Raw genomic sequence first — 57,671 nt, 5'->3', positions numbered from 1 at the left:
ACTGCTGGATCTGAATGGTCAGCTGGCACGCCTGGGACAGGAGACGCTGCGAAAGCTTGATGGTGTGCTACCGGCAAGCTGGCCCCGTGCAAACCCAGTCGACATCATCGGTGATGCCGATGGTCAGCGCTATGCAGATGCTGTTGCAGTGTTGCTTGATGACCCCGCCGTGCACGCTGTTCTGGTACTGCGCTGCCCGACCTCCGTCTCGTCGGCGGAGGAGACCGCCCGACGGGTTTGTGAGACGGTATCGGCGCATCGCAATGCACGTGACTGGCACAAGCCCGTCATGACGTGCTGGCTCGGCGGCCGCTCGGTTGAGGGAGCGCGCCGGCTCTTTGAGCAAGCGGCGATCCCGACTTTCGATTCACCGGAGGACGCGATCCGCGCACTGGCACATCTGGTGGCTTTCTCGCGTGGTCGTGAGACCGTGATGCGCCAACCAGACCGCACGGAGCAAAGCCTTTGCGTCGATGACCGGTCAGCACGTGCCCTGGTCGCCGACCGGCTTGCGTCGGGCACCCATGTGCTGAGCGAAAGCGACACCAAAGCCTTGATCGCAACCTATGGTGTGCCTGTCGCGCCTACCGAATTCGCAGCGACGCCAGACGAAGCCGAGGGCGTCGCTGCAAGGTTGCTTTCGGACTCCGCAGACGGTCGCGCGCTCGTTCTGAAGATCGTTTCGCCCGACATCACCCACAAGAGCGATGTCGGCGGTGTTCGGCTCGGGCTCAAATCCCCGGAGCAGGTGAATGCGGCTGCGAGGGAGATGCTTGCAGGCGTCAAGAAGGCGCGGCCCCAAGCGATCATAGCCGGCTTTGCCATTCAGCCGATGATCGAGCGTAGCAAGGCCCACAAGCTGATCGTCGGCATCAGTCACGATCGCACATTCGGAGCGACAGTCCTTGTCGGAGCGGGCGGAACGGCCGTCGAGGTGCTGGACGACAAAGCGGTGGAGTTGCCGCCGCTCGATGACAATCTGGCAAGGGCCATGCTCGCTCGTACGCGCGTATCCCGCCTTCTGAGGGGATATCGGCACGTGCCCCCGGCGAACATCGAGGCGGTTGTCGACACGCTCATGCGGTTGTCGCGCCTGGCGCGTGATCTGCCAGAGGTTACCGAACTGGATGTCAATCCATTGCTGGTCGATGAGAAAGGCGTCATTGCGCTTGATGCCCGCGCAATTCTCACGCCGGTGCACGATCGTTCTGACCGGCACCTTGCGATCGCGCCATGGCCGGAGGGCGTCGAGACAAGTCGGCGCGACAATGCGCGCCGTGCCATCATCATCAGACCGATCATGGCCACCGATGAAGCGCTGTACCCGACATTTTTCGAGAACATGGCGGCGGAAGATATCCGAATGCGGCTTTTCGCGGCCCGCAGACATTTTGACCATACGGATTTTGCACGCTGGACCCAGATCGATTTCGATCGGGAAATGGCGCTCGTAGCCATCGATGCAGTCTCGGAAGATCTATTGGGTGTCGCACGGTACACGGCCGACAGCCAGGGTCTCGATGCCGAGTTTGCCCTGATCGTGCGTAGCGACCGACAGGCTCAAGGCATAGGGGGGATGCTGTTGCGTGAGTTGATCAGCTATGCGACCGCCTGTGGCCTTAAGCGGCTCCATGGGCTCGTCCTCAATGCCAACGGCCGCATGCGCGCACTCTGTCACAAACTCGGCTTCTTGGAGCAGCCATCGCACGACGAGGTCGATGCCGTGCTCGTTGTGCGTGAATTGTCTCTCGGTCAAACGCGCAACGCGATCCGGTCCGATTTCGATACCTCACACGAAATGCGGCAACAGCGTTCGACACGAAAGATCGAGAATCTGCACCCTTTGGCCTGACACCATGGAGCACTACCGCGATGATTGATACGGCCGGCTACAAGACCATTCTGGAAGCCCGACGGGAGGAACTGCGCCGCCGGCGCGAAAGGATCGGCGCGGATCTGCATCAACCGGGTGATCGTGACTTGAATGATCAGGCGATCCAGCGAGAGAACGACGAAGTGTTGACGGAAATGGACGAGGACGCTTTTGAGGAACTGCGCCGGATCGACGCAGCGCTCGAGAGGATCCGGTTGGGCACCTATGGCTCGTGCGCTGTGTGCGGGGCGGAGATCTCGAGCGCGCGGCTTGAGGCGGTTCCCACAGCGACCCGTTGTCGCGACTGCGCGCTGTGATCAGTGGCGCCATCAAATTTGCTGGCATCTGGACCACGATGACGATACGACGGCATCCGCATGATGCGCGCTCTTCGCGGGCGCGCGCAATTTCGGAGAGCACGTGGACAATCGCCCCATTGCCGGTACCGATGCGAAAAGCGAAATGCGTGCCTGGCAGGCCGTGTTGGCACGCTATCGGCAGCCCGACCCTGCGCGCAGCCTGTTCGAGTTGGGCGCGACCGTGGTGCCGTTTGTCGCGTTGTGGTCGCTAACGGCCCTTGCCGTCGTGAACGGATATTGGTGGGGCCTCGTCCTGACCGTTCCGACCGCCGGTTTCCTCGTTCGCCTCTTCATCCTGCAGCATGATTGCGGACATGGTACGCTTTTCGCCCGCCGCGGCGTAAACGACTGGATCGGGCGGATCATCGGCGTCGTGACGCTCACTCCCTACGACTACTGGCGTCGCACGCACGCCGTCCACCACGCGACGGCGGGCAATCTGGACAAGCGGGGCCTTGGCGACATCACGACGCTGACTGTCGCCGAATATCGTGCCCTGTCTCGGCTCGGCAGGGTGCGCTACCGCCTCTATCGTCATCCGCTAGTGATGTTCGGTCTCGGCCCGGCCTGGCTGTTCATCTGCCAGTATCGGTTGCCGGTTGGACTGATGCGCGCCGGTGCTTCGCCCTGGACGTCAACGCTCGCCACCAATCTGGCGATCGCGGCGCCCGTTGCCGGCCTCATGTGGCTCGTCGGTGTGGTGCCGTTCCTCCTGGTGCAGTTGCCGGTGACGCTGATGGCGGCGACGGCCGGCGTCTGGCTCTTTTACGTCCAGCACCAGTTCGAGGAAACGCACTGGTCGGATGGCGAGGATTGGAACTTCCATCACGCCGCCCTGCATGGCAGTTCGCATTATGATCTGCCGCTGCCGCTGCGCTGGATCACCGGGAACATCGGTATGCACCATGTCCATCATCTTTCGGCGAAGGTTCCGTTCTATCGCCTGCCGGAGGTCTTGCGGGACCACCCGGCTCTTCACGACATCGGCCGCATCACGTTTATCGAGAGTCTGCGCTGCGTCAAACTCGTCCTGTGGGACGAACGGGCAGGCCGGCTCGTATCATTTCGCGAGGCCCGTCTTGCTGCGGCCTGATTGCCGGGTGTGACCGGACCAGATCCTATTGGAATGTCCGAGCCATCGGTCGGCTGCGTCGCAGGTAGCGTCCGCGTGGCTGATTTAATGCATCTGCAAGCTGGCGCTTGGATGAGCTTCATCCAGGACCGCCGTCACGGCCGCCGTCATCGCGTCGAAACGTTCCAGGGCGGCGGCCCGGAGTGCCTCGACCTGAACCCGGTCGGCGTTGGTGACCAGGGCGCGTTCGAGGCTTTCGTAGGCGGTGAGAAACGCTCGGGCATGGGCGGACGTGTCGCCATATTCGACCAGATCGAGCGCGCGTCGTCGCACGGCCAGCCCGTCGGACACGTTGGCATTCTCCTGGCTGGCGATATGGCGACGGAGGGAATCGAAGTCGTTCATCTTGATCCTGTTGGCAGCGTCCTTGTCCCTTCGGGCACCCATATCTCAAAATACGAGATACGGAAATAGCGGTATATCCCGTAAATGGAATTTCTGTCGGCTCCACACGCGGTCGTTTCCTCGAACGCACTGAGGGTTCAGTCGGAAAGCTCGCGCATGACCTTGATGAGATCCGATTTGCCTTCAAAGCCGATGCCGGGCAATTCGGGCATGACGATGTGGCCCGACTCCACTTGAACGGCATCCGGGAAACCGCCATAGGGCTGGAAGAGGTCCGGATAGCTTTCATTGCCGCCTAGACCGAGGCCGGCCGCGATGTTGAGCGACATCTGATGGCCCCCGTGCGGAATGCAGCGTTTTGGCGACCAGCCACACTGCTCCAGTACATCCAATGTCCGAAGATATTCGACCAGGCCGTAGGACAAGGCGCAGTCGAACTGTAGCCAGTCGCGGTCTGATCGCATCCCGCCGTAGCGCAGGAGGTTGCGTGCATCCTGGTGCGAGAAGAGGTTTTCGCCGGTCGCCATCGGACCCGGATAGAATTCCGCCAGCGCAGACTGCAATGCATAATCCAGCGGATCGCCGGCCTCTTCGTACCAGAAGAGCGGATAGTCGCGCAGCATCTTGGCGTAAGCGATGGCTGTCTCAAGATCGAAACGGCCATTGGCATCGACGGCGAGCTGCGCCTCGGAACCGATTTCCGCGAGCACGGCCTCGATCCGGCGGCGGTCGGCATCAACCGTGTCCCCGCCGATCTTCATCTTCACCACGGTGTACCCGCGATCCAGATAGCCGCGCATCTCCGCGCGAAGTGCCGTGTCGTCCTTCCCAGGGTAATAATAGCCACCGGCTGCGTAGACGAAGACCCGCGGATCGGCCTCTCGGTCATGACGCTCGGCCAGGAGCCGGAAGAGGGGCTTGCCGGCAATCTTCGCCGTCGCGTCCCAGATTGCCATGTCGAGCGTACCGACGGCGACGGAACGCTCGCCATGGCCGCCCGGCTTTTCGTTCTGCATCATCGCTGTCCAGATGCGGCGCGGATCGAGGTTGTCACCCTGCTCGTCGATCAGGCTCTTGGGGTCGGCCTCAAGAATGCGATCGCGGAAACGCTCGCGGATGAGTCCGCCCTGCCCATAGCGGCCATTGGAATTGAAGCCGTAGCCGACGACCCGGCGGCCGTCCCGCTCGACATCGGTGATGACGGCGACGAGGCTTGCCGTCATCTTCGAGAAATCGATATAGGCGTTGCGGATCGGCGATGCGATCGGCTTGGTGACTTCGCGAATGTCGATGATGCGCATGGTAAAGCTCCCTGGTCTGCCTGGTCTGATAGACCTCGATGCGGGCCAAAGGCCAATGCCATGATCGGATCGCCTCATGCGGGAGATGCATTGCCCATGGATATGGACTGGCTCCAGGATTTTCTGACGCTCGCTCGCGAACGGCATTTTTCAAGGGCCGCGGAGTCGCGCCATGTCTCGCAACCGGCCTTCAGCCGGCGCATCCGGGCCCTGGAAGACTGGGCAGGAACCTCGCTTTTCGAACGGGGCTCGCAAGGGGCGACGTTGACTGCTGCGGGCGAAGCGCTGGCTCCGGTCGCGGAGGCGGTCGTGGGTTCCCTCGGCCGCGCCCGGCGTGACATCCAGGCCATAGGCGCGCAGAACGGTGGTGAAATCGCCATCGCGGCGACGCATGCCCTGTCCTTCACCTTCTTCCCCGGTTGGATCAGGAGGCATTTGCGTCTCGATGCGTTCGGTGCGCTCAGCCTTGTCTCCGACAGCATGGAGGGGTGCGAGCGGATCATGCTGGCCGGAGAGGTGGATTTTCTGCTCTGCTACGATCATGAAAAGCAGGAGGGTTTGTTCAGTGACGAGCGGTTCGAGAGCCTTGTCATCGGCACGGACCGGTTGATTGCTGTCTGTGCGCCGGATGCCCAAGGGCGTGCGCTCTTCACTCTTGCGGATCGACGGGGAAAGACGCTGAGTTACAGCCAATCTTCCGGCCTTGGCCGCATTCTGGCGGTGCACGCGGCCGCGCAAGGCGGCGACATGGCCTCAGAGCCGCTTCTCACCTCGCATCTCGCTGCGACACTGATGACCATGGCGCGCGAAGGACACGGCATTGCCTGGTTGCCAGTGACGCTGGCAGCCGACGATCTGGATAATGCAAGGCTCGTGCGCGCCGGCGATGCCGCCGCCGACGTGCCACTGCAGATCAAACTGTTTCGTCCATCGACGCGTCGAAGCGCTGCTGCCGAACGGCTCTGGGCGGACCTTGTATCGGGACAGGGCGTGCCCCAGCGTCAGGCCGCCGCATCGGATACTGGGTCCACCTCGTCGTCACCGCGCGCGCCCTTGAGGTAGAGCGCGCACGTCGTGCGCAGCATCGAAGCGAAGTTCGGGATCGACCCGTTGATTTCGATCGCCTCGTCATAGAGCGTCGAGATGAATTTCGGCGTGGTCAGGCCCTGTGAGGCTGCGATCTCGTCCAGAAGGCGCCAGAATGCACCCTCCAGCTGAATGCTCGTGGAGTGCCCTCCGATCCGCATGGATCGGTTGATCTGTCTGTAGCCGTCCGGGTCCTGGCCGGCAAATACCTTGCACACGGTTGGCCTCCCGCTGTTGTTCTTGCTCGTCAGGCGCAGACCATGGCGCGCCGAGGAGATGGTAAGCGAATTTTCCCGCGAGTCATGATGTTGATCAAGTCGGACTTTCGTCCTCACGCGCACAATCGCGCGAGCATCGCCGACCGGGCCGCGCCGGCGGAGTGGTAACCGGCTGCCACCACGGGCTGATCGTTGCGGCTCATAGTGCATCGATGGATGGGGCGCGACAATGGCCGTCGGCGATCCCGTGAAATGCATGAGGAGGAGCTGTTTGGCCAAGGCAATCCATATGATGGTCCGTGTTCTCGACGAGCAACGGTCGGTCCGTTTCTACGAGAAGGCGTTCGGCCTCGATGTCGCCGACAGGTTGGATTTCGAGGATTTTACGCTCGTTTATATGTCCAATGCCGAGTGCGCGTTCGAGGTCGAGTTGACCGTCAACAAGGGGCGCACCGAGCCCTACGATCTGGGCGATGGTTATGGCCACATCGCTTTTTCGGTCGATGATCTCGACCGGGAACATGCCCGCTTCACCGCCGCAGGCCTCTCGCCCCGCAAGATCGTGGAATTCAATCGCGACGGCGCGCTCCTGGCGCGCTTCTTCTTCGTCGCCGATCCCGACGGCTACCAGATCGAGGTTCTGCAGCGACACGGGCGATTCAAATAAAGCCATCCGGCACCGGGAGGCGTGCCGACTACTGTGGAGGAGACCGAAATGACAACCGTTTACAAGGCGCCGGAGGGCATCTCACGGCGTGACCTGCTCAAGCGAGGCGGCGCTGTCGGTGCGGTGGCGCTGCTCGCCGTCAGCGGCAGCACGATTGTGAGCGTCGATCGCGTTTGGGGCATGGAGACGACCGCTCTCAAGCCTGAGACGATGGCAACGCTCATCCAGATGGCGCGCGACATCTACCCGCACGATCAACTCGCCGACAAATACTACGCCGTTGCCGTCAAGGAGCATGAAACGAAGGCGGGAGCCGACGAGACCCACAAGTCCTTGATCGAAGACGGCATTGCTGACCTCGACGGCCGCGCCGGCGAAGGAGGCTACCGCGCGCTGGGCTGGGAGGACGATCGCGTCGCCATCCTCAAGGAGATCGAGGACACGCCCTTCTTCCAGGCGATCCGCGGCGGCCTCGTGGTCGGCATCTACAACCAGCCCGAGGTCTGGCCGATCTTTGGGTATGAGGGCGAGTCCTACTCGCAGGGCGGCTACATCAATCGCGGCTTCGACGACATCGAGTGGATCTGACCGCGATCGTCGTCACAACTGCTTTGCTTGGGAGGAAAGACCATGGCAGCGCCATATGATCTCACCGACGACAGTGTCGTCGTCATCATCGGGTCTGGGGCCGGCGGCGGGACGCTCGCCAACGAACTGGCCCAGAAGGGCATCGATACCGTCATCCTGGAGGCAGGTGCGCGGCATGAATACGACAGCTTCGTCAATGACGAGTGGGCCTCCTTTTCCCAGCTGTCCTGGCTGGACAACCGCACCACGTCGGGCGACTGGCGGGTCTCGCGCGATTTCCCCAACCTGCCGGCGTGGATCGTCAAGGCGGTCGGTGGGACAACGACCCATTGGGCCGGCGCGTCGCTGCGTATCCAGGAGCACGAGTTCAATGCACTGACCAACTACGGGGCCGTCGAAGGGGCGAACCTGCTGGATTGGCCGATCGGCTATGATGATCTCGAGCCCTATTACACGAAGGCTGAGGACAAGATGGGCGTGACCGGCACCAATGGCCGCGAGCGCCTGCCGGGCAACAACAATTTCAAGGTCCTGGAAGCTGGCGCGAAGGCGCTCGGCTACAAGACGTGCCACACCGGCAACATGGCGATCAATTCGGCCGACTATGACGGTCGCATGTCGTGCCAGCAGACCGGATTTTGCTTCCAGGGATGCAAATGGGGCGCCAAATGGTCGACGCTCTATACGGAAATCCCGAAGGGGGAAGAGACGGGCAAGCTGGAAGTGCGGCCAAACAGTCAGGTGCTGACGATCGAGCACGACGATTCCGGCAAGGTCACCGGAGTGGTCTATGTCGACAAGGACGGAAACCAGCAGCGACAAGCGGCGCGGATCGTCTGCGTCGCGGGCAATTCTATCGAAAGTCCGCGCCTTCTGCTCAATTCCGCGTCCTCCAAGTTTCCCGACGGCCTTGCCAATGGATCCGGGCAGGTCGGAAGGAACTACATGCGCCACCTTACCGGTTCGGTTTATGCGATCTTCGAAGAGCCGGTGAACATGCACCGGGGAACGACGATGGCCGGCATCATCCAGGACGAAGCCCGGCATGATCCCTCGCGTGGCTTCGTCGGCGGCTACGAACTGGAAACGCTCTCTCTCGGCCTTCCATTCATGGCAGCGTTTCTTGATCCGGGAGCCTGGGGTCGGACCTTCACGACGGCGCTCGATCACTACAACCACATGGCGGGGATGTGGATCGTCGGCGAAGATATGCCGCAGGAAAGCAATGCCATCACGCTGCATGCGGAACTGAAGGATGCGCACGGACTGCCAATCCCCGACGTGCGCTTCACCGATCACCCCAATGACGTTGCGATGCGCAATCATGCCTATCAACAGGGCCAGGAGCTCTACAAGGCCGTCGGAGCCACGCGCACCTTCCCGACGCCGCCTTATCCCTCCACGCACAATCTGGGCACCAACCGGATGAGCGAACGGCCGGAGGATGGTGTCGTCAACAAATGGGGACAGGCGCACGAGATCGACAATCTGTTCGTGTCGGACGGCAGCCAGTTCACCACCGGTGCGGCGGAAAACCCGACCTTGACGATCGTGGCGCTGGCAATCCGGCAGGCCGACTATATCGCCGAACAGATGGGGTCTGGAACGATCTGAGGTTCATTCCGCCCGCGCATTGCGGGCAGACAATATCGGCATGAAACACCGTCTCAGGAGATGCGCTTTTCCTGGGGCGGTGTTTCCGTGTGAAGCTTGAGGGTGGCAATGAGATCGCTGAAGCGGTCGCCTTGCACCACGATATGGCTGCGCAGCAGGCTCGATGTGCGATCGGCATCGCCGTCGAATATCGCCTGAACGATACCGTCATGCTCGGCGTAGGAGGACGGCAAGCGATTGCGCACGCGCAACTGAAGGCGGCGGAACGGGCGCAGCCTGCGATGAAGGGCCAGACACTGTTCTGCCAGGAACTGGCTGTGGCTCGCCTTGTAGATGGCGCGGTGAAACACCTCGTTGTCGTAGTAGTAGGCGTCCGTCTCGCCGTTGGCGGCGGACTTTGCGCATTGCGTATGGGCAATGCGGATCGCCTCGCGATCGGCTTCCGAGCAACGTCGTGCGGCCAGTGCGCCAGCCAGCCCTTCCAGTTCGGCCATCACCTCGAACATTTCGTAGAGACGCTGTGGTCCGATCTCCACCACGATGGCGCCGCGCCGCGGTCTGATCTCGACAAACCCGCTGGCGCTGAGCTGCATCAAGGCTTCCCGAACGGGCGTGCGCGACACGCCGTATCGATTGGCGAGCTGGGTTTCGTCGAGGCGCGATCCCGGTTTGAAATCTCCCGTCACGATACCGTTCTCGATCTCGTCGCGCAGTGTCTGAACGGTGTTGACCGGCATTGAGGTGCGTCCTTCAAAATGCAAGAGCCGACTTCTTGCATACAAGAATGTTGACATCGTGTGCAAGATGGCGATTGATAGCGCCAGTTCGGCAGGGAGGCCGAATAACCAAGGGAGGTATCTCGATATGATTTTGAAGAATTCGCTCAAGGCCCTTGCCTGCGTCGCCGTGATCGGCGCCGTGACAGGTGTCGCCCACGCTCAGACGACGCTGCGCGCTTCGCACCAGTTTCCGGGCGGCAAAGGCGACATTCGCGACGAGATGGTGCAGTTGATCGCCCGAGAGGTCGCCGCGGCCGACGTCGATCTGGAGATCCAGGTCTTTCCGGGCGCCTCGCTCTACAAGCCCAACGACCAGTGGAATGCCGTTACGCGCGGCATCCTGGACATGACATCGTTCCCGCTCGACTACGCTTCCGGTCGTCATCCCGAATTTTCCGCTACCCTGATGCCGGGGCTGGTCGGCAGCTTCGACCGGGCAGAGCGGCTGAATGACTCAGAGTTCATGACCGACATCAAGGCGATCGTGGAAGAAGCCGGCGCGATCGTGATCGCCGATGCATGGCTATCCGGTGCGTTCGCCTCGAAGCAAAACTGCATAACGACCCCGGAAACAGTGGACGGACAGGTCATCCGTGCTGCCGGACCGGCATTCGAGGAAATGCTGGCAGCGGCCGGCGCGTCGATCACGTCGATGCCGTCTTCGGAAATCTATACCGGCATGCAGACCGGCGTTCTCGACGCCACGAATACCTCGTCCGCGAGCTTCGTGTCCTACCGCTTGTTCGAGCAGGTGAAGTGCCTGACCGCGCCGGGGGAGAATTCGCTGTGGTTCATGTATGAGCCGGTGCTCATGTCGAAGACCGTGTTCGAGGGCCTGACGCAGGAACAACAGGACGCCATCATGGCTGCTGCCGAAAAGGCCGAAGCGTATTTCAACGAAGAAGTGCGCAAGGGCGATCAGGCAATGGTGGACACGTTCACTGAAGCTGGTGTCGAAGTGGTCGAGATGTCGAAGGAAGATTATGACGCCTGGCTCGAAGTGGCGCAGGAGTCGGCTTACAAGACTTTCGCCGAGAACGTCGAGAACGGTCAGGAACTGATCGACAAGGCGCTGGCCGTCGAGTGATCCAATCATACGGGGCGCCGCGCATAGATTTGCGGCGCCCTGTCTGAAATTTCAGGCGGACAAGCGGAACAAGACCCATGGTACAGCTCTACATCAGGGCGGTAAGCAACGTGTCACGCGCGCTCGGCGTCGTGGCGACGCTGCTCATCATCGCGGCGATGGTGGTCGTCTGCCAGATGATCGTCGTTCGTTACATTCTCGGCTGGGCGACAATCTGGCAAACCGATTTCGTCGTCTTTTCCGCCACGGCGGCCATCTTCGTCGGCGCACCCTATGTGTTGTTGAAGGGTGGGCATGTCGGCGTCGATGTGGTCGAGATGATGGTCGCGCCGAAGACACGGTCCATCCTCAAGCTCATCGGTCAGTGCCTCGGCCTGGCTTTCTGCCTCATCATGGTGTGGGCGAGCTGGATCCAGTTCCACGAAGCCTATGTCAATGACTGGCGCCAATCGACGATCTGGGCGCCGCCGCTGTGGATTCCACTGTCCGCGCTGCCAATCGGCTTCGGCATGCTGTGCCTTCAGTATGTAGCGGAGATTCTGCACACCCTCACCAGTCCGGTCGCCAAGGAGACCGGTGTGATCGCCGAGCTCAAGGCTTCCGGAGAAGCCGGAGCCCTGTCGGCTGCCAAGGATACACAGCCATGAGCCCCACCACGTCTGGTCTGCTGATCGTCGGCGGTCTTTTCGCCCTGCTCGCAACGGGCATGCCGATCGCATTCGCGCTTGGCCTTGCCGCCGTGACGGCGTTGCTGCTGCAGGGCGGCATGGGCATGATGTTCGTCCTGTCGGAAACGATGTATTCCGGCATCGCCAATCTTGCCTATGTCTCGATACCCATGTTCGTCGTCATGGGTGCCGCCGTTGCATCCTCCCCCGCAGGCTCGGACCTTTATACCTCGCTCGACCGGTGGCTCAATCGCCTGCCGGGCGGGCTCGTTCTGTCGAATATCGGGGCCTGTGCGATCTTTTCCGGCATGACGGGCTCGTCCCCTGCGACCTGTGCGGCCATCGGCAAGATGGGCATCCCGGAAATGACGCGGCGCGGCTATCCGAATTCTGTCGCTGCGGGCTCCATCGCGGCTGGAGGCACACTCGGCATTCTGATCCCGCCTTCTGTCACGCTGATCGTCTACGGCATCGCGACGGAGACGTCGATCGGCCGTCTTTTCATGGCCGGCGTCTTTCCCGGCATCATGCTGACGGCGATGTTCATGACGTGGGCGCTGATCGACTGCAAGCGCAAGGGCTATGAATTCCAGGCGCGTGCGCTGCGCTACACGCTGAAGCAGAAGCTGGAGACGCTGCCGCGCGTGCTGCCGTTCCTGCTGATCATCGTCGGGGTCATGATCACGCTTTACGGCGGGATTGCGACGCCTTCCGAGGCGGCCGGCGCCGGCGCAATGCTGACGCTTCTCGTCGTCATTCTCGCCTACCGGCTGTTCCGCATGGGCGCGATCAACACCATCTTCGGCTCCGCCATGCGCGAGAGCGTCATGATCATGATGATCATGGCGGCCGCGGAGCTTTTTGCCTTCGCACTGTCGTCGCTGTTCATCACGCAGACGCTGGCCGCCGTCATTGCCGATCTCGAGGTGAACCGATGGGTTCTCATGGGGATCATCAATGTGTTCCTGCTGATATCGGGCATGTTCCTGCCGCCGGTCGCGGTCATCGTCATGACGGCGCCGCTGCTCTTCCCGATCGTCACACAGGCCGGGTTCGACCCCTACTGGTTCGCGATCGTCCTGACGATCAACATGGAGATCGGGCTGATCACGCCACCGATCGGTCTCAACCTCTTCGTCATCAATGCAATCGCGCCAGACATCCGCACGAAGGAGGTGCTGTGGGGTGCGCTGCCCTATGTGCTGGTCATGATGTTGGCCATCCTGATCCTTTGCGTCTTCCCCGGCATCGCCACGTGGCTTCCCAATCAGATGATGGGAGCAGCCTGACATGAACGGCGCATCGTTTCTTGCAGACATGCTGCAGACGATCACCGACCGGGGGAGGCAACTGCTGCCTCTCAATCCACGGGCGACAGGTCGGCGCACCATCGATACGCTTTGCGAAGCATTGATCTCCATGAGCGGAGAGGCGTCCGGAATGGCGATCGCCAAGGAGATCATGGACCGATGGGCCGCGATGGATGCGGAAAAGCGGCTCGCTTTCATGGTGATGCTGCTGGAGTCCTTCGGACCGGATGCGGACAATCTCGACCGCGCGATCGAAGCCTATCGCAGCGATCCGACGCCAAAGGCACTTCTCGATCTGCATCTGGCGGCGGAGCCGCGCCGTCAGGAACTGATCCGGCGACTGAACCTTGCGCCGAATGGCATTGCGACGCTTGTGTCGATGCGCGAAACGCTTCTTTCGCAATTGGCTGAGCGACCGGACCTGGCGGCTGTCGATTCCGATTTCGCCCATCTGTTCGGATCCTGGTTCAACCGCGGATTTCTGGTTCTTCGACCGATCAACTGGTCGACCCCGGCCGACATCCTGGAAAAGATCATCCGTTACGAGGCCGTGCATGAGATCGGCAGCTGGGATGAATTACGCCGCCGCCTGCAGCCGGAAGACCGCCGCTGCTTCGCCTTTTTCCATCCACAGCTTGCGGACGATCCACTGATCTTCGTCGAAGTGGCGCTGACCCGCGAGATGCCTGCCACGATCGCCGAGGTGCTCGACGAGCAACGCGACCATATCGCTCCTGCCGATGCCCGCACAGCCGTCTTCTATTCGATCTCGAATTGCCAGAAGGGGCTGCGCGGCATTTCGTTCGGCAACTTCCTGATCAAGCAGGTTGTCGAGGATCTGCGCCGCGAACTGCCGCGCCTCGATACGTTCGTGACCTTGTCGCCGGTACCGGGGTTCGCGGCATGGCTCGAGCGCCAGCGCGCAGACGAGAATGCTGATGCGCTCAGCGCCGACGAGCGCACCAAACTGGCGCCGCTGGATCGGCCGGGATGGAGCGAAGACCCACAGACGCGGGATTCCTTGCGCACGGCTCTCCTGGAGGCGGCGTCCTGGTATTTTCTACGGGCGCGGGACCGCAAGGGAAAGCCTGCCGATCCAGTTGCAAGGTTCCATCTGGGCAATGGGGCGAGGCTGGAGCGGATCAATTTTCTTGGCGACCGGTCCGAGCGGGCGATGCGCCAGGCGCATGGGCTGATGGTCAACTACCTCTACAAGCTGGACGATATCGAAGCCAACCACGAGGCGTTTGCAGGCCGTGGCGAAGTGGTGGCCGCCGCGCCTGTGCGCCGAATGCTGCGTTCGGCGCGCCCGACGCGTGCCAAGACCGACCCGACGCCCCCAACCGACACTGCCACGCCGGAAAAGACGACCGAGGAGTTCACCCGATGACCAACCACCTGTTCGACGCGATCCGCAGCGCTGTGCGGAACGATGCCCCCTTTGTCGAAGCGGCGGATGGGCGCAAGTGGACTTATGGCGAGATGCTGGACCATTCCGGCCGTCTCGCCGCGCTCCTGGTGCAAAGGGGCGTGCAGCCAGGGGACAGGATCGCCGTTCAGGTCGAGAAGAGTGTCGAATGCCTGATGCTCTATCTGGCGACGGTCAGGGCCGGCGGCGTCTACTTGCCCCTCAACACCGGCTATACGCTCGCCGAGCTCGACTATTTCATCGGCGACGCAAAACCGGCGATTGTCGTTGTCGATCCGGGCAAGGCCGATGGGATTCGGCCGATCGCGGAAAAGCATGGCGCGCGCGTCGAGACGATGGATGCCGACGGCGCCGGTTCGTTGACCGATGCGGCCAGCGGCGGGGCAGGAGATTTCGCGGATGTCGAAAGAGGACCCGAAGACCTCGCCGCCATCCTCTATACGTCCGGTACCACCGGCCGTTCGAAGGGTGCGATGCTCACGCATGACAATCTCCTGTCGAATGCGTTGACGCTGGTCGACTACTGGCGCTTCACCGCCGATGACGTGCTTCTGCATGCCTTGCCGATCTTTCATACGCACGGACTGTTCGTCGCATCGAACACCGTGATTTTGGCAGGCGGATCCATGATCTTCCTTCCGAAGTTCGATGCCGACCAGGTTTTGGCGTTGATGCCGCGCGTGACATCGATGATGGGTGTCCCGACGTTCTACACGCGGCTCTTGCAGCACCCTGGGCTGAACCGGGAAGTCACAAGTGGCATGCGTCTCTTCACATCTGGTTCCGCGCCGCTTCTTGCCGAGACGCACAATCAGTTCAGCGAACGGACCGGCCATCCTATCCTTGAACGGTATGGCATGACGGAAACGAACATGAACACGTCCAATCCCTATGACGGCGACAGGATTGCCGGCACGGTCGGATTTCCTTTGCCGGGCGTGGAACTGCGTGTGACCCATCCCGACAACGGCGAACCGGTGCCGCAAGGTGAGACGGGCATGATCGAGGTCAAGGGACCGAACGTCTTTGCCGGCTATTGGCAGATGCCGGAAAAGACCAAGGCCGAGTTCCGTGACGACGGGTTTTTCATCACCGGGGATCTCGGTCGGATCGACGAACGTGGCTACGTCCACATCGTGGGGCGCGGCAAGGATCTCGTGATCTCGGGCGGCTACAACATCTACCCGAAGGAGGTGGAAGCCGAGATCGATCAACTCGACGGGGTTCTGGAAAGCGCGGTTATCGGCGTCAGCCATCCCGATTTCGGCGAAGGGGTGACGGCCGTCGTCGTTCGCGAGCAAGCGGCGACGATCGAGGAAAAGGCAATCCTTGCAGCGCTTTCGGACAAGCTTGCGAAGTTCAAGCAGCCCAAGCGCGTGATCTTTGTCGAAGAGCTGCCGCGCAACACGATGGGCAAGGTTCAGAAGAACGTCCTGCGTGACGAGTATGCGGACATATACACGAAGACCAGCGCAAAAGCCGGCTGAGCTTTCTTGGATTGGTCGGGCCGGAAGGCCGGACCAACCCCTCGGCTTCAGCCTGCGTCGGCGGTGAAGCCGGCCGCTTCGATGCCTGCGACGGCGCAGATCTCGTCATTGTCGGAACTGTCGCCGGTGATGCCGACGGCGCCGATGATCTGCCCTTCACCATCCTTCACGAGAACACCGCCTGGCACCGGAACCAAAACTCCGTCGGCCAGTGCATTCATGGCTTGCACGAAATAGGGCTGCTCCTGCGCCCGCTTGTAGATCGAGCGGGAGCCCAGACCGAGCGCAATGGCGCCATTTGCCTTGCCGCGCGCGATTTCGGGTCGCATGCGGCTTGCACCGTCACGGCGTTCCAGCGCCACGATCGCCCCGCCCGCGTCGAGCACGGCGACCGTGAGCGGCTTCAGTGCGAGGTCATCGGCCTTCTGCAAGGCAGCCTTGATGATCGTGCGGGCGTGATCGAGCGTCAGGCTCATGCAGGAATCCTTCCTCAAGCGGTATGTGCGATCAGCGCGCCGTCGGCGGCCAATCGATCGATGGCTTCGTCGTCGTAGCCGAATTCGCGAAGGACTTCGCGGTTGTGCTGCCCGAGGCGAGGGGCGGGCCCGGCAATGGCGCCGGGCGTATCGGAGAACTTGATCGGCAGGCCGAGAGCCTTGACCGGGCCGGCCGTCGGGTGAACGGTCTCGACGACCATCTCGCGTGCCAGCGCCTGTTCGTCCTGGTGCATCTCGCTGACGCTGAGCACCGGGCCGCATGGCACGCCGGCCGCTTCCAGGCGGGTCATCCACTCGGCTGTGGTCTCGGCCACGAATTTCTCGTTCAACGCCTGCTCGAGCACGGCGAGATGCTTCATTCGCTCGTGGTTGGACGCGAAACGCGGGTCTTCGGCCAGTTCCTTGGCATCGAGCACGCCGACAAGGCGTTCCCAGTTCTTCTGGTTGGCTGCGCCGACATTGAGCCAGCCATCGGCTGTGCGAAAGGCCTGATAGGGCGCGTTCAATGGATGTGCCGAACCCATCGGGCCGGGCGGCGTGCCCGTGGCGAACGCGATGGCCGATTGCCAGTAGGTGTGGACGATCCCGGCTTCAAAGAGCGATGTATCGACCTTCTGGCCTTCCCCGGTTTGAAGTTTGCGCGCATAGGCGGCAGCGACTCCGAGAGCGCCGAGAATGCCCGCCGTGATATCCGAGACGGGAGCTCCGGATTTCACTGGCGGGCGCCCCGGCCCCTCGCCGGTGATCGACATGAGACCGCTCATACCCTGGGCGATGAGATCGAAGCCGCCGCGGGTCGCATAGGGTCCGGTGCGGCCGAATCCGGATATTTCACAATAGATGAGCCCAGGATTGATCGCCTTCAACGTTTCATAGCCGAGGCCGAGCTTTTCCATGGTTCCCAGCCGGTAGTTCTCGATGACGACGTCGGCATCGGCGAGGAGCCGCTTTAGAACGTCCAGGCCGGCCTTCGATTTCAGATCGAGTGCGATGCCTCGCTTGTTGCGGTTCATCATGAGATAGGCGGCGGATTCGCCGTTGATGTCTGGTGGCAGAAAGCGTCGTGTGTCGTCGCCGTCGGGTTTTTCGACCTTGATGACGTCGGCGCCCATGTCGGCCAGCATGAGACCGCAGACCGGTCCTGCCATGATATGGGCCAGCTCGATGACCTTCATACCCGCGAGCGGGCCCTGTCGTCCTTCCTTTGCCATCATCAACGTCCCGTCCAGTTCGGCCGTCGCTTCGCGAGAAAGGCCTCCAGACCCTCCCGGAAATCGGCGCTGGTATAACATAGGGCGATGAGGTCCTCGTCATCGCGCCGTCCTGCCCGCACCCGCCGCAGGGCCTCGCGCGTGGCGCGCAGCGTCAGCGGCGCGTGGCCGGAGAGCGTGGCGGCCAGTTCATCGGCCCGGCTCATGAGTGCAGCGTGATCGTCGAGGATTTCCGAGATGACGCCGATAGCCTTCGCCTCGTCGGCCTCGACAAGCCGTGCGGTGAAGATCAAATCCATGACGCGCCCGGAGCCCATCATTGCGGCCAGACGGGCGTAGTTCGAAATGGAGAGGCAGTTTCCGAGCGTGCGGGCGATCGGGAAGCCGAACTTCAGCGAGCGGGTTGCAATCCGGATGTCGCAGGCTGCGGCGATGCCGGCACCGCCGCCGGTGCAGGCACCGGAAATGGCTGCGATGGTGGCCGCGGGGCAGGTTTCGACCGCTTCGAGAACCTTCTCGATGCGCTCTTCATAGGCAATGGCGTCATCTGCGCCGTCGAAGTCGCGAAACTGGGCGATGTCGGTGCCGGCGGCAAATGCTTTCTCGCCGGCCCCGGTGATGATCACCGCCCGTATCGGCCCGTTGGGGTCGATCGACCTGCAGATGTCCGCCAGCCGTTCGTACATGTCGAAGGTGAGGGCATTGCGCGCTTCGGGGCGATTGAGGGTGATGCGTGCGACCGAGCCGCCCGTCTCGAAGAGAACGGGGGCATCGGTCGCGGTCTGACTTTGTAGGGGCATCGTCTCGTTTCGTCAGTTGTAGAAGTAATGGACGAGGCTCATCGGTACTGCCGGCACGTAGGTCACGAGCATCAGCACGGCGATGAGGACGGCGACGAACCACACATTGATCTTGGTCACTTCCCATATGCCGGCCTTGGCGACCGAGCAGGCCGCGATCAGCACGCTTGCCACCGGTGGTGTCTGCTGGCCGATGGCCAGGTTCAGCGTGACGATCAGGCCGAAGTGGACCGGATCGATGCCTACGGCGAGGACCAGAGGCATGACGATCGGAACGACCAGGATGATCGCCGCTGCCGAGTGCAAGAAGAGGCCGATGACCAGGAAGAAGACGTTGAGGATCGCCAGAACTGCGTACTTGTTCTGCGTGAAGTCGAGGATCGCCTGTGCGATCTGCTGCGGTACCCGTGCTTCCGTCAGATAGATGCCAAGCAGCGCGGACGCGGCGACGAGCAGCATGACGACCGCGGTCTGGACCGCACCCTCGATGCAGGCATGATAAAGGAACCTCCAGTCCAGTTCGCGGTAGATGACGCCGCCGATGAAGAGTGCAGCGAGAACCGCGATGCCGGCGCCCTCTGTGGCAGTGACGAAACCACCGAAGATCGAGCCCAGAATGATGAAGGGGATGAGGAACGCCCAGGCGGCATCCTTGAAGGTTTCCCAGACGCGGCGAAGCTGGAAGATCTCAGCGACCGGCCAGTTGTTTCGTACGGCCATCCAGTAACAGGTGGCCATCAGCGACACGCCCCCCAGGACGCCCGGCACGATGCCGGCCACGAAAAGCTGGACGATCGAACTGCCCGACATGACGCCGTAAAGGATCATGGGGATGGAAGGCGGAATGATGATCGCGAGCGATGCCGACGATGAGGTGATCGCGGCTGCGAAAGCACGGGGATAGCCCTTGCGTTCCATCTCGGGAATGATGATCGGTCCCATCGCCGCAACGTCGGCGACGGCCGAACCCGATATTTCGGCGAAGAACATCGAGGTCGTGATGTTGACCATCGCCAGGCCGCCTCGGATGAATCCGACGATGGCGGATGCGAAGGCGATGAGGCGTCGCGAAATGCCGGATGAGTTCATGATCGCGCCGGCGAGGATGAACATAGGGATCGCGATCAAGGGAAAGTTCTGTGCGCCTTCATACATGGTGAGGGCGACGTTGGGCAGCATGTAGGCGCCCTGGGTCAGAAGGATCGCGACGGTGGCAACGACGGCCAGCGACACGGCGATCGGCACGTTGATGAAGACCAGGGCAATCAGCCCGACGAGCATCAGAAAGAGTGTCATGACTTGCTGGCCTCGTGCGCTTCGAGATGCTGGGCGAGTTCGGCTTCGTCCGCGGAAATCTTTGCACGCAGTCGGTGCCAGTACTCAGGCAGACTGATGGCTTCGCAGATGATGAAGAGCACCGCGCCGATTGGAATGACCGACTGGGTGACCTGCACCGGCACCCATGGCAGGCTGATCAGGTTCATGCCCTGCAGGATGCTCATGACCTGAAGGCCGGTGAACGCCAGGATGATGAAAAAGGCGAAGACGATGATCTCGGCGATGACCGCGCAGATCATGCGCCATTTGTAGGGCATGGCCAGCAAGATGCCGTCGAACCCGATATGGCCGCGTTTGAGCGCGGCGAGTGCCGCGCCGTAATAGGTGATCCAGGCCAGCATGATTGAGCCGACCTCATCGTACCAGACGAAGGAGGCGCCTGCCTTGCGCCATACGGCGGCGAGGACCACGATGGTCGTCAAGGTGACGATCAGGGCCACGAGCCAGAATTCCAGGATGCGCTCAAGGATCGAGCGCGCGCGCTCAAGGGCGGTCAAGTCAATCTCCGTCGTCGAAATGTGTGAGCTGGCCCTGCGCCGATCCGATCGACGCAGGGCGGCTGGTGCGCTCTTAGGAGCCGGATCCGAGGCTGATCGCGGTGTCGATCATTTCCTTGCCGCCTTCGATCTGCTCGCCGAACTCTTCGTAGATGGAAGCGCTCGCCTCGATGAAGGCGTCTTTGTCGGCCTCGTTGACCTCGATATCGCTCTCTTCCTGCATCGTGGCCAGGAGTTCATCTTCGAGGCGCAGAGCGTTTTCGTAGACGAAGGCCTGGGTTTCCTTGGCCGTCTCGTCGAGAATCTGCTGCACGTCCTCGGGATAGCCGTCGAAGCTGCGCCCTGCGAGCAGGTAGGCCGGCGTGTAGACGTGGCCGGTCATCGACAGATAATCCTGCACTTCCTGGAACTTGCCGGTGTAGATCTGCGTCAGGGGGTTTTCCTGACCATCCATCACGCCGGTCTGCAGTGCCGTGAAGACTTCCGAGAACGACATAGGCGTCGGATTGGCACCGTAGGCTTGGAACATCTTCACACGCCATTCGCCCGATGGAGTACGAAGCTTGACGCCCGAAAGATCTTCCGGAGTGGTGACCGGGCGCACATTGTTGGTGATGTGGCGGAAACCGTTTTCCCAGACGGCCAGCAGCTTGTAGCCCTGTGCCTCGGCGGCCGGTGCGAGGGTCGGCCAGACGACCTCTTCCTCGATCTTCTTCATGTGTTCGCGGTCCTTGACGAGATAAGGCATCTCGAAGAGGCCGAACTCCGGCACGATGCTCGACATGACGCTGGACGGAAGCGCGAGATCGGCAGTGCCGAGGCGCAGCTTCTGCATCAGTTCTTCATCGGTGCCGAGCTGGCTGGAGCCGAAAACAACGACCTCGCCCTTGTCCCCAAGCTTCTCATTGGCAAGGCGCGCGAATTCCTCGGCCGAAAGCGCGAAGAGCGAACCGGGTTCACCGACGTGGCCCAGCTTGATCTCCACCTGCGCCAGTGCCGATGAACTCATGAGTGCGGCGATTGCCGCGACTGCAAGCGATAGTTTGACTGCCATCTTTCATCTCCTCCCGTGAATGATATGGCGACGCTCGAATTCGAACGCCTACTCTGCTGCCTGTCGTTTCTCCCGGTCGTCACTGCCTTTCGCGAGAAAGTCCATGGCTGCCTGTACGCCGCCGGCCTTGTAAGGCACGCCAGCTTTGTTCAATCCCATCTCAACGCCTCCCAGCGTTCCGATCAGCGTCAAATCGTTGAAGTGACCGAGATGGCCGATCCGGAAGATCGTGCCGGCAAGCTTAGCAAGCCCTGCGCCCAATGACATATTGAAATTATCGAGGACGACCTTCCGGAAATTGTCGGCGTTCTGACCGTCAGGCATGACGACGGCGGTCAGCGATCCGGAGTGGTTTGCTTCCTCAAGGCACAGGACTTCCAGACCCCATGCCTCGACGGCTCTGCGCGTTGCCGCGCCGTGACGCTGATGGCGAGCGAAGACGTTGTCCAGACCTTCTTCGTGGAGCATGTCGATCGCAACGTTAAGCCCGTAGAGCAGGTTCGTGGCTGGCGTATAGGGAAAGAAGCCGTTGTCGTTCATCGCCAGCATTTCGTCCCACGCCCAGAACGAGCGCAACAGACCGGCGGTCTTGGATGCCTCGATGGCCTTTGGCGACAATGCGTTGAAGGACAGCCCCGGCGGCAGCATCAGGCCTTTCTGTGATCCGCCGACGGTGACGTCAACGCCCCATTCGTCGTGGCGATAGTCGATCGAGGCGAGCGACGAGATCGTGTCGACGAGGTAGAGCGCGGGATGGCCGGCATCGTCGATGGCCTTGCGGACGGCGCCGATCGGCGAGACGCAGCCTGTCGATGTTTCGTTGTGGACGACGCAGACCGCCTTGATCTCGTGTCCCTTGTCCGCCTTGAGCCGATCCGCGATTGCCGCCGGATCCGCGCCGTGGCGCCAGTCACCCGGTATGAACTCAGTGCGCAGGCCGAGACGTTCGGCCAGTTTCTTCCAGAGGGTCGCGAAGTGGCCCGTTTCGGACATCAGCACCAGATCGCCAGGCGACAAGGTGTTGACGAGTGCCGCTTCCCAAGCTCCCGTTCCCGATGCCGGGTAGATGATCACCGGGTTTTCGGTCTTGAAGATCGTGCGAATTCCGGCCAGTGCCTTCTTCGCCAATGCTTGGAATTCCGGGCCGCGATGATCGATCGTCGGCATGTCCATGGCACGCAGTACGCGATCCGGGACGTTCGTCGGCCCTGGAATCTGCAGAAAATGCCGTCCTTCGAGTGTGCTCACCCTGTCTCTCCCCTAGACTGTCAACCGTTCTCACCGGTTTCGTCGTCGACCTCCAGAGCTTCGTCGTGGCTCTTGCCCGTTGGTCGCTTTCTGTGCTCCAATTGGATTATGAATTCATTATTCTTGTCAAGCGATCTTATCGCATCGGGTTCGAAGAGGCGTGTATCGAATGGTTGAACTGGCCCGTCCAAGCCTACAAAACCGGCTTTCGCGCAGCGTTTCGGGTGAAATTCTTTTTGATCGATTTTCGCGCGGCCGCTACGCGACCGACGCCTCGATCTACCAAATGATGCCGGCGGGTGTCGTCGTCCCGCACGCGTTGTCGGACATCGAAGCGACCTTGTCGATCGCGCGGGAAGAGGGGATCGCGGTGACCATGCGCGGCGGCGGGACGTCGCAATGCGGCCAGACCGTCAATTCAGGTATCGTCATCGATACCTCCAAGAAGCTCAACCGTATCCTCGAACTCGATGTGGAGGGGCGGCGAGCGGTCGTCGAGCCAGGGATCGTGCTGGATGACCTCAACCGCCAATTGAGGCAGCACGGACTTTGGTTCCCGGTCGACGTGTCGACCGCCTCGCGCGCGACGATCGGTGGTATGGCGGCCAACAATTCGTGTGGAGCGCGCTCGCTGCGCTACGGCACGATGCGCGACAACACCCTGTCGATCGACGCGCTGCTTGCCAACGGCACGAAGGCACGCTTCGGGCTCCTGGACCAGTCGCGTCTGGGCGGAATGGACGATCTCGTGACCGATCTGCTGTCGCTCGGGCGGCATGAAGCCGACGAGATCGCCCAGCGTTTCCCCAGCGTTCAGAGACGTGTCGGCGGCTACAATCTGGACGCGTTGCTGCCCGAATCCGATCCGCTGAACCTGGCGCATCTGTTGGTCGGTTCGGAAGGCTCACTTGGCATATCGACGGCGATCGAAATCCGCCTCTGGCCATTGCCGCCGAAGACCAAGGTGCTGGGGGCCTGTCACTTTCCGACGTTCCGCGCGGCCATGGAAGCGGCGCAGCATCTCGTGAAGATCGAGCCCACATCGGTGGAACTCGTGGACGCCACGATGATCGCGCTCGCCCGTGATATCGCGATGTACCGGCCCACCCTTGAGGCTTTCGTGCGTGGGGATCCGGCAGCGCTGCTTCTGGTGGAATTCGCCGACGACCCTGCGGAAAACGAGCGAAAACTCGCGGCGCTGAACGATGTGATGAGCGATCTTGGCTACAGCTTCGGCAAAGGCGGTGGGCAGGAAGGTGGCGTCGTCGGCGTGTCCGATCCGAAGCTGCAGGCGGCGATCGCGGACCTCAGGGCCGGCGGCCTCAACATCATGATGTCGATGCGCGAGGAGGGCAAGCCGGTCTCCTTCGTCGAGGACTGCGCCGTCCCGCTCGAGCATCTGGCAGACTACACCGATCGCCTGACCGCCATATTCGAAAAGCACGGCACGCGGGGCACCTGGTATGCACATGCCTCGGTCGGCTGCCTCCATGTCCGCCCGGTCCTCAACATGAAGCTCGAGAAGGATGCCCTCACGATGCGCGCCATCGCGGAGGAAGCCTTCGCCATGGTGCGCGAATACAAGGGGTCCCATTCGGGCGAGCACGGCGATGGTATCGTCCGGTCGGAATTTCACGAGACGATGTTCGGCAGCCGCATCACCCGCGCCTTCGAGGCGGTGAAGGATCGCTTCGATCCGGAAGGCATCCTCAATCCCGGCAAGATCGTGCGGGCACCGAAGATGAACGACCGGACGCTTTTCCGCTATCCGCCGGACTATAAGCCGGAAAATGTAGAGACGGGCCACGACTGGTCGGCGTGGCCGGGCGGGTTCGCCGGCGCGGTGGAGATGTGCAACAACAACGGGGCCTGCCGCAAACAGGTCGGCGGTGCGATGTGTCCGAGTTATCGGGTCACGCGCAACGAGCGTGACGTCACGCGCGGCAGGGCGAACACCCTGCGCCTCGCGCTTTCCGGACAATTGGGCGAGGACGCGCTGACATCGCCGGAAATGGAAGAGACGCTGAAGCTGTGCGTTTCCTGTAAGGCGTGCCGCCGGGAATGTCCGACCGGTGTCGACATGGCCAAGATGAAGACCGAAGTGCTCTATCAGCGCTCGAAGTCGAAAGGTGTGGGGCTGCGAGATCGGTTGATCGCCGAACTGCCGCGCTACGCCTCCTGGATGCCGCGCTTGGGTTGGCTTCTGGCGCTGCGCGAGCGCTCGCCCTTGCTGAAGCACCTTTCGCAAAGACTGCTCGGGTTTTCCGAGCGTCGTTCGCTGCCGAAGTTTTCCGCTACGCCGTTTCGTGATGATGAGGCGCGTTTGCCGGGCAGCGGGCAGGGCGCAAAACCGACAGTGGTCCTCTTCGCCGATACATTCGGGCGCTGGATGGAGCCGGCGACGCTGCGTGCGGCGATCAAGGTTCTGGAAGCTGGCGGATACAATGTCCTGCCGGCCGAGCCCGCAGACGGCAGTTCGCGGCCTCTTTGCTGCGGGCGTACCTACCTCGCGGCCGGAATGGTCGACAAGGCAAGGGCGGAGGCGAAGCGCACACTGGACGCGCTGACGCCGCATATCGAGGCGGGTGCGACCGTTGTGGGGCTTGAGCCGTCCTGCATTTTGACGCTGCGCGACGAGTTTCTCACCCTTCATCCTGGCGCGCGATCGCAGGCGCTGTCCAAGCGCGCGCTTCTCGCCGAGGAGTTCCTGATGGAGGAGAGCGCGGCTGGTCGTCTCGACCTGCCCCTTGCGCCGCCCGCGTCCAAGGCGCTGCTTCACGGTCATTGTCATCAGAAATCGTTCGGCACGATGAGTGCGGTGGAAGGTGCGTTGCGGCTCGTGCCGGATCTCGCGGTGGAAACCGTGGAATCAAGTTGTTGCGGAATGGCAGGTGCTTTCGGTTATCATGCCGAAACGATCGATGTGTCGCTGGCGATGGGCGAACTGTCGCTGCTGCCGGCGGTGCGGGCGGAGCCCTCTGACAGCATCGTCGTGGCAGACGGGACGTCCTGCCGCCACCAGATCGCCGACGGCGCCGACCGTCACGCCGTACACGTGGTTGAGGTTCTGGCGCGTGCCGTCGATGCGTGCAAAGGAAGGTGTGCCGCGGAGACGCCGCGCGATACGACAGGAACAGTTGCATGAATATCGCTACAGTCGCTCCCGTTGGCGGCCTCAATCGCCCCGCACTCGCCGTCGAACTGACAGACCGGGTGCGCAGCATGATCATGGAAGGCGAGCTTAAGCCAGGCGAGAAGGTGCCGGAACGGATGCTGACCGAACGTTTCGGCGTTTCGCGAACGCCGGTACGCGAGGCTGTCAAGGTGCTGGCGGCGGAGGGATTGGTCGTGCTGCTGCCGAACCGGGGCGCGATCGTTTCGCGTCTGACGGTCGCGGAACTCGAGGAGGTCTTTCCCGTGCTCGCTGCACTCGAAGCGGTGGCGGGCGAACTGGCATGTCGCAATGCGAGCGAGAAGGAGATCGCAGGTATCCGGCGGCTGAACGAGCGGATGCATGCTGCTTTCGCGGACAAGGATCGGCCGGCCTATTTCGACATAAACCAGAAGATTCATGCCGCAATCCTGGCGGCAGCCCGCAATCCTACGCTGGCAAACCACCACCAACTGGTCGCACGCCGGGCGGCACGGGCTCGCTACCAGGCGAACCTCACGGACGATCGCTGGCGGCAGGCGCTGCGCGAGCACGATGCCATCATCGCGGCACTTGAGGCACGAGATGCAACCAGCCTCGGCCGCCTGATGAAGGAGCATATGGAGCACAAGCTCAGCTCGCTGAAACCGGCGATCGCGGCGTCGACCGACGGCTGATCTGCGCGGTTCCCGCAGCTCGATTATATTATGACTTGCGGACTCCAGTTTATCGCTGCTATTGGCTGCCCAGAGGCATATTGCTTTGAAGGGGACAGCCATGGGGCGTATTTTCGATGAGGGCGGGCACGCGGGATTGAGGGCTGCGCTTGGCGCCGCCGCCTTTTTCGCCATGGGTGTTTCAGTTCAGGCGCAGACCGCGGAGCCGACAAATCTGGAGACCTTGACCGTCGAGGGCGGAGGCGAGACCGCCACCGGACCGATCGATGGCTACGTGGCCAATCGCACGGTCAGCGGGACGAAGACGGACACGCCACTCATCGAAACACCGCAATCGATATCGGTCGTCACGCGCGATCAGATCGAGGCCCGCGGCGCATCGAACATCGGCGAAGCGCTGAACTATACAACCGGGGTGCAGACTCAGGTTTTCGGTGCCGATCCTCGTTTTGAAGGCGGGCTCATCCGCGGCTTCGTGGCGGATGAAAGCTTCTATCTCGACAATCTCAAGATCATCCGCACGTTCAGTGCGCCGTCGATCGAGCAATACGGACTGGAGCGGGTCGATGTCGTGCGCGGCCCGGCGTCGGTTCTCTACGGGCAGGCATCGCCCGGCGGCTTGGTCAATCTGGTCAGCAAGCGTCCGGTCTTCGAGCCGTTGCGTGAAGTCCAGGGGGAGGTCGGCTCGTTCGACCGATACCAGGGGGCGTTCGATTTCGGTGGGCCGATCGACGAAGCCGGCACCTTCGCTTATCGCCTGACCGGCCTTGCCCGCGACAGCGGCGCGCAAGTGGACGGCATCGCGGACGATCGCTATTTCATCGCGCCTGCCTTCACCTGGGCGCCGTCCGGCGACACCACGGTGACGTTCCTCAGTTCGCTGCAGCACGACCGCGCCGGCTCGCCCGTCGGGCTGCCGCTCGCCGGGACACTCGAGCCCAATCCCAATGGCCGCCTGGCACCGAGCCTTTACGCCGGCGATCCGGGTTTCGACTCGTCCGAGAGTACCCGGGCGAACATCGGCTACGAGATCGAGCATCGGATCAACGACGTGTTCACGGTTCGCCAGAACACCCGCTACAGCCACCTGAACTTCGACTACAAGAATCTCTATCTTCTCGGGCTTGCATCCGACATGCGCACACTGTCGCGTGGCACGTCCCTGCAACGCGAGTCGCTCGACACCTTCAATACCGACACACATCTTCAGGCGGAGTTCGATACAGGTTCGATCTCGCATGACGTCGTCGCCGGTTTGGACATCAGACGGTTCTGGGCCGACAATCAGGGTGGCTTCGGCTCCGCGCCGAGCATCGATCTGTTCAATCCGGTCTACGGCCTCGATATCGCCGATCCGCTGATCACCAGCGACAGGGAACAGACCATCGCGCAAATCGGGGGCTACATTCAGGATCAGATCAGTTTCAACGGTTGGCGCGTGACGCTTGCCGGCCGGTATGACGATACGAGCCAGAAGACGTTCGACCGGCTGTCTCAGACCACCTCGCGCCAGGACGACAGTGCCTTCACTGGCCGAGCCGGCGTCCTCTATGCCTTTGAAAACGGGTTCTCGCCCTATGTGAATTACTCGACATCGTTCAATCCGGCGATCGGCACGCTGGCGCCCGAACGGGGCGGCGGAACGTTCGACCCGACCGAAGGCGAACAGCTGGAGGCTGGTCTCAAATATCAGCCACCGGGTTCGAATGCCTATTTCACCGGCGCCGTGTTCGACCTTAAGCAGTCGAATGTCCTTACACCCGATCCCGATTATGTCGGGTTCAATGTCCAGACGGGCGAGATCAACGTGAGGGGCCTGGAACTGGAAGCGGTCGCCGATTTCGACAACGGCTTCAGCCTCACTGCCGGCTATACGTTCTATGATGCCGAGATCACGGCAGACAACGCAGGCAACGCCGGCAACCGGCCGGCGAATGTGCCCGATCACATGATCAAAATCTGGGGGGACTACACCTTTCAGGAAGGCGCCCGTCTTGCCGGTCTTGGCTTTGGGGCCGGTGCCCGGTATCTGGGTGAGCGCTTCGGTGACAACGCCAACACAATCGAACTGGACGCGACAACGCTGGTGGATCTCGGTGTCCACTACGAAAGAGACAATCTTCGTGCTTCGCTCAACGTCAACAACGTCTTTGACGAGGAGTATCTGTCGAGCTGCAGTGCCTTTGGCTGCTATTACGGCAACGGCCGGACCATCGGTGGCAAGCTGACCGTTCGTTGGTAGGGAGTGGTGAGCCAGGCATGGCAAACGATGATGCGAGCCTTTTCAGCCTCAGCGGCGCTGCCTTCGCCGTCGATGGTCGGATGCTTCTGCATCCGCTCGATCTGACCCTTGCCCCGAGCCGGATCCATGGTCTCATCGGACCGAACGGTTCGGGCAAGAGCACGCTGATCAAGCTCCTCGCGCGGCAGCAGAATGCAACGGCCGGGACCTTGCGCTTTCTCGGTCGGCCGCTCGGTGATTGGGCTGCGCGCGCCTTCGCACGCCGTGTCGCCTACTTGCCCCAATTCACTCCTGCTGCCGATGGCATGAGCGTTCGCGAGCTTGTCGAACTCGGCCGGTTCCCCTGGCACGGTTCGCTCGGCCGGTTCAGTGCAGCCGATGAAGAAAGCGTCGAGCGGGCGATCGAACAAACGGGCATGGCCGAGATGGCCGGCCGCCTCGTCGACAGCCTTTCGGGCGGCGAGCGGCAGCGTGCGTGGCTTGCCATGCTGCTTGCGCAGGATGCGGAATGTCTGTTGCTCGACGAACCGACGTCCGCGCTGGACATCGCGCATCAGGTCGAGGTCCTTGCGCTTATTCGGCGCCTGGCATGTGAACGCGGGATCGGCGTGCTGATCGTCCTGCATGACGTGAATATGGCAGCCAGGCATTGTGATGAACTGCTGGCGCTCGGGCGGGGGCGGCTGGTGGCGCGCGGCACACCGCGAGAGATTCTCCAACCCGAGCGGCTCGGCGAAATCTACGGCCTCGACATGGGCGTGATTGCCCATCCGGAATCCGGCGAGCCAATCAGCTATGTTCGATGATCGAAGACACTGCGCCGCGGCATTGTCGCGCCGCGCCTTTTGCGGCGCGATCCTCGCCGGTGCCTGGGTGTCGAACGCGGGTGCGCAGGGTCCCGAGCGGATAGCGGCCATCGACTGGGCGATGCTCGAGACGGCGCTGGCGCTCGGCGTGACGCCGGTGGCGGGAAGCGAGCTCAGGGCGTTTCGACGGGAAGCGGAAAAGCCCGACGTCCCTGCCGCGACCGTCGATCTCGGCTTGCGCGGAGCGCCGAGCTTCGAGTTGCTGCGCATGCTGCAGCCCGATCTGATTTTGAGCTCGCCTTTCTATAACGGCTATCACGCCCAATTGGCGCGGCTGGCGCCCATTCTCGCGCCGCCGATCCACTATCAGGACGGCTCGACTGTTGCATTGGCGCTGGACGCGACGCTGACCGTCGGTCGCGCGCTCGGGCGCGAAGCGGCGGCGCAAGACATGGTGGATGATTTCGTGACAAAGTGTGAGGCGCTCGCCACGCGCCATCGCGCCCTTGCGCCGCCTGTCGCCGTCATCGGCATCGTCGATTCCCGCCACATACGCATTTTCGGGCCAGACAGCCTGTTCGGCTCGGTGCTCGAGGCCATCGGCCTGCAGAACAGCTGGCAGACGGCAACGCGGTTCAGTCCGACGTCGCTTGTCGGGGTGGAGGCGCTGGCATCGCATCAGGATGCACACCTTGCCGTGGTCGGCGGCCTCGCACCGGGAATGCGCGAGCAGCTTCGCGATAACCGCATCTGGCAGGCTCTTGGGCCGGTGCGGGAGGGACGGGTTTCGTGGCTCGGACCCGTCAATCCTTACGGTGCATTGCCAGCAGCGGAGCGCTTGGGCCGTCGCCTGGCTCGTGCGCTGCGGCAGGCGGACGCCGCTCATGGTTGAGGGATCGCGTGACCGTGCCGGATTGCTCGCTGCCGTACTGATCATAGCGGCGTTCATGCTGGCACTCGTCAACTTCGGCCATGTGCTGGGCTTTGGTCGGTGGCCGGCTGCCTTTTTCGACCCCCGTCCCGACGCCATGGACGAAGTGCTGCTGCGCTTCAGCGCGCTGCCGCGCGCCGCCATTGCCATTCTCAGCGGTGCCTCGCTCGGGCTTGCGGGCGCAATCATGCAGCGGGTTCTGCGCAACCCGATCGCCTCGCCATTCACACTCGGCATATCGGGGGGAGCGCAACTGGCGCTGGCGGCCTGTCTCATCGTTGCGCCGGGCATTCTTGCCGCGATGCGTGAGTGGATCGCACTTGGCGGCGGATTGGCTGCTATGGGTCTGGTGCTGGTCTTGTCCTGGCGGCAAGCCTTGGCGCCGATCACCGTGATCCTTGCCGGAATGATCGTCAGCCTTATGGCGTCCGCCGCCAGTGCGGCGCTGATCCTCGTCAGCGGGGATTACCTGATGTCGCTCTTTGTCTGGGGCGGCGGCTCGCTCGTACAGCAAAGCTGGGATCCGGCCATTGGACTTGGTCTAAGGTTGGCGATTGCGGCTGTATTGGCGGTGGGCCTTCTGCGGCCGCTGACGATCCTCGGGCTCGACGATGCCAGTGCACGCAATCTGGGCCTGGCGATCCAGACGGCGCGTTTTGCGGCACTTGGTCTTGCCGTCTGGCTGGCCACCTCGGTTGTTGCCGCCGTTGGCATCATCGGTTTCGTTGGGCTTGCCGCTCCCGCTTTCGCCCGGATTGCCGGTGCCCGCACGATGCGCCAGACGCTCATCTCGGCGCCCTTGATCGGCGCCGGCCTGCTTTGGTTGACGGACGGACTTGTACAACTGATGGCGGAAGGGCGCGGCATTCTGGTGCCGACCGGCGCCGTCACCGCATTGATGGGCGGTCCGCTGCTGCTCTGGCTCTTGCCGCGATTGAAACATGTGAGCGGAACGACCGAGGCGGGAACCCGACCGCCGGGCGCGCAGCGTCTCATCCGTCCATACCGAGTTCTGCTGGCGCTGCTGGTCATCACACCGGTGGCCGTGATGATCGGTCTTTCGCTTGGGAAGAGTCCGCAGGGCTGGCAAATTGCAACGGGCGATCTCTTTGCCGCTCTCCTGGAATGGCGTGCGCCGCCGCTCGCCGCCGCGATGGCGGCTGGGGCGATGCTGGCGGCCGCCGGAACGATTCTCCAACGCCTGACTGGCAACGCCATGGCGAGCCCGGAGGTGCTGGGCGTCGCATCGGGCGCCGGGCTCGGTCTGGCAGCAGTGCTGCTCTTGTCTGATTTTGCCGATCCATTGTCTCGCCTTCTCGGCAGTGCCGCCGGTGCAGGGATTGCCACGACGGCAATCCTGTTCTTTGCCTATCGGGCGCAATTCTCACCGGATCGTGTGCTTCTTGCCGGTGTGGCGCTTGGTTCGCTCGCCGGCGCCGTGCTCACCGTCCTGATGGCAAGCGGTGATCCGCGCGCTTTTCAGTTGCTGGCATGGCTCACCGGGTCGACCCATGCGATCACGGCCAAGGACGCCTTGACCGCAGTGCTCTGTGCGCTGGTGCTCATTCCCTTGGTCCCGTTCGCCGCGCGTTGGCTCGATATTCTTCCGCTCGGCCCCGTCGTGGCGCGTGACCTGGGTCTTGGTCTGCCACTCTCGCGGTTCTTGTTGATCGTCGGAGCAGCGCTCTTGACCGGCGCGGCAACGCTTGTCGTCGGCCCGCTCACCTTTGTCGGTCTGATGGCGCCGCACGCAGCGCGGATGGCCGGGCTTAGTCGCGCCCTGCCTCAACTGGCCGGAGCCGTGCTGATCGGTGCGCTCTTGATGGCGGTGGCGGACTGGTTCGCGCGGACGATCGCGTTCCCCTACCAACTCCCGGTCGGGCTCTTCGCAGCGCTCATCGGTGGGCCCTATCTGATCTGGCTGATCTCGCGGCCGGATCGCAAACGGATCTGATAAAGGTAAGTCTTGGCTTACTGTTTATCCCTGCGCCGATCCTGATGCATGCTCAGCCTCGATGGCTGCACACATGCCGTCGTTCAACATGTCGTCGAGACGGCTCGTCACGGCTTCCTCGACAATCGCAGGGCTGCCACCAAATCCGGGCAGCACCGGTGCGAGCGCTGCGTACAGTGCATTCGCCTCGCGCGGTGCGCCGGCGAGGCGGCGGTTGATCTCGTCCTCGCGCGGATCGCGCAGCGCATAGCGCTCTCCACTATCGGTCTCGCCCAGGCAATAGCGCATCCAGGCGGCGATGACGAAGGCGAATGGCTCGATCGATTGTCCTGCCGCAATGTTTTCGGCGATCGGCATGCAGATGCGTGGTGGGAGCTTCTGCGTGCCGTCCATCGCGATCTGATACGTTTCGTGCCGGATGGCCTTGTTGGAGAACCGTTGCATCAGGTCGCTGGCGTAGGTGTCGAGATCGACGCCGGCGATGGGGGGCAGTGTACCGGCCGCCGCCCGCATCTGCATACGGGCGACCGCGGCGAGAGAGCTGTCGGCGACGCATTGCGCGATCAGCGTATAGCCGGCAACATGCCCCGCGTAGGCCAGGAGCGAATGGGTGCCGTTGAGCATTCGCAGTTTCATCCGCTCATAGGGCTCGACATCGGCGACGAACAACGCGCCGGCCTTGTCCCAGGCCGGCCGGTCGCCAGCGAAATCATCCTCGATCACCCATTGCGTGAAAGGCTCGGTCTCCACCGCCGCCGCGTCGCTGCAGCCTATAAGCCGCTCTGCATCTGAGTAGGTACGTGATGTAGTCGCAGGCGTGATGCGGTCGACCATGCTCGAAGGGAACCGCACGTTCTCGCCGATCGGCGTTGGGCCGCATGGCTCCGCCCGTTCGGCAAAATCCTCAACGAGGCGACGCAGCAAGCGGCCGTTTGCGGGCAGGTTGTCGCAACTGATCACGGTGAGCGGCGGGCTTCCCGCTTCATGTCTGCGCTTCAGGCCGGCATGGAGGTAACCGATAAGACCCTTCGGGCGCGTGGGATGATCAAGGTCGTGGCGAACCGTCGGCTCTTCGATATCGAGGCGGCCGGTCGACTGATCTGCCGGATAGGCCTTTTCGGTGACGGTGATCGTTACGATGCGTGTTGCGGGGTCGGCGATGGCGGCGATCACTGCAGCCGGATCATCCGGTGCGACAATGACCTTGTCGATGCTGGCGACAAGCCGCGCTTCGTCACGGTCGGCGTGGCGCACGATCAGGCTATAGCGACCGTCTTGCGGATTGAGCCTATCGGCCTGGTCCCGGCTTCTCAGGCTGACGCCGATGATGCGCCAGTCTCCGCCTGCGGCGGAGAGCGCTGCGTCGGTGTAGACGGCCTGGTGTGCGCGGTGAAAAGCACCGACACCGATATGGACGATCCCGCAGCCGTGATCTTCCGGTATGTAGGCGGGGCTCGCAACCGCCGGGAGCGGGCGCGTTCCTGCAGTCAGCGCTGCGTTGCGTTGTTCAGCCATGGTTTCCCAATCATCGCGTTCGGCTCCACAAGCATGATTTGCGACACGATGACAAGCAGCCCCAGCCAACGCTCGGGACTTCACGGTTCACGCAGATGTGTGTGTTTGTCGCATACGCTTTGGTGCCGCGGACCTTGATCTGAGGGCTTTATTGAAGCATTTCTTCCCTCGAACGCAGCACCGGGCCCCTCTGGCGATTGCTACCGACCCAACTCGTGATGTCGGGCTGCTCTTCAACCGGTGTCGGTGGCGTTCACTTTCATGGAAATCCTGTTCTACGAACTCATGGGCCAGCCAGCCTGGATGTGGCTTGGATTCATTGGCCTCGTCGCGCTTCTTCTCGCCTTTGATCTTGGCGTCCTGCACCGTGACAACCACGAAATCGGGATGCGCGAGAGCCTTTGGCTTTCCGCCTTCTACATCTCGCTCGGTCTGGCCTTTGGCGGCTTCGTCTGGTTCCAGCTCGGCAGCCAATCCGGCATGGAGTACCTCACCGGCTTCGTTGTGGAAAAAAGCCTGGCGATGGACAACATCTTCGTCATCGCCATGATCTTCTCCTATTTCGCCATTCCGCGGAAATACCAGCATCGCGTGCTGGTCTATGGCATCCTTGGTGTCATCATTCTGCGCGGGATCATGATTGGTGCGGGCGCGGCGATCGTCGAGAACTTCGAATGGGTTCTTTACCTTTTCGCGGCGTTTCTCGTCATCACCGGTATCAAGATGCTTCTGTCAGGCGATTCCGAGTACGATGTCGCATCCAATCCCGCGCTCAAGTTCATGCGCCGCCGTTTCCCCATCACCGATACGCTTCACGGGCAGAATTTCATCGTGCGCCAGGAAGACCCGGCGACGGGACGCGTTCGCCGGTTTGCAACCCCTTTGCTTCTTGCTCTCGTCCTGGTCGAGATCGCCGACGTGATCTTTGCGGTCGATTCCATCCCGGCCATCTTTGCGATCACCACGGACCCCTATATCGTCTACACCTCCAACATATTCGCCATTCTCGGTCTTAGGGCGCTGTATTTCGCCCTTTCGGCGATGATCCATCGCTTCGTTTATCTGAAATATGCGCTGTCGATCGTGCTGATCTTCATCGGCTCCAAGGTCTTTGTCGCCGACATGCTCGGTCTGGCGAAGGTTCCGCCGGCGGTGTCGCTGTCTATCACGATCGGTATCCTCGCTGCCGGGATCGCTGCCTCACTGTGGTCGACGCGCGGCCAGGAAGCGCGGGGCGAAAGCACAGCAGTCAGCGATGAGGGGCGCGCATGATCACGTTGCTGCCGCTCGAGGGTTTGCAGCTCTTCGCACCCTTCGTTGCGGTATCGACGTGGTTCGGGGCCGGGCTGGTCGACCCGTTGCGCGCCGGCCTCGCGGTCGCCACCGCCGTGCCGCTCGCCAGCCTGCTAGCCTCGCGTGTTTCGACCCTCCCTGTCGCGGCAGCCGGGGCAACGCTTCTGGCTGCCGGTGTCGTCAGCACCTTTGCGTGGGAGGCGGCCACGGCGATCAAGGACGACCGACGCGTCGTCGTCGACGAGGTGGCGGGATATGTTGGTGCAGTGATTGCGATCCGACTGTCGGGATATCGGGTCTCGCTGGGCGGACTTTCGCTGCTCGCCGTCCTCTTTCTGGCCGTCGATCGCCTGAAGCCCTGGCCAATGCAGCCGATCGAACGCCTTCCTGGCGGCTTCGGTGTGATGCTGGACGATGTAGCGGCTGGAGTGGTGACCGGGCTTGTGGCCGCCTTGGCTTGCGCAGTCTTGCGCCATGGGCGTGGACGATGAAGCGATTTGGCGCGTGCAGCGTCGATACCCACATTGAGAATAAGGCCAACCTCCGGAGGATGATCCATGGATCGTAACGACCAGCATGCAATCGAAGATCTTTTCGGCAAGCTCAAGCAAGTCGAAGCCCAGGGAAACCCGCGCGACGACGATGCAGAACACTTGATTGCTACGCAGATCAGCGGGCAGCCTGCAGCGCCGTACTATATGGCGCAAACGATCATCGTTCAGGAGCAGGCGCTGAACGCTGCGCAGCAGCGGATCGAAGAACTGGAGCGTCAACAGGCCGGTGCGCCCAACGGTGGCGGGTTCCTTGGCGGACTGTTCGGCACGTCTCGTCCGCGCGGCTCGGTCCCAAGCGTCGGACGTCCGCGCACCGAGCGACCCGGCGCCGGAGCTGCGTCAGCCCTGGGGCAGGGGATGGACCGACGGGGCGGCGGATTTCTTGCGGGCGCGGCACAGACCGCGATGGGCGTTGCGGGCGGCGTGCTGCTCGGCAATGCCATTGCCGGCATGTTCTTAGGCGACGAGGCGAGTGCCGCGACGGCCGACGCCGGGCCGGATGAAGACATGGGCGGGGACTTCGGAGACATGGGCGATATGGATTTCTAGGGCTTCATATGTCGCGGTGGAACGCGGAGGGGTTTGTCGTCGTTTGATTTGCGGCCGGTTGCTCCTTGTGCCGGTCCATACCGAATGCGAAGATCGTCGCGCCTCGCTCGAGGCGCGACTTCCTCAATCGCGAAGGCAACATGACCGACCAGAACGAGATGATCCGCCCGCATGAGGCGGCGACGTCCTCCAGTGCGCTCGATCACAGCTTTCTCGCACGATTGCGGGAGGAAACCGGAGAAGCGCATCGCCAATTGGAAGACACGGCCGGACTGACCCAGTCCACGATCGACCGGACGCGGGTCGCGCACTTCCTGTCGCGCATGTATGGCTTCCTGGTTCCGTTGGAGATCTGGCTGGCCCGGTCACCGATCGATCCGGCTTTTCTGGAACCGCGCCGAAAGACCAGCGTCCTTGCGAAAGACTTGCGCCGGATCGGGGTTGAGGCGGAGTCCATCGACCTGATGGCCCTTGACCGTGAGGCCCCATCCTTGCCGTCGGCGCTCGGGGCGCTCTACGTCGTCGAAGGATCGACGCTCGGGAGCCAGGTCATAGGCCGGTGGCTTGGCCAACAGGCGTGGTTTCCAGCCGGTGGCATCGCCTATTTCGACATTTATGGCGATGCATGCGGGCGGATGTGGCGGGAAACCCGAGCTCGACTTTCCCAACTGCCGCCTTCGTCGCACAATGCTGCGATTGCCAGCGCAAACGCCATATTCCATCGGCTCGACGGCTGGATGGACGGGAGGGCGCGGGCATGAGCGACGAACGACAATCCGATCTTGAAGCATGCGCAAGCGAGCCGATCCGCGTTCCCGGCGCGATTCAGCCCCATGGTGCACTGGTGGTTCTCCATCGACACCGTCTGGACATTGTGCAAGCCAGTGCCAACGCCGGCGACATTCTCGGACAATCCGTCGCCCCGGGCGAGCGTTTGCCGGCAGAACTTGACCCGCTCATTCAAGCTCTGACGGATTGGCTGGAAGAGCCAGAGGGGCGTTTTCAGCAGAGCTGCAAACTTCTGGGGCGAGACGTCGTCGCCAGCGCGCATGAGACGCCGGACGGCGTCATCGTGGAATTCGAACACGCTCCGGCCGGTGATGCCGGATCGATACAGAGCTTGTTTCCAAAACTGAAGGCTTTCGCCGAGAGTATCAGCGTGGAGAAATCGGACGATGTCGCTGCCACGCGCACCGCCGAGTTCGTCCGAACGCTGACCGGCTTCGACCGCGTTCTCGTCTACAGGTTCGACGATTCCTGGGACGGCCACGTCATCGCGGAAAGCAATAGCGGAAAGCTGCCGACCTATCTGGACCTTCGTTTTCCGAGCAAGGATATTCCGGCACAGGCACGCGAACTCTATCGGCTCAACAGAGTGCGCATCATTCCCGATGTCAGCTATGTGCCAGTGCCGATCGAACCCCCGAATGGCCCTATAACCGGAGCGCCGCTCGATCTGTCCTTCGCTCAACTGCGCAGCGTTTCCCCCATTCATCTGGAATACATGCGCAACATGGGCACCAATGCGTCCATGTCGGTCTCGATTATCGTCGACGGCGAGTTGTGGGGGCTGGTGGCGTGCCATAGCGCCGATCCGCACATGGTCGGCGTCGATGGTCTTGGAGCCTGCGATTTCGTGGTGCAGGCGTTTGCGACGCAAATCATGGCGCGCGAAAGGGCTCACGAATCCGCACTGCGCGTTGAGCTTGGTGCAATCCAGCGACGGCTGCTTGCGGCAATGGCCCATGCTGACGACTGGCTGAAGGCTCTGTGTGAGAACAAGGTCGACTTGCTCGCTCTCGTGTCCGCCGAGGGCGCTGCGATCGTGGTTGACGAGACTATTGCTGCCGTGGGGCAGACGCCCGAAGACGCCGATATCAGCGCCGTGGCCACTTGGCTTGAAACGCAAGGGGAGAACGAACTCTTTCAGACAGATACGCTTGCCAGTGTCATGCAAGGCGCCGAGCGTTTCGCGAGTTCGGCAAGCGGCCTCATGGCGATCCGTATTTCCGAGCTTCATCCTCACTGGGTTCTCTGGTTCCGGCCCGAGACGCTGCGCAGCGTGACCTGGAGCGGCGATCCGCACGAAGTCGTCCGGGAAACTGGACGCATCCATCCGCGTCGCTCCTTCGAGGCATGGAAAGAGCAACTGCGCTTTCACGCTACGCCCTGGCGCGACGCCGAAATGGGTACCGCGCGGGATCTGCGCTCGGGGATTGTCGGTATCGTGTTGCGAAAAGCCGAAGCCCTGGCGCAACTCACCCAGGAATTGCAGCGCTCCAACCGTGAACTGGAGGCATTCTCCTATTCGGTCTCGCACGACCTGCGGGCCCCTTTTCGCCACATTGTCGGGTATTCCGAACTGTTGCGTGACCGTGAAAAGGATCTGGATGAGAAGTCTCTGCACTATATCGAAAGCATCGCCGAATCGGCGATTGCCGCCGGTCGTCTGGTCGATGACCTTCTCAACTTTTCCCATCTCGGCCGGGCCGCGCTCAAGCCGTCCAATGTCGACATGGACAAGATCGTCTTTGAAGTGCAGCGCACGGTGATGCTGGCGAATGAAGACCGCAGGATCGACTGGCATGTCGAAAAGCTGCCGAGTGCCTGGGGCGACGCGAGCTTCCTGCGACAGGTGTGGCACAACGTCATCGAGAACGCGGTGAAGTATACCAATCGCAACGAGGTCGCGCGGATCGAGATCACCGGTTCGCTGGGAGATGGCGAGGCAATCTATCGCATCACGGACGATGGCGTCGGCTTCGATATGGCTTATATCGACAAGCTATTCGGGGTCTTTCAACGTCTGCAACGGGCTGAAGATTTTGAAGGCACCGGCATCGGACTGGCGCTGACACGCCGCATTATCGAGCGCCATGGCGGGCGCATCTGGGCCGAGGGCGAAGTTGACAAAGGCGCGACATTCTCATTTGCGCTGCCGAACAAGAAGCGAGGTTCCCATGTCTGACCTGAGGCCGATCCTGCTTGTCGAAGACAGTCCCAAAGACCTGGAATTGACGGTCGCCGCACTCGAGAAGTGCCAGCTGGTGAACGAGGTCGTTGTCGCCCGCGACGGCGAGGAAGCGCTGGATTATCTCTATCGCAAGGGTCCTTATGCCGATCGGGAAGAGGGAGATCCGACTGTCGTCCTGCTCGATCTGAAACTGCCGAAGATTGATGGGCTGGAGGTGCTCAAGCGCGTCAAGCACGACAGCGATCTGAGGCACGTGCCGATCGTCATGCTCACATCCTCGCGTGAGGAGCAAGATCTCGTTGCCAGTTATGAGCTGGGGGTCAATGCCTTCGTCGTGAAACCGGTTGAATTCAGCGAGTTCTTCAAGGCGATCCGCGATCTTGGCGTGTTCTGGGCGATTCTCAACGAACCACCGCCGCGCCGACAGCAAGGAGGCGGCCAATGAGCGAGAGCGCTGCGTCTATCCTGCTGCTGGAGGATAGCGCTTTCGACGCGGACCTCATTCAGGAGCATCTGGCGCGGATCGAGCCGATGCCGGACATCAAGCGCACCGTTCAACGTCGCGATTATGTCGATGCCTTGGAGAGGAACAGGTTCGACGTCATCCTGGCGGATTTCTCACTGCCCGGTTTCGATGGGATGTCGGCGCTGGAAATCGCCAAGGACATCGCGCCCGAGACCCCGTTCATCTTCGTATCCGGTGTTCTCGGCGAAGAAATCGCAATCGATTCCTTCCGCAAGGGCGCGACCGACTATGTGCTGAAGCAAAGGCTTATCCGGCTTCCTTCGGCCGTGGAAAGGGCCGTTGCGGAACGACGCTCGCGCGAAGAGCGGCGACGCGTCGAGGAACAGAAGGAACTGCTGGTCCGCGAACTCAGCCACCGGGTGAAGAACACGCTCGCGGTCGTGATGTCGATCGCTCGACGCACGGCCAAATCCAGTCTGTCGATTGCCGACTTCGAGGGCCGCCTTGTCAGCCGTCTTCAGGCGATGTCGGACGCCCATGCCCTGCTGTTCGAGGCGAACTGGAGCGACACACGGCTTGATCTGGTGCTTGAGCGCATCTTGCGCGCGCATCGGCGCGAAGGCAGCGGTGCTTTTGTGATGGATGGGCCGGCGGTCACCCTCGATCCGAAGGAAGCGCTGGCGCTCGGCATGATCTTTCATGAACTGGCGACGAATGCGGCCAAGTACGGCGCGCTGTCGAGCCCTTCAGGACAAGTGATCATCGGCTGGTCGGTCGGCGGCAATGGCGAAAGCACGACGGTCACCGTCGAGTGGCGCGAGGAAGGCGGTCCCGCCGTCGTAGCCCCAAAAGAGCAGGGCTTCGGCACTACCCTCATTGAACGCAGCGTCAGCCACGAACTTGGCGGGACTGTCACCTTCGACTACGCGCCAAAAGGAATGTCATGTCGGCTGGCGTTTCCGGGAACTCAGCTCTGACTTTTTAGACGAGGCCTTACGCGAATCCGATCTGATCCGGTGTGCTGTTCGACGTCGTCGTGCGCTGAGCGGCGAAGTGGAAAGCCATGGTCTCGACCAGCATTCGATGGTCGCTCGGCTTGCCGAGCTTGGGAACGTCCATCAGTTTCTCGCGCAGTTGCGGCAGTTCGACGTAGCCACTGCAGACGATGAATGGAATCTCGCGCTCCTTGAGCACGTCCATCACCGGAAAAGACAATGCGCCCTGAAGGTTGAGGTCGAGGATCGCGCCGTCCAGTTCATGTGCGGCCGCGGCACGCGATGCGTCATCGACGCGCGCAAAAGGTCCGACGACCGCGCAACCCTGATCCAACAACAAGTCTTCGATATCCATGGCGATAAGGACATCGTCCTCGACCAGCAGGATGCGCAAGCCGCGCAGTGCCTCGTTCTTCTGCATACCCCGTCCTTCGCGAGGAGGGCATTCGCCCCCGCTGCCCTCAGGGGCGCTCGCTTGCATGATTTCAGTCGCCTTGACAACTGACGGGACACAGATTCGGTTCCAGACCGACCAAAAGGAGCGGTCGATCTGGGGCTCAATGACCGTCTGCGAGCTTGGCGGCCTCGATCGAAGCTGCAGTCTCCATGTCGACACCGTTGAAGAACGCGTTGAGCATGATTGCCATGGCCGATGCCAGAAGGATGCCCGATTCGATCAATGGGTGGATCGCATGCGGCAGCCATTGGAGATAGTTCGGCGCGATCAGTGGGATCAGCCCGAAGCCCACCGAAACGGCGACGACGAAGAGATTGTTCTTCGAGGATTTGAAGTCGACGGTCGACAGGATCCGAACGCCTGTCGCTGCCACCATGCCGAACATGACGATGCCGGCACCACCCAGAACGAAGGTGGGTACGGCTTCCACGAGAGCGCCCATTTTCGGAACAACGCCGAGCAGGGTCATGATCACACCGGCGGCGACGCAGACATACCGGCTCTTGACGCCGGTCACGCCGACAAGGCCGACATTCTGCGAGAAACTCGTATAGGGAAACGTGTTGAACAGGCCGCCGATCGTCGTCCCAAGGCCGTCTACGCGGAGCCCGGCCGTCAGCCGCCTTTGCGAGATTTGCGAATTCGTCATTTCGCCGAGTGCCAGAAACATGCCCGTCGATTCGATCATCACGACGATCATCACGAGCGTCATCGTCGCGATCAGGATCGGGTCGAAGATCGGCATGCCGAAACGCAGAGGCGTAACGATCTCGAACCAGCCGGCGGACGCAACCCGATCGAAGTGCATCAGGCCGAGTGCTGCGGTGATCGCACATCCGATGACGATGCCTAGCAGCACCGCGATGTTGGCGACGAGGCCGCGGCCGTAGCGGGCAATCATGAGGATCGAAACGAGCACGATGGCGGCGATGAGGATGTGACCGGGTTGGGCATAGGCGTCGTTCGGCATGGTCGCCGCCAGGGAGAGCCCTTCCGGAACGGGCGGCGAAGCCTCGGCCGACCGCATGGCGGCGAGCCATTCGGCGTGGGCAGGATCGACCAGTTTCGGTGCGGTTGGCCCCACAGGATTGCCGAAGATCCAGTTGATGCCGACCCGCATCAGGGAAACGCCAATCACCAGGATGATCGTTCCTGTCACGACGGGCGGAAAGAACCGCAGCAGTCTGCCCATCAAGGGCGCGATGAGAAATGCGATGAGACCAGCGCCGATGATGGCCCCGAAAATCATCCGTGCACCTTCGGCGCCTGGAACCGCATTGGCCATCGACACCATTGGACCCACCGCGGCGAACGTCACCCCCATCATGACCGGAAGGCGTATGCCGATCGCCGGCCCGGCGCCGAGTGACTGTATGATGGTAACGATGCCGCAGACGAACAGATCGGCGGATATCAGATAGGCAACCTCCTCCGGGGACAGATCGAGCGCACGCCCGATGATCAGCGGCACCGCGACCGCGCCACCGTACATCACAAGCACATGCTGAAGTCCGAGAGTGGCGAGCCTGCCAGCGGGCAGTTTCTCGTCGACGGGATGCACGGTCATGGGCGCGTCCTCCATCACTTAGACCGGGATAGTGTCACCCGATCCTCCATCGGGTGAAAGCCTCATTTTTCGGCAGGCCCGCCGGGTTCACAATCGGCGTTTGCGAGGAAACTGTTTGCGGTGTTTCCAACGTATTGGAGAAGGCTGTCGGCTTAACCGTTTCTTAAGGCGTGCAGTGTGCGGTGGGCGCCATCGCTGAAACCGATTTGCACCCGGAGGCCGTCATGACGACGATATCGGCAAGCTCGAAGTTGCGGAAAACCAGAAACCCGGTGACCCTTGCCGGTGCGGTCTGCGGCTTCGTTCTGGTAGGCGCTCTGGTTGCAGGATTGGCCGCTGCGACCCTGGTACGCGACCGCGTTGCCGCGTTCAACTCAGAGGCACTGGCAGCGGCCGTGTCGACGCGGGCGAATGGCGCCGAACTGGCCTTTGCACGCGCCTTGCACGACGAATGGCAAAGTGTGCAAGCCCTGGCCAGTTCCCTCGTGATCGATGACCCCCAGCGCTTGCGCGGTGAGCTCGATTTTGCCGTCGGCGATGGGGATCGGGTCTCATGGGCTGGATTCGCCACGATCGACGGAGAGGTGGAAGCGTCGTCCAACGGGCTTTTGGAGGGTCAGAATGTTGGCGAGCGGCCATGGTTCCAGCGTGGATTGGAGGGTCCGTTCGCCGGGGACGTACATGAGGCCGTGCTCCTTGCCTCGTTGCTTCCCAGCCAGGAAGGAGAGCCGCGACGCTTCATCGACCTGGCGACGCCGGTCGCTGGCGCAGACGGGGAGGCGGTCGGCGTCCTTGGGTATCACATCGATTTCAGTTGGGCGCAGACGTTTCTGCGCGAGGAAGCGGAGGCATTGGCGGTCGATCTATTTCTCGTCTCGCGCAGTGGCGGCGTGATCGCGGCGACCGATGGCTCGACGTATGAGACGCTTGACCTGCAGAGTACGCGCCGTGCCAGCAGCGGTGTCGGCGGCGCAGATGTGGAGACCTGGCCGGATGGCCGTCGCTACCTGACGACCGTTATTCCTCAGGTCGACTACGGCGATCTTCCCTCCTTCGGATGGCGGTTGATCGCAAGGATCGACGCGGACGCTCTGGAAGTAACAGATCGCGCCTTTTCTGCTGGCATTCTCGTGTCGCTCGCCTCGTTCGGCCTGTTTCTCATTCTGCTCACCCTGCTCTTCATACAGGCATTCGTTCGCCCATTCGCTGAAATATCCCAGAATGCAGTGCGCGTTGCTGATGGTGAGGACATCTATCCGTATGAATCGCGTCGCACAGCTGAGCTATCGCGCCTGAGTGCCGCGATCGCGCGGCTGCAAGGCCGAAGCCCCGTCAACGATTGAGACGAGATTCATTCTGGCGCATCTGAGAAGGAAAGCCGCCGGCCAGCGTCGCGAAGGATGGCGGACAGGCGTGTGGCGCTGACGCCGGGCGCGTCGCCCTCGGCATAGAAGCGGCGAAGTAGCGCTTCGTGCTGCTGCGCATCAGGCAAGAGCGCCAGGCGTGCGCCATCTTGGGTCGGATTGAGAACGCGGGCTTCCACGTCGCCAACGCCGCGAATGGCTATGAGCACTTCCTCGCCAGGGGCCAGGCGGATGCCGCGCACGCGCGCGCCGTCTTGCGCAAGGCTCGTCAGCCAGACGCGTGTCAGCTTGTCTCCGGCCCGCATCAAAGTGCGTTCGGGCCTGTCTCCGAAATGGCGCTCGCGGCGGGGCAGTTCGACACAGGCGGTGATGGTGATGGCCAGCACGAAGAGGTTGTAGATCGTCCAGAACAGGATGACGACCTTGCCCTCTCCGGCATCGCGATAGGCGAATGCATCCGACACCATACCGATTGTCAGGCCGCCGATTGTCAGGACCAGTAGCACGATGAAGGGGCGCATGAGGGCCCACTGGACGACGACACGGCTGCGGTCGCCGCCCTTGGCCGTGACCTTGAAGCTGTGTCCGTGTGGCCAGATCAGGCCAGTGATGGCGGCGCGCGTGATGGCGATGGCGCCGAGCAGCTGGCTGACATCGTTGACGATGGGAACGATGAGGCCGCGCGAAACGAAGTTCATCGCGAAAAGCAGCCACGCGAAATAGACGCCGAAATAGCTGATCACGTCCGGCACGGTCGCATCGACCACGATTATGTTGAAGTACCAGTAGAGCAGCGGATAGACCACGGCCGCCAGGCGAAACGCGAAGGAGGTCAGCCAGTAACCGACTGAATCCAGCACGCTCCAACGGTCGCGGAGCCGCAGATTGCTTCTCGAGAACGGGTTCAGCCTGCCACGGGCGATCTGCATCAGGCCGAGGCACCAGCGCGCGCGCTGCGTCACATATTCCTTCAGACCCTCCGGCGCGAGGCCCTCTGTCAGCGCTTCGTTTAGGTACACGGTGCGGATGCCGGCATTCTGCAGCGCCAGCGTGACCATGAAGTCCTCGGTGATGCTGTCAGTCGGGAAGCCGCCGATCTGGCGTATGGAGGTCCAGCGCAGGACGGATGAGGTCCCGCAGCAGATTGCAATGTCCCAAGCGTCGCGAGACGGCTCAAGATGATCGAAGAAGAAGCGCTGTTCATCGGGATAGGAGCGCGACAAGCCGAGATTGTGCTGGATTGGATCGGTGTTGAAAAAATGCTGCGGCGTTTGCACAAGTCCGACCGACGAATCGTGGAACAGCGGCAGCGCGCGGGACAGGAAATTGCTGTGCGGCACGAAGTCAGCGTCCAGGACCGCGATGAAGTCCGGAGGAGCCGGATCGGCGGCGAGAACGTCGAGAGCATTGTTGATATTGCCCGCTTTCGAACCCTTGTTGTCGGCACGCGTGACGTAGCGCACGCCCATCTCCGCGCAATAACCGCGCAGCCAGTCACGGCGCCCGTCATCCAGGACGAGAATCTCGACATTGTCGTGGTCGAGGCCTCGGCAACCGACGATCGTCCGCTCCAGGATCGATCGCTCCTCGTTGTATGTGGCGATGAGCATGGCGACTTTCGGCGGACCGGCCGGCTGCCACCAACCGGCGTGCTCGGTCGCCTCCTGGCTTCGCTCGCGGTGGCGCATCAAGATCACGAAAGCGCTGAGCGAGGAGAAGAGCGCTCCGGCCTCGATCGCGAAAAAGGACCAGCTGGCGAGAACGTCCCATGTCCAGCCGATAGGTGCCAGAGTATCCGTCAGGCGCCACCAGAAATAGCGCAGCGAAAGAATGCCGGCGACGCCGAACAGGAACACCCGGTGGACCGTTCGGGTACGGTCGAGAAAGGACGGCAGGACGAGTACCAGACCGCAGACAAGAAGCAATTGAACGACGCTTGAACCAAGTTCGCTCAGAAGGACCGGCGGGTACATTTCAGCTCCACAGGCGGCGGAGCATGTCGAGCGGGCGGCTTTCGAAATAGACCCGGCCGGTTCGGCCGATGGAACAGCGCATCTCCGGATCGTTGCGCAGAGCCGGCACGATGAGCGAAACGTCGAAGCGCTCCAGGTGTCGTTGGCTGGGTGCGATCGCCAGATTCTGATAGATCGTGTCGGCGCCGGCACCGGCAAGCCTCGTCACAGTGCCGTCGAGCGTCTCATCCGTGCCATCGAGACGAAACCTGGCTTCGGTGCCAACCTCGAGACGATTGTAGACGCTTTCCGTGACGCTCAGCGTGACGAGCGTGGAATCGCAGTCAACGAGACGCAGCACGCTCTGGCCACGCTGCAGCGTCTCGCCATCGCCGGCAAGCAGATCCCATAGGAGGCCATCGACATTGGAGGTCAAGCCGGCGTTCGTCAGCCTGTTGACGCGCCGGCGTTCGGCTTCAATGCGGCGTTCGAGGGACGCCGCGAGCGTCCGTTGGGCCTCAAGGTCAGCTTCCAGTTCAGCCACTTGCAGCGACAATTCGGAAATGCGTTGCTCGGAATAGGGCGCATCGTTGTAACCATCGCCGAGAAACGTCCCGCGGCGGGCTGATTCCAATGCGATCTCGACGGCAATAGCCTGTTCGCGCGCGTTATCGATTTCCAACTGCGAGACCTCGACGAGCGATTGAGCCTGCTCGAAAGAGACCGCGGTTTCGAGACCCCGATCGGCGAGGCGGCTCGATCGTTCGAGCGCGGTGTTCGCCGTTTCGAGGCGGGCTTCGGCAACGGAGACGAGCGAATTTGCGGCGCGCAGTTGCGCCTCCAGTTGGCGCACCCGCTCGACGCGGTAATCTTGCGCCCGTTGCGTCAGCGCTTCGATCGCATCCCGATTTGAAACAATGGCTGCTTCGAGGCGCACGATCTGGGCATCGACGGTCGCCTTCTCCTGGATCAGGTCATTCAATCTAAGGTTGTCTACGAGCGAATCTGTTATCGCGCCCAGCTGCTCGCCAGGCGACACCGCCGAGCCGAGCGCCCGCGTCGGCATGTCGAGCGTGCCGGCTATAGGCGTGCGCAGTGTCGTGACTTGCGCATTGACGACGGCATCAGCGCTCGCGCCGGCCATCTGCTCTCCGAAAATGATGAATACTGCGCCAGCAATGAGCGCAAATCCGATGATCAAACGTGTGAACCGCATCATGCCATCCTGCTGGGCGTCGACGTTCGGGCACCTCACGCAAGTGCCGTCCGGCGCGAATCATGGGCCCGGCGATCATGGTAGAACCGCCGCTTGCGAGAGCAACCGGGGATTGCTCAACACACTGAATGAAACGTCAATCGTGGCAGGGCTGCATCGAAGGGACGCCGCGCTCGCGGCGTCCCAAGGCGCGCTACTCCGCGAAGAAGGCGAAGCGGATGACAAAGAGCGCAGCGACGACCCAGGTGGCCGGATGCACGTCGCGGGCCTTCCCGGTGACGAGCTTGAGCACGGCATAGCTTATGAAGCCGAAGGCAAGGCCGTTGGCGATCGAATAGGTCAGCGGCATGGCGAGCGCCGTCAGGGCGGCCGGCGTCGCCTCTGTGACATCGGCCCATTCGATGTCGACCAGTTCGCGCATCATGAGGCCGGCCACGTAGAGGAGGGCGGGTGCCGTCGCATAGGCCGGAACGGCGCCGGCGAGCGGCGATATGAAGAGCGCCGCAAGAAAGAGCAGCGCGATGACAAGAGCGGTCAGCCCCGTTCGGCCCCCCGCCTGCACACCGGACGCACTTTCGACATAGGCGGTCGTGCTCGATGTGCCGAGCATGGAACCGCCGATTATGGCCGTGGAGTCCGCGAACAGCGCCCGGCCGAGGTTGTTGGGCTTTCCCGGTTCGATGAGACCGGCACGCTTTGCCACACCGATCAGTGTTCCCGTCGCGTCGAATACCTCGACCAGCACGAACACAAGAATGACTTGAAAGACACCGACGCCGAGCGCGCCCCAGATGTCCATCTGCATGAAGGTCGGAGCGATGGAGGGCGGCATGGAAATAATTCCCTGGAATTCGCTGACGCCGAGCAGGATGGCAAGGACCGTGACTACCAGGATTCCGATCAGGATCGCGCCACGCACCTTCATGGCGTCGAGTGCCGCGATGACGAAGAAGCCGAAGATGGCGAGCAGCGGGCCGGTCTGGTGCAAATCGCCGAGTGTTACGAGCGTCGCCGGGCTATCGACCACGATCCCGGCGCTCGTCAGCGCTATGATGCCGAGGAAAAGCCCGATGCCGGCGGCTATGGCGCTTCGCAGTGACTGGGGAATGCCGGCAATCAGCCAGGCGCGAACGCCGGTGACTGTCAGGATCAGGAAGATGACGCCGGAGATGAAGACCGCTCCCAGCGCCTGCTGCCAGGTGAAGCCCATGGCGCCGACCACCGTGAAGGCGAAGAACGCATTGAGGCCCATGCCGGGCGCCATGCCGATCGGCCAGTTTGCAATTAGGGCCATCACAAGCGAGCCAAGGGCGGCGGCCAGGCAGGTGGCGACGAAAACAGCGTCGCGGTCCATCCCGGTCGATGACAGGATTTCCGGATTGACGAAGACGATATACGCCATCGTGAGGAAGGTCGTGATGCCGGCCAGAACCTCGGTGCGTGCGCTGGTGCCGTGCGCCTTCAGGGCGAAGAATTTCTCAAGCATGCTGCCTCCCAATCGATCGCGCATCGGCCGTCCGCTTGCGGCAGGTCGGCGGGGCCGTTCCATGGCCGCCAGATCGATGCGCTGAAACCTCCAGATGGCGGCCGCTCTCCCCGCAGCCGCGCCATTGGTAATCCTGCGCGCGGCGCTCATTGGAGGCAAGCGGGCCATTTGCCGGCTTTGCTTAGAAGGACCTTCATGAATGTGAAGGCAATGCCGGTGTCATCCGACGAGACAGGGCGATTTGAAGAAGAACTCTTCGAGGTTGACGCCGGCGCCGGCGCGATCGACGACAAGAAAATCGCTGATCGCGCCGAGTGGCGTCAAGATGCCGTGCCAGACGTTCATGGCGATGTTGATGCCCTGGCCCGGCGCGGTACGGAAGGCGAGGAGACGGCCAGGTCCGTTGTCGGTGTCTTCGGCGACGACAACGAGAAATGGATTGTCGGACAGCGGCACGAATGCCTGACTGCCGAAGGGATGCCGCTCGACCATCGTGAGTTCAAGCGGCAGATCGTACGGCTCGCCGCGCACGATGCTGATGATCGGCCGGGCGCCTTCACCAGCCGTCTCGATCCTGGCCAGATCGTGAAAGCGCGTGCACCGACCGGCGTTGATGGGGAAGCGCACCGCTCCCTCCATCTCTATGACGTCGCCGAACGGTGCGAAGGCCTTGCGGGTCAGCGGCTCGATCGCAATGCGCGTCATGCCCCGTCAGACCAGACGCCCGTTGATCCTGAGGCGGCTGACGCCGCCATCCGGATAGATGTTGAGGCGAACGTGGGTGACGGGAGCAGACGAAATCACCTTGTCTGCGGCGAATTCGTGAACCGTGTCGGCAGCCAGCATCTGCTGTGGCAGGATTTCGTCCCAGAACATGGATGAGTTGATCACCATGTCATTGAGGCCGCCCGTCATCGCACCGAGATCGGCGGCCTGAATGGAGCAGGCGTGGGGATAGTTGCCCTTGTAGTGGGCTGTATCGACCAACACGCTTTCGACGAGGCCGCGGGCGGCGAGACGGACGATTATCCAGTCGTTGCCCGGCTGCCGGCGGCGTCGCGTCTCCCAGCCGTCGCCCATGTCGAGGCCGCGGCCTGGCGCGAGCAGCCGGCGATAGTCGCCGAAATGCGCGTCGGAGAAGGCGACGATGCGGCCGCCCGCCAGAGAGGAGGCGAGGTCGACGACCCTGTCGCCGGCGGCGGAACGATCAAGTTCCGGCTCGCCGTAGACGCGCAGGCGGGCGACGCCGCCGTCGGGGTGAATGTGAAGGCGGACATGGGTCCAGATCGCATCGGACGTCGCTGCGAAGTAGTGGTGAGCGCCGGGGCCGAGCGGACGTTGTGGTACGAGTTCGACCCACTCGGTTGCCTCGTCGGGTGTCCCGGCGACGCGCGCCGCCTCGATGCGGCAGGCGGGCGGATAATTGCCGATGAAATGCGAAGTGTCGACGTCGAAACCGAGAATTCGGCCCGGCACCGCCAGCTTCACGATCGAGAAATCGTGGCCGGGGCCGCGTTTGCGGCGCGATTCCCAGCCGTCCATCCACTTGCCGTTATCGTCGTACTTGTCGGCGATGAAGACGGCGGGTGCGTCAGAAAGCATGCGCGAGAGCGGCGCGAAGAATTCGTCGGTGGCATAGACCGCTTCCGCGCCGAGGCCGGCGGAGGCGAGGTTGATTCCGTGGGCCACGAAATCGGGCGCATCGGTGACTTTCTGCAGCATGAGCTTGCTCCTTATCTGGAAAACAGGTCGCGAAGGCGCAGAAGGGCAATCTTCTCGACCTCGCGGGCGGCGGTATGGACTTCGGTCTCGCGGTCGTTGCCGATCCTGCGCTCGAAGGCGGCGAGGATGGCGTGGCGGTCGAGCCCCTTCACCGCAATGATGAAGGGGAAGCCGAATTTCGATTGATAGTCGTCGTTGAGTACGGTGAAGCGGGCACGCTCGGAATCGCTCAGCGCATCAAGGCCGGCGCCGGCCTGCTCGGCCGTGGACTCGGCGGTGAGGCGTTTGGCGGCGGCGAGTTTGCCAGCCAGATCAGGGTGTGCTTGCAGAACGCCGAGCTTTTCCTCGTCGGAGGCGAGGCGGAAAGCCAGTTTCAGCGCAAAGTGCAGCCCGTCGGCCGTATCGTTTGCCGGGCCAAGTTCTCCGTCGAACGCCCGCTCGGCGATCCACGGAGAATGTTCGAAGACGCCGCCGAAGCGGGAGACGAAATCGGCGCGCTCCATTCGCGAGGGAATGAGCGTGCCCGCGACCGGCGGGTGGTTTGCGCGCCAATGGTTCGCAATGTCGAGGCGGGTCGCGAACCAGACGCGGTCGCGGCCCTTCATGTAGGAGATCAATCGCTTCAGCGCGGCCAGGCGCCCGGGGCGGCCGGCAAGACGGCAGTGAAGGCCGATCGACAGCATCTTCGGACTGCCTTCCATACCCTCGGCATGCAATGTGTCGAAAGCGTCGCGGAGATAGGCGTAGAAGTCTTCGCCTTGGGCGAAGCCGGAGATCGTCGAGAACCGCATGTCGTTGGTCTCGAGCGTATAGGGGACGACAAGCTGGTGCCTGCCGGCGTGCTCGTGCCAGTAGGGCAGATCGTCGGCGTAGCTGTCGGAGACATAGGCGAAGCCGCCTTCCCCTGTGACGAGGTCGACGGTGTTTTCCGAGCAACGGCCCGTATACCAGCCGGCCGGGCGCTCGCCGGTGATGGCGGCATGAAGGCGGATCGCCTCGTCCATGTCGGCGCGCTCGGCGTTACGGCCGTGATCGCGGTAGTCGATCCATTTGAGGCCGTGCGAGGCGATTTCCCAGCCGGCAGCCTGCATGGCGGCGACCTGCGCGGGCGATCGGCGCAGTGCCTCGGCAACGCCATAGACGGTGACGGGAACGTTCTCGCGGGTCAGGAGCCGATGCAGGCGCCAGAAGCCGGCGCGGGCGCCATATTCATAAACCGATTCCATGTTCCAGTGACGCTGGCCCGGCCATGGCTGGGCACCGGGAATTTCCGACAGGAAGGCTTCGGAGGCGGCATCGCCGTGCAGCACGCAGTTTTCTCCGCCTTCCTCATAGTTGACAACGAACTGGACTGCGATGACCGCGCCACCCGGCCATTGCGGGTGCGGTGGGGTTTCGCCATAGCCATGAAGATCGCGCGGATAGCGCATTGCCCGGCCTTTCGGAAATCATCGGAATGGGCCTATGATTAGGCGATAAAGCGCCAGGTCATTCCCCATGAATTTCTTGAAAGTCATTTGGGGCGCCGGCCGCTTCCCTCGCGACAAGGACAGGTGAAAAATGCCGAGGTTTGAGACGTCGAATCCCGGGAGGATATGAAATGGCGGGCGGCAGACTGACGACCCACGTTCTGGATACCGCGAGCGGCAAGCCGGCGTCCGGCCTGACCATCGAGTTGTGTGAAGGGCATGGCGCCGAGGCAACCGTCGTCAAATCGGAGCGGACGAATGCGGACGGCCGCTGTGACGCTCCGCTGCTTTCGGGTGCAGACCTGAAGCCCGGCCGATACGAAGTGCGCTTCCATGTCGGAGGGTATTTTCGTGAGAGCGGAACGGAAGGCTTTTATGATGTGGTGCCGGTGCCGTTTCTGATCGAGGACGGGGCTGCGCACTACCATGTGCCGCTTCTGATATCGCCCTTCGGCTATTCGACCTATCGGGGGAGCTGACGATGACCGCGGCGATCCGCAACATTATCCGATTCTATCTGAACGACCGGCTCGTCGAACTCTCACGTGTCGCGCCGGACGAGACGCTTCTCGACTGGCTGCGGCTTTCGGCGCGGCTGCGCGGCACAAAGGAAGGCTGTGCGGAAGGCGATTGCGGTGCCTGCACCGTTCTCGTCGGCCGGTTGACCTCCGGGGCCTTGCGCTACGAGACGGTCAACGCCTGCATTCGATTTCTCGGTTCGCTCGATGGCTGTCATGTCGTGACCGTCGAGCATCTGGCGGCACAGGACGGGCGCCTGCATCCGGTGCAGCAAGCGATGGTCGATGCCGATGCCTCACAGTGTGGTTTCTGCACGCCCGGCTTCGTCATGTCTGCCTATGCGCTCTGGATGCAGAATCCCGAGCCCACGGTTGGGCAGGTCGAGAAGGCTTTGCAGGGCAATCTCTGCCGCTGCACCGGTTACGAGCCGATCGTCAAGGCGATCGAAGCAGCCTGCGCCAAGGGCGGACAGGCGGGTGACCCGCTGATGGTCGAGCGCGCGGCGATGACTGAAAAGCTGGCGGCACTGAAGGATGGCCGGCGCGTTGCGATCGGAGAGGGGCGCGATCGGCTGGTGTTGCCGGCCTCGGTCGACGATCTGGCCGACGTGCTTTCGGCCGAACCGCAGGCTACCATCGTGGCTGGCGCGACCGATGTCGGCCTGTGGGTGACCAAATTCATGCGCGATATCTCACCGGTTGTTTTCATTGCGCATCTCGACGAACTGCATGCGATCGAGGGGCGGGGCGATATGCTCGCCATCGGCGCCTGCGTCACCTACACGGAAGCTTTCGCGTTGATCGCGGAGCGCTACCCGGAATTCGTCGATCTGTGGGACCGGATCGGCGGAGAGCAGGTGCGCAACATGGGCACGATCGGCGGCAATGTCGCCAATGGTTCACCGATCGGCGATACCCCGCCGGCGCTGATTGCGCTCGACGCGGTGGTGGTGCTGCGCAAAGGCGACGGGATGCGACGCGTGCCGATCGCCGATTTCTTCATCGACTACGGCAAGCAGGACCGAGCCCCCGGCGAATTCGTCGCGGCGATCGAGATCCCGGCGCCGGCCGAAGGTGCGCGCTTCGCCGCATACAAGGTTTCAAAGCGGCGCGAGGAAGACATCTCGTCGGTTTGCGGCGCCTTTCGGCTATCGCTGTCGCCGTCGGGAACGGTCGACGATGTCGTTCTGGCCTTTGGCGGCATGGCGGCGACGCCCAAACGGGCCAGCCATGTGGAAGCGGCGCTTCGCGGCAAGGCCTGGACGGAGGAGACCGTCGCCGACGCCGTGACGCTTTTCGCCGAAGATTTCACACCGCTCACGGATTGGCGCGCGTCCTCGCATTATCGGCTCTTGGTCGCGATGAATCTCTTGCGCCGCTTCCAGCTGGAGACCGCGGGCGAATCCGTGCGCCTTGAACGGCAGGTGGCGTAAGGAGGAGTGTGATGAACACGATCGAACGCATGGCCGAGAGCAAGGCCGTCAAGCTCGAAAAGAACGAAATCAAGGGCGGGGTTCACCGGCGTCAGCAGCACGATTCCGCCCACAAGCACGTCACGGGCACGGCCGAATATATCGACGACCTGACCGAGCCGTTCGGTACGCTGCATGCCTATCTCGGGCTTTCCGAGCGGGCACATGCCGATATCGTCTCGATCGACCTCGATGCGGTCCAGCGCCAGCCAGGCGTCGTCGCGGTTCTAACGGCAAAGGACATTCCCGGCGAGAACGACGTGAGCCCGGTCGGGCGGCATGACGATCCGGTGTTCGCATCGAAACGGGTAGAATTTCATGGCCAGCCGATCTTCGCCGTCGTGGCGGAAACGCGCGAGGCGGCACGGCGTGCGGCAAGGAAGGCCGAGATCAGCTACAGCGAGCTGGCCCACGTGACCGACGTGGTGGAGGCCGACAAGGCCGGGCTGCCCATGGTGTTCCCGCCGATGACGCTGAAACGCGGCGATGCGCTGGATGCGCTGGCCAAGGCGAAGCACCGCCTCGCCGGGGAGATGCGCATTGGCGGCCAGGACCACTTCTATCTCGAAGGTCAGGTCGCCATGGCAATTCCCGGCGAGGATGACGATGTAATTGTCTGGTCGTCAACGCAGCACCCCAGCGAAGTACAGCACATGGTCGGTCATGTGCTCGGCATTCCTTCCAACGCGGTAACGGTCAACGTGCGTCGCATGGGCGGCGGCTTCGGGGGCAAGGAGACCCAGGCGAATTTGTTCGCCGCCGTTGCGGCGCTCGCCGCCAAGAGGCTGGGACGTGCCGTCAAGATTCGACCCGACCGTGACGACGACATGGTGGCGACCGGCAAGCGGCACGATTTCCACGTCGCTTATGCGGTCGGCTTCGATGACGATGGGCGCATTGAGGGTGTCGATGCCACCTACGCGGCGCGCTGCGGATTTTCGGCCGATCTCTCTGGACCAGTGACCGACCGCGCCCTGTTCCATGCCGACAACGCGTACTATTTCCCCTCGGTCCATCTGACCTCCAAGCCGCTGAAGACCAACACCGTGTCCAATACGGCATTCCGTGGTTTTGGCGGACCGCAGGGCATGGTCGGCTGCGAGCGAATGATCGAGGAGATTGCCTACGCGCTCGGCAAGGACCCGCTGGCGGTGCGCAAGGCCAACTTCTACGGCGAGGGACGCAACGTCACGCCCTATCACCAGACGGTGGAGGACAACATCGCACCGCGCATCGTGGCGGAACTGGAGGCGAGCGCCGACTACCAGGCGCGTCGCAAGGCGATCGTTGAATTCAATGCGACAAGCCGTGTGGTGAAGAAGGGGATCGCGCTGACGCCGGTGAAATTCGGCATCTCCTTCACCAAGACGGAGTACAATCAGGCCGGCGCGCTCGTGCATATCTATACCGACGGCTCGATCCACCTGAACCATGGCGGGACCGAGATGGGGCAGGGCCTCAACACGAAGGTCGCGCAGGTGCTGGCAGATGCTTTCCAGGTCGATCTCGCCCACGTCAAGATCACGGCCACGACCACTGCCAAGGTGCCGAACACCTCGGCGACGGCAGCCTCGTCCGGTTCCGATCTCAACGGCATGGCAGCGGCCGATGCCGCCGAGCAGATCAAGGACCGGCTCCGTGATTTCGCGGCGGAGAAATGGTCGGTCGAGCGCGACCAGGTGGTGTTTACGGTCAATCAGGTGCAGGTGGGCAATCAGCTGATCGCATTTGCCGATTTCATCCAGCTTGCCTACCAGGCCCGCGTTCAGCTGTCGGCCGCCGGCTTCTACAAGACGCCGAAGATCCACTGGGACAGGGACAAGGGCGAAGGGCGGCCGTTCTACTACTTCGCCTATGGTGCTTCGTGCTCGGAAGTTTCCGTCGACACGCTCACCGGCGAATATCATGTCGATCGCACGGATATCCTGCATGACGTCGGGCGTTCTCTGAACCCGGCGATCGACATCGGCCAGATCGAGGGCGGCTTTATCCAGGGGATGGGCTGGCTGACGACGGAAGAACTCTGGTGGGACGACAAGGGTCGGCTGCGTACGCACGCTCCCTCCACCTACAAGATTCCGCTCGCCTCGGACCGTCCTCGCGTCTTCAACGTGAAGCTCGCTGATTGGTCGAAGAATCATGAGGCGACCGTCAAGCGGTCAAAGGCCGTTGGCGAGCCGCCTTTCATGCTGGCCATTTCGGTGCTGGAAGCCCTGTCGATGGCGGCGGCGAGTGTTGCCGGCTACCGCATCTGCCCACGTCTCGATGCGCCTGCCACGCCGGAACGGGTGCTGATGGCGATCGAGCGGCTGAGGGCTGAAGTCGGAGGCTGAAGGATGTTGATCGCGCTCGAAAGCCTGGTTGCGTCTGCCGATTCCGTGGTGCTGGTGGAAGTCACGGCAGCCAAAGGCTCGACACCGCGCACGGCTGGCACCTGGATGCTCGTTTCCGCGACAGAACGTGCCGGTACGATCGGCGGTGGCCAGCTCGAGTTCGCTGCGATCGACAAGGCGCGTCAGATGCTGCGGTCAGGCGGCGAGGCGATGACCCTCGATATTCCGCTGGGACCGGAAATTGGACAATGCTGCGGGGGATTTGTCTCGCTGAGTCTCAAGCGCCTCGACGAGCGATCGCGCGACGAAGTGCGGCGGCGGCTTAACGCGGAGACGGCGCAGCGGCCGCATGTCTATATTTTCGGAGCTGGTCACGTCGGCCTGGCCCTGTCCACCACCATGCGGTTGCTGCCCGTCCGCGTCATCCTCGTCGATACGCGCGGCGACGCGTTGGCGGATGCCGAGCCAGGGATCGAGACCCGGCTGACGCCGGTGCCGGAGGCGATGGTTCGCAAGGCGCCGGCAGGCAGCGCGGTCGTGGTGATGACGCATGAGCATTCGCTCGATTTCCTGATCACCGGCGAGGCGCTTTCACGCGGCGATCTCTGCTATGTCGGCATGATCGGCTCGAAGACGAAGAAGGCCTCCTTCCGCAGTTGGTTCCGTGAAGATGGTGGCAACGAGGCGGCCTTTGCCGGGCTCGTCTGCCCGATTGGCGGACACAAGGTCCGTGACAAACGGCCGACAATCATCGCCGCCATGGCGGCGGCGGAGATACTGGAGCGGATCTTCGCCGAGATTTCGGCCGAAGCGTCGGCCGGTCCTTAAGGTCCGATGCGATCCTTGTGCCTTGACCTTCCAGTTGCTGGAAGCTCCATATGTGCGTCATGCCATTCGGAACAGACCGCTGGCCCGGACATTCTGCCGGATAGCGGGCGCAGTTGAACGTCAGGACAGATCGATGAACAGACACGTCACCGTGGATCAGGCGAAGTCCGCCACGCTCTATCGCATGATGATGCCCGGCCATACCTGCCCGTTCGGCCTCAAGTCGAAATCGCTGCTGGAGCGGCAAGGGTACGCGGTCGAGGACCATCACCTGAAGACGCGCGAGGACGTCGACGCATTCAAGGCCGAGCATGGGGTGAAGACGACGCCGCAAACCTTCATCGACGGGACGCGTATCGGCGGGTATGATGACCTCAGGGCCCATTTCGGCAAGCACGTTGCACGCAAGGGCGAACTGACTTACCGGCCGGTCATCGCCATGTTTGCCGTCGCCTTTCTCATGGCGATGGCAATCAGTTGGGCCGCGCTCGGCACATTGGCACCGCTGCGCATCATCGAGTGGTTCATCGCCGTTTCCATGTGCCTGCTCGGCTTCCAGAAGCTGCGCGACGTCGAGGGGTTCTCCTCGATG

At 62.4% G+C, this 57,671-nt stretch carries 51 protein-coding genes (2 of these 51 cut by a window edge); 31 read left to right on the top strand and 20 right to left on the bottom strand.

The window, feature by feature from the left end; all coding sequences use genetic code 11:
• The 3 genes from CN673_RS16315 to CN673_RS16305 all read left to right on the top strand — a co-directional run.
• Window positions 1-1,852: the 3' portion of a bifunctional acetate--CoA ligase family protein/GNAT family N-acetyltransferase gene (locus CN673_RS16315; RefSeq protein ID WP_099867427.1), read on the top strand. Its footprint begins 926 nt before the window's first position; 1,852 of the gene's 2,778 nt are visible here — the last part of the coding sequence; its start codon lies beyond the left edge, outside the window; its stop codon occupies window positions 1,850-1,852.
• 20 nt (window positions 1,853-1,872) lie between these two features.
• Window positions 1,873-2,190: a TraR/DksA family transcriptional regulator gene (locus CN673_RS16310; RefSeq protein ID WP_099867426.1), complete on the top strand. Its 318-nt coding sequence runs from the start codon at window positions 1,873-1,875 to the stop codon at window positions 2,188-2,190.
• Between the two features lie 145 nt (window positions 2,191-2,335).
• Window positions 2,336-3,325: a fatty acid desaturase gene (locus CN673_RS16305; protein WP_099867494.1), complete on the top strand. Its 990-nt coding sequence runs from the start codon at window positions 2,336-2,338 to the stop codon at window positions 3,323-3,325.
• 84 nt (window positions 3,326-3,409) lie between these two features.
• On the opposite strand, the gene CN673_RS16300 is transcribed toward CN673_RS16305, so the two are convergent.
• Window positions 3,410-3,709 carry a hypothetical protein gene (locus CN673_RS16300; protein WP_157928925.1) on the bottom strand — a complete coding sequence of 100 codons (300 nt, stop codon included), beginning with the start codon at window positions 3,707-3,709 and terminating at the stop codon, window positions 3,410-3,412.
• A 137-nt stretch (window positions 3,710-3,846) separates the two neighbouring features.
• The gene (locus tag CN673_RS16295; RefSeq protein WP_099867424.1) at window positions 3,847-5,010 is read right to left on the bottom strand and encodes a mandelate racemase/muconate lactonizing enzyme family protein; all 1,164 of its coding nucleotides are present in this window, start codon (window positions 5,008-5,010) and stop codon (window positions 3,847-3,849) included.
• A gap of 60 nt (window positions 5,011-5,070) precedes the next feature.
• Between CN673_RS16295 and CN673_RS16290 the strand changes: the two genes are divergently transcribed.
• Window positions 5,071-6,072 carry a LysR family transcriptional regulator gene (locus tag CN673_RS16290; RefSeq protein WP_245409956.1) on the top strand — a complete coding sequence of 334 codons (1,002 nt, stop codon included), beginning with the start codon at window positions 5,071-5,073 and terminating at the stop codon, window positions 6,070-6,072.
• Here the strand turns inward: CN673_RS16290 and CN673_RS16285 are convergent.
• On the bottom strand, window positions 6,012-6,314 hold the full coding sequence (locus tag CN673_RS16285; RefSeq protein ID WP_099867493.1) for a ribbon-helix-helix domain-containing protein: 303 nt from the start codon (window positions 6,312-6,314) through the stop codon (window positions 6,012-6,014). The two genes, CN673_RS16290 and CN673_RS16285, sit on opposite strands and share 61 nt — an antisense overlap.
• A 271-nt stretch (window positions 6,315-6,585) precedes the next feature.
• Here CN673_RS16285 and CN673_RS16280 point away from each other — a divergent pair, with 271 nt between their 5' ends.
• From CN673_RS16280 to CN673_RS16270, 3 genes are read left to right on the top strand one after another with little or no spacing between them, the layout of a single operon-like run.
• Window positions 6,586-6,981 carry a VOC family protein gene (locus tag CN673_RS16280; RefSeq protein WP_099867422.1) on the top strand — a complete coding sequence of 132 codons (396 nt, stop codon included), beginning with the start codon at window positions 6,586-6,588 and terminating at the stop codon, window positions 6,979-6,981.
• Window positions 6,982-7,029: 48 nt separating this feature from the next.
• Complete coding sequence (locus CN673_RS16275; protein WP_099867492.1) at window positions 7,030-7,569, top strand: twin-arginine translocation signal domain-containing protein; 540 nt, start codon at window positions 7,030-7,032, stop codon at window positions 7,567-7,569.
• Between the two features lie 42 nt (window positions 7,570-7,611).
• A complete protein-coding gene (locus tag CN673_RS16270) occupies window positions 7,612-9,183 on the top strand; it encodes a GMC family oxidoreductase (protein ID WP_099867421.1) in 1,572 nt (523 codons plus the stop codon).
• A 53-nt stretch (window positions 9,184-9,236) separates the two neighbouring features.
• On the opposite strand, the gene CN673_RS16265 is transcribed toward CN673_RS16270, so the two are convergent.
• Window positions 9,237-9,920 (bottom strand): GntR family transcriptional regulator, encoded by a 684-nt coding sequence (locus tag CN673_RS16265; RefSeq protein WP_099867420.1) that lies wholly within the window; start codon window positions 9,918-9,920, stop codon window positions 9,237-9,239.
• 127 nt (window positions 9,921-10,047) lie between these two features.
• Between CN673_RS16265 and CN673_RS16260 the strand changes: the two genes are divergently transcribed.
• The 5 genes from CN673_RS16260 to CN673_RS16240 all read left to right on the top strand — a co-directional run bounded on the left by CN673_RS16260 (window position 10,048) and on the right by CN673_RS16240 (window position 15,943).
• The gene (locus CN673_RS16260) at window positions 10,048-11,049 is read left to right on the top strand and encodes a TRAP transporter substrate-binding protein (protein WP_099867419.1); all 1,002 of its coding nucleotides are present in this window, start codon (window positions 10,048-10,050) and stop codon (window positions 11,047-11,049) included.
• A gap of 77 nt (window positions 11,050-11,126) precedes the next feature.
• Window positions 11,127-11,696, top strand: coding sequence for a TRAP transporter small permease subunit (locus CN673_RS16255; RefSeq protein WP_099867418.1), 570 nt, complete (start codon window positions 11,127-11,129; stop codon window positions 11,694-11,696).
• Complete coding sequence (locus tag CN673_RS16250; RefSeq protein WP_099867417.1) at window positions 11,693-13,006, top strand: TRAP transporter large permease; 1,314 nt, start codon at window positions 11,693-11,695, stop codon at window positions 13,004-13,006. Before CN673_RS16255 ends, CN673_RS16250 begins: the two co-directional genes overlap by 4 nt.
• A 1-nt stretch (window position 13,007) precedes the next feature.
• Window positions 13,008-14,417, top strand: a complete 1,410-nt coding sequence (locus CN673_RS16245; protein ID WP_099867416.1) for a malonyl-CoA decarboxylase — start codon at window positions 13,008-13,010, stop codon at window positions 14,415-14,417.
• Window positions 14,414-15,943 carry a malonate--CoA ligase gene (locus CN673_RS16240; RefSeq protein WP_099867415.1) on the top strand — a complete coding sequence of 510 codons (1,530 nt, stop codon included), beginning with the start codon at window positions 14,414-14,416 and terminating at the stop codon, window positions 15,941-15,943. Before CN673_RS16245 ends, CN673_RS16240 begins: the two co-directional genes overlap by 4 nt.
• 47 nt (window positions 15,944-15,990) lie before the next feature.
• On the opposite strand, the gene CN673_RS16235 is transcribed toward CN673_RS16240, so the two are convergent.
• The 7 genes from CN673_RS16235 to CN673_RS16205 all read right to left on the bottom strand — a co-directional run bounded on the left by CN673_RS16235 (window position 15,991) and on the right by CN673_RS16205 (window position 22,588).
• Window positions 15,991-16,419, bottom strand: a complete 429-nt coding sequence (locus tag CN673_RS16235; protein WP_099867414.1) for a GlcG/HbpS family heme-binding protein — start codon at window positions 16,417-16,419, stop codon at window positions 15,991-15,993.
• A 14-nt stretch (window positions 16,420-16,433) separates the two neighbouring features.
• Window positions 16,434-17,651, bottom strand: coding sequence for a CaiB/BaiF CoA transferase family protein (locus tag CN673_RS16230; protein WP_099867491.1), 1,218 nt, complete (start codon window positions 17,649-17,651; stop codon window positions 16,434-16,436).
• A 2-nt stretch (window positions 17,652-17,653) separates the two neighbouring features.
• Window positions 17,654-18,451: an enoyl-CoA hydratase/isomerase family protein gene (locus tag CN673_RS16225; RefSeq protein ID WP_099867413.1), complete on the bottom strand. Its 798-nt coding sequence runs from the start codon at window positions 18,449-18,451 to the stop codon at window positions 17,654-17,656.
• A 12-nt stretch (window positions 18,452-18,463) separates the two neighbouring features.
• The gene (locus CN673_RS16220; protein WP_099867412.1) at window positions 18,464-19,747 is read right to left on the bottom strand and encodes a TRAP transporter large permease; all 1,284 of its coding nucleotides are present in this window, start codon (window positions 19,745-19,747) and stop codon (window positions 18,464-18,466) included.
• Window positions 19,744-20,286 (bottom strand): TRAP transporter small permease, encoded by a 543-nt coding sequence (locus CN673_RS16215; RefSeq protein WP_245409955.1) that lies wholly within the window; start codon window positions 20,284-20,286, stop codon window positions 19,744-19,746. The genes CN673_RS16220 and CN673_RS16215 overlap by 4 nt, the downstream gene beginning before the upstream one ends.
• A 73-nt stretch (window positions 20,287-20,359) precedes the next feature.
• Window positions 20,360-21,340, bottom strand: coding sequence for a TRAP transporter substrate-binding protein (locus tag CN673_RS16210; protein ID WP_099867410.1), 981 nt, complete (start codon window positions 21,338-21,340; stop codon window positions 20,360-20,362).
• A gap of 48 nt (window positions 21,341-21,388) precedes the next feature.
• Window positions 21,389-22,588 (bottom strand): pyridoxal-phosphate-dependent aminotransferase family protein, encoded by a 1,200-nt coding sequence (locus CN673_RS16205; protein ID WP_099867409.1) that lies wholly within the window; start codon window positions 22,586-22,588, stop codon window positions 21,389-21,391.
• A gap of 169 nt (window positions 22,589-22,757) precedes the next feature.
• Between CN673_RS16205 and CN673_RS16200 the strand changes: the two genes are divergently transcribed.
• The 6 genes from CN673_RS16200 (at window position 22,758) to fhuB (ending at window position 32,349) form a co-directional block, all read left to right on the top strand.
• Window positions 22,758-25,733 (top strand): FAD-binding and (Fe-S)-binding domain-containing protein, encoded by a 2,976-nt coding sequence (locus tag CN673_RS16200; protein ID WP_099867408.1) that lies wholly within the window; start codon window positions 22,758-22,760, stop codon window positions 25,731-25,733.
• Complete coding sequence (locus tag CN673_RS16195; protein WP_099867407.1) at window positions 25,730-26,416, top strand: GntR family transcriptional regulator; 687 nt, start codon at window positions 25,730-25,732, stop codon at window positions 26,414-26,416. Before CN673_RS16200 ends, CN673_RS16195 begins: the two co-directional genes overlap by 4 nt.
• 100 nt (window positions 26,417-26,516) lie before the next feature.
• Window positions 26,517-28,658: a TonB-dependent siderophore receptor gene (locus tag CN673_RS16190; protein WP_099867406.1), complete on the top strand. Its 2,142-nt coding sequence runs from the start codon at window positions 26,517-26,519 to the stop codon at window positions 28,656-28,658.
• 17 nt (window positions 28,659-28,675) lie between these two features.
• Window positions 28,676-29,464: an ATP-binding cassette domain-containing protein gene (locus CN673_RS16185; RefSeq protein ID WP_099867405.1), complete on the top strand. Its 789-nt coding sequence runs from the start codon at window positions 28,676-28,678 to the stop codon at window positions 29,462-29,464.
• Entirely contained in the window at window positions 29,454-30,356 is a 903-nt protein-coding gene (locus CN673_RS16180) for an iron-siderophore ABC transporter substrate-binding protein (protein WP_099867404.1), read from the top strand. Before CN673_RS16185 ends, CN673_RS16180 begins: the two co-directional genes overlap by 11 nt.
• Window positions 30,349-32,349, top strand: a complete 2,001-nt coding sequence (gene fhuB / locus CN673_RS16175; RefSeq protein WP_099867490.1) for a Fe(3+)-hydroxamate ABC transporter permease FhuB — start codon at window positions 30,349-30,351, stop codon at window positions 32,347-32,349. Before CN673_RS16180 ends, fhuB begins: the two co-directional genes overlap by 8 nt.
• Before the next feature lie 24 nt (window positions 32,350-32,373).
• On the opposite strand, the gene CN673_RS16170 is transcribed toward fhuB, so the two are convergent.
• Window positions 32,374-33,864 carry a mannitol dehydrogenase family protein gene (locus CN673_RS16170; RefSeq protein WP_099867403.1) on the bottom strand — a complete coding sequence of 497 codons (1,491 nt, stop codon included), beginning with the start codon at window positions 33,862-33,864 and terminating at the stop codon, window positions 32,374-32,376.
• A 261-nt stretch (window positions 33,865-34,125) separates the two neighbouring features.
• Between CN673_RS16170 and CN673_RS16165 the strand changes: the two genes are divergently transcribed.
• The 7 genes from CN673_RS16165 (at window position 34,126) to CN673_RS16135 (ending at window position 40,677) form a co-directional block, all read left to right on the top strand.
• Window positions 34,126-35,136 carry a TerC family protein gene (locus tag CN673_RS16165; RefSeq protein ID WP_099867402.1) on the top strand — a complete coding sequence of 337 codons (1,011 nt, stop codon included), beginning with the start codon at window positions 34,126-34,128 and terminating at the stop codon, window positions 35,134-35,136.
• Window positions 35,133-35,648, top strand: coding sequence for a phosphatidylglycerophosphatase A family protein (locus tag CN673_RS16160; protein ID WP_099867401.1), 516 nt, complete (start codon window positions 35,133-35,135; stop codon window positions 35,646-35,648). The genes CN673_RS16165 and CN673_RS16160 overlap by 4 nt, the downstream gene beginning before the upstream one ends.
• Window positions 35,649-35,714: 66 nt before the next feature.
• Window positions 35,715-36,260: a DUF2076 domain-containing protein gene (locus CN673_RS16155; protein ID WP_099867400.1), complete on the top strand. Its 546-nt coding sequence runs from the start codon at window positions 35,715-35,717 to the stop codon at window positions 36,258-36,260.
• Window positions 36,261-36,400: 140 nt separating this feature from the next.
• Window positions 36,401-37,021, top strand: coding sequence for a biliverdin-producing heme oxygenase (locus tag CN673_RS16150; RefSeq protein ID WP_157928924.1), 621 nt, complete (start codon window positions 36,401-36,403; stop codon window positions 37,019-37,021).
• Complete coding sequence (locus CN673_RS16145) at window positions 37,018-39,228, top strand: ATP-binding protein (RefSeq protein WP_099867398.1); 2,211 nt, start codon at window positions 37,018-37,020, stop codon at window positions 39,226-39,228. Before CN673_RS16150 ends, CN673_RS16145 begins: the two co-directional genes overlap by 4 nt.
• A complete protein-coding gene (locus tag CN673_RS16140; RefSeq protein ID WP_099867397.1) occupies window positions 39,221-39,679 on the top strand; it encodes a response regulator in 459 nt (152 codons plus the stop codon). The genes CN673_RS16145 and CN673_RS16140 overlap by 8 nt, the downstream gene beginning before the upstream one ends.
• The gene (locus CN673_RS16135) at window positions 39,676-40,677 is read left to right on the top strand and encodes a sensor histidine kinase (RefSeq protein WP_099867396.1); all 1,002 of its coding nucleotides are present in this window, start codon (window positions 39,676-39,678) and stop codon (window positions 40,675-40,677) included. The genes CN673_RS16140 and CN673_RS16135 overlap by 4 nt, the downstream gene beginning before the upstream one ends.
• A gap of 16 nt (window positions 40,678-40,693) precedes the next feature.
• Here the strand turns inward: CN673_RS16135 and CN673_RS16130 are convergent, their stop codons facing one another.
• Entirely contained in the window at window positions 40,694-41,116 is a 423-nt protein-coding gene (locus tag CN673_RS16130; protein ID WP_099867395.1) for a response regulator, read from the bottom strand.
• Between the two features lie 136 nt (window positions 41,117-41,252).
• Entirely contained in the window at window positions 41,253-42,719 is a 1,467-nt protein-coding gene (locus tag CN673_RS16125) for a nucleobase:cation symporter-2 family protein (RefSeq protein WP_370853061.1), read from the bottom strand.
• Window positions 42,720-42,943: 224 nt separating this feature from the next.
• On the opposite strand from CN673_RS16125, the gene CN673_RS16120 reads away from it, so the two are divergent.
• On the top strand, window positions 42,944-44,062 hold the full coding sequence (locus CN673_RS16120; protein WP_157928923.1) for a cache domain-containing protein: 1,119 nt from the start codon (window positions 42,944-42,946) through the stop codon (window positions 44,060-44,062).
• An 8-nt stretch (window positions 44,063-44,070) separates the two neighbouring features.
• On the opposite strand, the gene CN673_RS16115 is transcribed toward CN673_RS16120, so the two are convergent.
• The 6 genes from CN673_RS16115 to puuE form a co-directional block, all read right to left on the bottom strand.
• A complete protein-coding gene (locus CN673_RS16115; protein WP_099867392.1) occupies window positions 44,071-46,056 on the bottom strand; it encodes a glycosyltransferase in 1,986 nt (661 codons plus the stop codon).
• Window position 46,057: 1 nt separating this feature from the next.
• On the bottom strand, window positions 46,058-47,251 hold the full coding sequence (locus tag CN673_RS16110; RefSeq protein ID WP_099867489.1) for an HlyD family secretion protein: 1,194 nt from the start codon (window positions 47,249-47,251) through the stop codon (window positions 46,058-46,060).
• A gap of 193 nt (window positions 47,252-47,444) precedes the next feature.
• Window positions 47,445-48,737, bottom strand: a complete 1,293-nt coding sequence (locus CN673_RS16105) for an NCS2 family permease (protein ID WP_099867488.1) — start codon at window positions 48,735-48,737, stop codon at window positions 47,445-47,447.
• A gap of 219 nt (window positions 48,738-48,956) precedes the next feature.
• Window positions 48,957-49,442 (bottom strand): ureidoglycolate lyase, encoded by a 486-nt coding sequence (locus CN673_RS16100; RefSeq protein WP_099867391.1) that lies wholly within the window; start codon window positions 49,440-49,442, stop codon window positions 48,957-48,959.
• Window positions 49,443-49,448: 6 nt separating this feature from the next.
• Complete coding sequence (gene alc / locus CN673_RS16095) at window positions 49,449-50,459, bottom strand: allantoicase (RefSeq protein ID WP_099867390.1); 1,011 nt, start codon at window positions 50,457-50,459, stop codon at window positions 49,449-49,451.
• A gap of 11 nt (window positions 50,460-50,470) precedes the next feature.
• Entirely contained in the window at window positions 50,471-51,889 is a 1,419-nt protein-coding gene (gene puuE / locus CN673_RS16090) for an allantoinase PuuE (RefSeq protein ID WP_099867389.1), read from the bottom strand.
• A 170-nt stretch (window positions 51,890-52,059) separates the two neighbouring features.
• Between puuE and uraH the strand changes: the two genes are divergently transcribed.
• The 5 genes from uraH to CN673_RS16065 all read left to right on the top strand — a co-directional run.
• Complete coding sequence (gene uraH, locus CN673_RS16085) at window positions 52,060-52,407, top strand: hydroxyisourate hydrolase (RefSeq protein ID WP_099867388.1); 348 nt, start codon at window positions 52,060-52,062, stop codon at window positions 52,405-52,407.
• Between the two features lie 2 nt (window positions 52,408-52,409).
• On the top strand, window positions 52,410-53,879 hold the full coding sequence (gene xdhA / locus CN673_RS16080; RefSeq protein WP_099867387.1) for a xanthine dehydrogenase small subunit: 1,470 nt from the start codon (window positions 52,410-52,412) through the stop codon (window positions 53,877-53,879).
• Window positions 53,880-53,890: 11 nt separating this feature from the next.
• Window positions 53,891-56,251, top strand: a complete 2,361-nt coding sequence (xdhB, locus tag CN673_RS16075; protein WP_245409954.1) for a xanthine dehydrogenase molybdopterin binding subunit — start codon at window positions 53,891-53,893, stop codon at window positions 56,249-56,251.
• Between the two features lie 3 nt (window positions 56,252-56,254).
• Window positions 56,255-57,079 (top strand): xanthine dehydrogenase accessory protein XdhC, encoded by an 825-nt coding sequence (gene xdhC, locus CN673_RS16070; protein ID WP_099867386.1) that lies wholly within the window; start codon window positions 56,255-56,257, stop codon window positions 57,077-57,079.
• Between the two features lie 133 nt (window positions 57,080-57,212).
• Window positions 57,213-57,671, top strand: the 5' portion of a protein-coding gene (locus tag CN673_RS16065) for a MauE/DoxX family redox-associated membrane protein (RefSeq protein WP_198586023.1). Its footprint extends 315 nt past the window's final position; the window shows 459 of its 774 coding nt (coding positions 1-459); its start codon is at window positions 57,213-57,215; its stop codon lies off the right edge, out of view.

The organism is Neopararhizobium haloflavum, assembly GCF_002750855.1.
In the GTDB taxonomy this organism is placed as follows: Bacteria; Pseudomonadota; Alphaproteobacteria; order Rhizobiales; family Rhizobiaceae; genus Georhizobium; species Georhizobium haloflavum.
This window is presented reverse-complemented; position numbering and strand designations above follow the sequence as displayed.

Coding starts and splice junctions, on each gene's coding strand:
- CN673_RS16310 (WP_099867426.1), top strand. CDS start 1,873: ATGATTGATACGGCCGGCTACAAGACCATTCTGGAAGCCCGACGGGAG.
- CN673_RS16305 (WP_099867494.1), top strand. CDS start 2,336: ATGCGTGCCTGGCAGGCCGTGTTGGCACGCTATCGGCAGCCCGACCCT.
- CN673_RS16300 (WP_157928925.1), bottom strand. CDS start 3,709: ATGAACGACTTCGATTCCCTCCGTCGCCATATCGCCAGCCAGGAGAAT.
- CN673_RS16295 (WP_099867424.1), bottom strand. CDS start 5,010: ATGCGCATCATCGACATTCGCGAAGTCACCAAGCCGATCGCATCGCCG.
- CN673_RS16290 (WP_245409956.1), top strand. CDS start 5,071: ATGATCGGATCGCCTCATGCGGGAGATGCATTGCCCATGGATATGGAC.
- CN673_RS16275 (WP_099867492.1), top strand. CDS start 7,030: ATGACAACCGTTTACAAGGCGCCGGAGGGCATCTCACGGCGTGACCTG.
- CN673_RS16270 (WP_099867421.1), top strand. CDS start 7,612: ATGGCAGCGCCATATGATCTCACCGACGACAGTGTCGTCGTCATCATC.
- CN673_RS16265 (WP_099867420.1), bottom strand. CDS start 9,920: ATGCCGGTCAACACCGTTCAGACACTGCGCGACGAGATCGAGAACGGT.
- CN673_RS16260 (WP_099867419.1), top strand. CDS start 10,048: ATGATTTTGAAGAATTCGCTCAAGGCCCTTGCCTGCGTCGCCGTGATC.
- CN673_RS16255 (WP_099867418.1), top strand. CDS start 11,127: ATGGTACAGCTCTACATCAGGGCGGTAAGCAACGTGTCACGCGCGCTC.
- CN673_RS16250 (WP_099867417.1), top strand. CDS start 11,693: ATGAGCCCCACCACGTCTGGTCTGCTGATCGTCGGCGGTCTTTTCGCC.
- CN673_RS16245 (WP_099867416.1), top strand. CDS start 13,008: ATGAACGGCGCATCGTTTCTTGCAGACATGCTGCAGACGATCACCGAC.
- CN673_RS16240 (WP_099867415.1), top strand. CDS start 14,414: ATGACCAACCACCTGTTCGACGCGATCCGCAGCGCTGTGCGGAACGAT.
- CN673_RS16235 (WP_099867414.1), bottom strand. CDS start 16,419: ATGAGCCTGACGCTCGATCACGCCCGCACGATCATCAAGGCTGCCTTG.
- CN673_RS16230 (WP_099867491.1), bottom strand. CDS start 17,651: ATGGCAAAGGAAGGACGACAGGGCCCGCTCGCGGGTATGAAGGTCATC.
- CN673_RS16225 (WP_099867413.1), bottom strand. CDS start 18,451: ATGCCCCTACAAAGTCAGACCGCGACCGATGCCCCCGTTCTCTTCGAG.
- CN673_RS16220 (WP_099867412.1), bottom strand. CDS start 19,747: ATGACACTCTTTCTGATGCTCGTCGGGCTGATTGCCCTGGTCTTCATC.
- CN673_RS16210 (WP_099867410.1), bottom strand. CDS start 21,340: ATGGCAGTCAAACTATCGCTTGCAGTCGCGGCAATCGCCGCACTCATG.
- CN673_RS16200 (WP_099867408.1), top strand. CDS start 22,758: ATGGTTGAACTGGCCCGTCCAAGCCTACAAAACCGGCTTTCGCGCAGC.
- CN673_RS16195 (WP_099867407.1), top strand. CDS start 25,730: ATGAATATCGCTACAGTCGCTCCCGTTGGCGGCCTCAATCGCCCCGCA.
- CN673_RS16190 (WP_099867406.1), top strand. CDS start 26,517: ATGGGGCGTATTTTCGATGAGGGCGGGCACGCGGGATTGAGGGCTGCG.
- CN673_RS16185 (WP_099867405.1), top strand. CDS start 28,676: ATGGCAAACGATGATGCGAGCCTTTTCAGCCTCAGCGGCGCTGCCTTC.
- CN673_RS16180 (WP_099867404.1), top strand. CDS start 29,454: ATGTTCGATGATCGAAGACACTGCGCCGCGGCATTGTCGCGCCGCGCC.
- fhuB (WP_099867490.1), top strand. CDS start 30,349: ATGGTTGAGGGATCGCGTGACCGTGCCGGATTGCTCGCTGCCGTACTG.
- CN673_RS16170 (WP_099867403.1), bottom strand. CDS start 33,864: ATGGCTGAACAACGCAACGCAGCGCTGACTGCAGGAACGCGCCCGCTC.
- CN673_RS16165 (WP_099867402.1), top strand. CDS start 34,126: ATGGAAATCCTGTTCTACGAACTCATGGGCCAGCCAGCCTGGATGTGG.
- CN673_RS16160 (WP_099867401.1), top strand. CDS start 35,133: ATGATCACGTTGCTGCCGCTCGAGGGTTTGCAGCTCTTCGCACCCTTC.
- CN673_RS16155 (WP_099867400.1), top strand. CDS start 35,715: ATGGATCGTAACGACCAGCATGCAATCGAAGATCTTTTCGGCAAGCTC.
- CN673_RS16150 (WP_157928924.1), top strand. CDS start 36,401: ATGACCGACCAGAACGAGATGATCCGCCCGCATGAGGCGGCGACGTCC.
- CN673_RS16145 (WP_099867398.1), top strand. CDS start 37,018: ATGAGCGACGAACGACAATCCGATCTTGAAGCATGCGCAAGCGAGCCG.
- CN673_RS16140 (WP_099867397.1), top strand. CDS start 39,221: ATGTCTGACCTGAGGCCGATCCTGCTTGTCGAAGACAGTCCCAAAGAC.
- CN673_RS16135 (WP_099867396.1), top strand. CDS start 39,676: ATGAGCGAGAGCGCTGCGTCTATCCTGCTGCTGGAGGATAGCGCTTTC.
- CN673_RS16130 (WP_099867395.1), bottom strand. CDS start 41,116: ATGCAGAAGAACGAGGCACTGCGCGGCTTGCGCATCCTGCTGGTCGAG.
- CN673_RS16125 (WP_370853061.1), bottom strand. CDS start 42,719: ATGACCGTGCATCCCGTCGACGAGAAACTGCCCGCTGGCAGGCTCGCC.
- CN673_RS16120 (WP_157928923.1), top strand. CDS start 42,944: ATGACGACGATATCGGCAAGCTCGAAGTTGCGGAAAACCAGAAACCCG.
- CN673_RS16115 (WP_099867392.1), bottom strand. CDS start 46,056: ATGTACCCGCCGGTCCTTCTGAGCGAACTTGGTTCAAGCGTCGTTCAA.
- CN673_RS16110 (WP_099867489.1), bottom strand. CDS start 47,251: ATGCGGTTCACACGTTTGATCATCGGATTTGCGCTCATTGCTGGCGCA.
- CN673_RS16105 (WP_099867488.1), bottom strand. CDS start 48,737: ATGCTTGAGAAATTCTTCGCCCTGAAGGCGCACGGCACCAGCGCACGC.
- CN673_RS16100 (WP_099867391.1), bottom strand. CDS start 49,442: ATGACGCGCATTGCGATCGAGCCGCTGACCCGCAAGGCCTTCGCACCG.
- alc (WP_099867390.1), bottom strand. CDS start 50,459: ATGCTGCAGAAAGTCACCGATGCGCCCGATTTCGTGGCCCACGGAATC.
- puuE (WP_099867389.1), bottom strand. CDS start 51,889: ATGCGCTATCCGCGCGATCTTCATGGCTATGGCGAAACCCCACCGCAC.
- uraH (WP_099867388.1), top strand. CDS start 52,060: ATGGCGGGCGGCAGACTGACGACCCACGTTCTGGATACCGCGAGCGGC.
- xdhA (WP_099867387.1), top strand. CDS start 52,410: ATGACCGCGGCGATCCGCAACATTATCCGATTCTATCTGAACGACCGG.
- xdhB (WP_245409954.1), top strand. CDS start 53,891: ATGAACACGATCGAACGCATGGCCGAGAGCAAGGCCGTCAAGCTCGAA.
- xdhC (WP_099867386.1), top strand. CDS start 56,255: ATGTTGATCGCGCTCGAAAGCCTGGTTGCGTCTGCCGATTCCGTGGTG.